This window comes from Pseudomonas sp. Ma2-10, assembly GCF_054330215.1.
In genome coordinates this window covers 169,352-227,022 of sequence record NZ_JBTEYL010000004.1, presented here as the reverse complement: position 1 = coordinate 227,022, position 57,671 = coordinate 169,352, and the positions used below count along the sequence as shown (strand labels likewise).

At 57.0% G+C, this 57,671-nt stretch carries 45 protein-coding genes and 2 pseudogenes (2 of these 47 running past the window's edge); 26 read left to right on the top strand and 21 right to left on the bottom strand.

The genetic code is table 11. The features are described 5' to 3' along the window. From nirB to ACXPVS_RS08175, 5 genes are all read right to left on the bottom strand, one after another. Positions 1-757, bottom strand: partial view of a nitrite reductase large subunit NirB gene (gene nirB, locus ACXPVS_RS08195; RefSeq protein ID WP_458509476.1) — the start only. 1,712 nt of this gene lie to the left of the window's left edge; 757 of the gene's 2,469 nt are visible here — the first part of the coding sequence; it begins with the start codon at positions 755-757; its stop codon lies beyond the left edge, outside the window. A 293-nt stretch (positions 758-1,050) separates the two neighbouring features. After that, positions 1,051-2,718 carry a protein kinase domain-containing protein gene (locus ACXPVS_RS08190; RefSeq protein WP_458509475.1) on the bottom strand — a complete coding sequence of 556 codons (1,668 nt, stop codon included), beginning with the start codon at positions 2,716-2,718 and terminating at the stop codon, positions 1,051-1,053. 7 nt (positions 2,719-2,725) lie between these two features. Continuing rightward, on the bottom strand, positions 2,726-3,937 hold the full coding sequence (locus tag ACXPVS_RS08185) for a nitrate/nitrite transporter (protein WP_458509474.1): 1,212 nt from the start codon (positions 3,935-3,937) through the stop codon (positions 2,726-2,728). Between the two features lie 241 nt (positions 3,938-4,178). Continuing rightward, a complete protein-coding gene (locus tag ACXPVS_RS08180; RefSeq protein WP_458509473.1) occupies positions 4,179-4,754 on the bottom strand; it encodes an ANTAR domain-containing response regulator in 576 nt (191 codons plus the stop codon). A gap of 15 nt (positions 4,755-4,769) precedes the next feature. Next, positions 4,770-5,981 carry a CmpA/NrtA family ABC transporter substrate-binding protein gene (locus ACXPVS_RS08175; RefSeq protein WP_458509472.1) on the bottom strand — a complete coding sequence of 404 codons (1,212 nt, stop codon included), beginning with the start codon at positions 5,979-5,981 and terminating at the stop codon, positions 4,770-4,772. 229 nt (positions 5,982-6,210) lie between these two features. Between ACXPVS_RS08175 and ACXPVS_RS08170 the strand changes: the two genes are divergently transcribed. Then, positions 6,211-7,230, top strand: a complete 1,020-nt coding sequence (locus ACXPVS_RS08170; protein WP_458509471.1) for a quinone-dependent dihydroorotate dehydrogenase — start codon at positions 6,211-6,213, stop codon at positions 7,228-7,230. Positions 7,231-7,351: 121 nt separating this feature from the next. Here the strand turns inward: ACXPVS_RS08170 and rmf are convergent, their stop codons facing one another. Beyond that, positions 7,352-7,567, bottom strand: coding sequence for a ribosome modulation factor (rmf, locus tag ACXPVS_RS08165; protein WP_003223300.1), 216 nt, complete (start codon positions 7,565-7,567; stop codon positions 7,352-7,354). Positions 7,568-8,097: 530 nt separating this feature from the next. Here rmf and rlmKL point away from each other — a divergent pair. Both rlmKL and ACXPVS_RS08155 read left to right on the top strand, forming a co-directional pair. Then, positions 8,098-10,374: a bifunctional 23S rRNA (guanine(2069)-N(7))-methyltransferase RlmK/23S rRNA (guanine(2445)-N(2))-methyltransferase RlmL gene (gene rlmKL / locus ACXPVS_RS08160; RefSeq protein ID WP_458509470.1), complete on the top strand. Its 2,277-nt coding sequence runs from the start codon at positions 8,098-8,100 to the stop codon at positions 10,372-10,374. Positions 10,375-10,516: 142 nt separating this feature from the next. Further along, complete coding sequence (locus ACXPVS_RS08155; RefSeq protein WP_458509469.1) at positions 10,517-12,817, top strand: sensor domain-containing diguanylate cyclase; 2,301 nt, start codon at positions 10,517-10,519, stop codon at positions 12,815-12,817. Between the two features lie 52 nt (positions 12,818-12,869). Here the strand turns inward: ACXPVS_RS08155 and dacB are convergent, their stop codons facing one another. Both dacB and ACXPVS_RS08145 read right to left on the bottom strand, forming a co-directional pair. After that, the gene (dacB, locus tag ACXPVS_RS08150; protein WP_458509468.1) at positions 12,870-14,330 is read right to left on the bottom strand and encodes a D-alanyl-D-alanine carboxypeptidase/D-alanyl-D-alanine endopeptidase; all 1,461 of its coding nucleotides are present in this window, start codon (positions 14,328-14,330) and stop codon (positions 12,870-12,872) included. A gap of 1,039 nt (positions 14,331-15,369) precedes the next feature. After that, positions 15,370-15,714 (bottom strand): YggL family protein, encoded by a 345-nt coding sequence (locus ACXPVS_RS08145; RefSeq protein ID WP_007971486.1) that lies wholly within the window; start codon positions 15,712-15,714, stop codon positions 15,370-15,372. A 682-nt stretch (positions 15,715-16,396) separates the two neighbouring features. Between ACXPVS_RS08145 and ACXPVS_RS08140 the strand changes: the two genes are divergently transcribed. The 4 genes from ACXPVS_RS08140 to ACXPVS_RS08125 all read left to right on the top strand — a co-directional run bounded on the left by ACXPVS_RS08140 (position 16,397) and on the right by ACXPVS_RS08125 (position 20,845). Continuing rightward, entirely contained in the window at positions 16,397-16,615 is a 219-nt protein-coding gene (locus ACXPVS_RS08140) for a BPSL0761 family protein (protein ID WP_458509467.1), read from the top strand. Between the two features lie 189 nt (positions 16,616-16,804). After that, a complete protein-coding gene (gene parS, locus ACXPVS_RS08135; RefSeq protein ID WP_458509466.1) occupies positions 16,805-17,281 on the top strand; it encodes a type II RES/Xre toxin-antitoxin system antitoxin in 477 nt (158 codons plus the stop codon). A gap of 713 nt (positions 17,282-17,994) precedes the next feature. Further along, positions 17,995-19,206 carry a M24 family metallopeptidase gene (locus ACXPVS_RS08130; protein ID WP_458509465.1) on the top strand — a complete coding sequence of 404 codons (1,212 nt, stop codon included), beginning with the start codon at positions 17,995-17,997 and terminating at the stop codon, positions 19,204-19,206. Between the two features lie 298 nt (positions 19,207-19,504). After that, positions 19,505-20,845 carry an MFS transporter gene (locus ACXPVS_RS08125; protein ID WP_458509464.1) on the top strand — a complete coding sequence of 447 codons (1,341 nt, stop codon included), beginning with the start codon at positions 19,505-19,507 and terminating at the stop codon, positions 20,843-20,845. A gap of 88 nt (positions 20,846-20,933) precedes the next feature. Here ACXPVS_RS08125 and ACXPVS_RS08120 read toward each other — a convergent pair whose 3' ends face one another. Next, complete coding sequence (locus tag ACXPVS_RS08120; RefSeq protein ID WP_458509463.1) at positions 20,934-21,953, bottom strand: GlxA family transcriptional regulator; 1,020 nt, start codon at positions 21,951-21,953, stop codon at positions 20,934-20,936. A gap of 764 nt (positions 21,954-22,717) precedes the next feature. Here ACXPVS_RS08120 and ACXPVS_RS08115 point away from each other — a divergent pair. The 3 genes and pseudogenes from ACXPVS_RS08115 to ACXPVS_RS08105 form a co-directional block, all read left to right on the top strand. Then, positions 22,718-23,746 (top strand): annotated as a pseudogene (locus ACXPVS_RS08115) (HAMP domain-containing protein); the annotation flags it as partial. A gap of 30 nt (positions 23,747-23,776) precedes the next feature. Next, a complete protein-coding gene (locus ACXPVS_RS08110; RefSeq protein WP_458509541.1) occupies positions 23,777-24,604 on the top strand; it encodes a methyl-accepting chemotaxis protein in 828 nt (275 codons plus the stop codon). Positions 24,605-25,247: 643 nt separating this feature from the next. After that, positions 25,248-26,228: pseudogene (locus tag ACXPVS_RS08105) on the top strand (GlxA family transcriptional regulator); the annotation flags it as partial. A 436-nt stretch (positions 26,229-26,664) separates the two neighbouring features. Here ACXPVS_RS08105 and ACXPVS_RS08100 read toward each other — a convergent pair. Next, the gene (locus ACXPVS_RS08100; protein WP_458509462.1) at positions 26,665-27,684 is read right to left on the bottom strand and encodes a GlxA family transcriptional regulator; all 1,020 of its coding nucleotides are present in this window, start codon (positions 27,682-27,684) and stop codon (positions 26,665-26,667) included. Positions 27,685-27,989: 305 nt separating this feature from the next. Between ACXPVS_RS08100 and glyA the strand changes: the two genes are divergently transcribed. From glyA to ACXPVS_RS08060, 8 genes are all read left to right on the top strand, one after another. Further along, complete coding sequence (gene glyA, locus ACXPVS_RS08095) at positions 27,990-29,243, top strand: serine hydroxymethyltransferase (protein WP_458509461.1); 1,254 nt, start codon at positions 27,990-27,992, stop codon at positions 29,241-29,243. A gap of 23 nt (positions 29,244-29,266) precedes the next feature. Further along, complete coding sequence (locus ACXPVS_RS08090) at positions 29,267-30,517, top strand: sarcosine oxidase subunit beta family protein (protein WP_458509460.1); 1,251 nt, start codon at positions 29,267-29,269, stop codon at positions 30,515-30,517. A gap of 14 nt (positions 30,518-30,531) precedes the next feature. Next, entirely contained in the window at positions 30,532-30,861 is a 330-nt protein-coding gene (locus tag ACXPVS_RS08085) for a sarcosine oxidase subunit delta (RefSeq protein WP_008147095.1), read from the top strand. Then, complete coding sequence (locus ACXPVS_RS08080; protein ID WP_458509459.1) at positions 30,858-33,875, top strand: sarcosine oxidase subunit alpha; 3,018 nt, start codon at positions 30,858-30,860, stop codon at positions 33,873-33,875. The genes ACXPVS_RS08085 and ACXPVS_RS08080 overlap by 4 nt, the downstream gene beginning before the upstream one ends. Before the next feature lie 130 nt (positions 33,876-34,005). Continuing rightward, entirely contained in the window at positions 34,006-34,638 is a 633-nt protein-coding gene (locus tag ACXPVS_RS08075; RefSeq protein WP_458509458.1) for a sarcosine oxidase subunit gamma, read from the top strand. Between the two features lie 114 nt (positions 34,639-34,752). Beyond that, on the top strand, positions 34,753-35,610 hold the full coding sequence (gene purU / locus ACXPVS_RS08070; protein WP_458509457.1) for a formyltetrahydrofolate deformylase: 858 nt from the start codon (positions 34,753-34,755) through the stop codon (positions 35,608-35,610). A gap of 499 nt (positions 35,611-36,109) precedes the next feature. Next, entirely contained in the window at positions 36,110-36,793 is a 684-nt protein-coding gene (locus ACXPVS_RS08065) for a carboxyltransferase domain-containing protein (protein WP_458509456.1), read from the top strand. 195 nt (positions 36,794-36,988) lie between these two features. Beyond that, positions 36,989-37,426, top strand: a complete 438-nt coding sequence (locus tag ACXPVS_RS08060; protein WP_458509455.1) for a response regulator — start codon at positions 36,989-36,991, stop codon at positions 37,424-37,426. A 307-nt stretch (positions 37,427-37,733) separates the two neighbouring features. Here the strand turns inward: ACXPVS_RS08060 and ACXPVS_RS08055 are convergent, their stop codons facing one another. The 9 genes from ACXPVS_RS08055 to ACXPVS_RS08015 form a co-directional block, all read right to left on the bottom strand. Continuing rightward, positions 37,734-38,117, bottom strand: a complete 384-nt coding sequence (locus ACXPVS_RS08055) for a VOC family protein (RefSeq protein ID WP_348128889.1) — start codon at positions 38,115-38,117, stop codon at positions 37,734-37,736. A gap of 97 nt (positions 38,118-38,214) precedes the next feature. Then, positions 38,215-39,327 carry an S-(hydroxymethyl)glutathione dehydrogenase/class III alcohol dehydrogenase gene (locus ACXPVS_RS08050; protein WP_348128891.1) on the bottom strand — a complete coding sequence of 371 codons (1,113 nt, stop codon included), beginning with the start codon at positions 39,325-39,327 and terminating at the stop codon, positions 38,215-38,217. Between the two features lie 58 nt (positions 39,328-39,385). Further along, complete coding sequence (locus ACXPVS_RS08045; RefSeq protein ID WP_458509454.1) at positions 39,386-40,525, bottom strand: FAD-binding oxidoreductase; 1,140 nt, start codon at positions 40,523-40,525, stop codon at positions 39,386-39,388. A 1-nt stretch (position 40,526) separates the two neighbouring features. Continuing rightward, positions 40,527-41,600 (bottom strand): aromatic ring-hydroxylating dioxygenase subunit alpha, encoded by a 1,074-nt coding sequence (locus ACXPVS_RS08040; RefSeq protein ID WP_458509453.1) that lies wholly within the window; start codon positions 41,598-41,600, stop codon positions 40,527-40,529. A gap of 265 nt (positions 41,601-41,865) precedes the next feature. Further along, positions 41,866-42,987 (bottom strand): DUF2817 domain-containing protein, encoded by a 1,122-nt coding sequence (locus ACXPVS_RS08035; protein ID WP_458509452.1) that lies wholly within the window; start codon positions 42,985-42,987, stop codon positions 41,866-41,868. Between the two features lie 75 nt (positions 42,988-43,062). Then, on the bottom strand, positions 43,063-43,830 hold the full coding sequence (locus ACXPVS_RS08030; RefSeq protein WP_458509451.1) for an ABC transporter ATP-binding protein: 768 nt from the start codon (positions 43,828-43,830) through the stop codon (positions 43,063-43,065). A 26-nt stretch (positions 43,831-43,856) separates the two neighbouring features. Beyond that, positions 43,857-44,570 (bottom strand): ABC transporter permease, encoded by a 714-nt coding sequence (locus ACXPVS_RS08025; RefSeq protein ID WP_348128904.1) that lies wholly within the window; start codon positions 44,568-44,570, stop codon positions 43,857-43,859. Further along, a complete protein-coding gene (locus tag ACXPVS_RS08020; protein ID WP_348128907.1) occupies positions 44,567-45,256 on the bottom strand; it encodes an ABC transporter permease in 690 nt (229 codons plus the stop codon). Before ACXPVS_RS08020 ends, ACXPVS_RS08025 begins: the two co-directional genes overlap by 4 nt. A 138-nt stretch (positions 45,257-45,394) precedes the next feature. Beyond that, a complete protein-coding gene (locus ACXPVS_RS08015; RefSeq protein WP_348128910.1) occupies positions 45,395-46,165 on the bottom strand; it encodes an ABC transporter substrate-binding protein in 771 nt (256 codons plus the stop codon). A gap of 213 nt (positions 46,166-46,378) precedes the next feature. On the opposite strand from ACXPVS_RS08015, the gene ACXPVS_RS08010 reads away from it, so the two are divergent. The 8 genes from ACXPVS_RS08010 (at position 46,379) to ACXPVS_RS07975 (ending at position 55,914) form a co-directional block, all read left to right on the top strand. After that, positions 46,379-47,332, top strand: coding sequence for a LysR substrate-binding domain-containing protein (locus ACXPVS_RS08010; protein ID WP_458509450.1), 954 nt, complete (start codon positions 46,379-46,381; stop codon positions 47,330-47,332). A 106-nt stretch (positions 47,333-47,438) separates the two neighbouring features. Then, positions 47,439-48,191 carry a histidine utilization repressor gene (gene hutC / locus ACXPVS_RS08005; RefSeq protein WP_458509449.1) on the top strand — a complete coding sequence of 251 codons (753 nt, stop codon included), beginning with the start codon at positions 47,439-47,441 and terminating at the stop codon, positions 48,189-48,191. A 340-nt stretch (positions 48,192-48,531) separates the two neighbouring features. Next, positions 48,532-50,211 (top strand): urocanate hydratase, encoded by a 1,680-nt coding sequence (gene hutU, locus ACXPVS_RS08000; RefSeq protein ID WP_458509448.1) that lies wholly within the window; start codon positions 48,532-48,534, stop codon positions 50,209-50,211. A 27-nt stretch (positions 50,212-50,238) separates the two neighbouring features. Next, a complete protein-coding gene (locus tag ACXPVS_RS07995) occupies positions 50,239-51,405 on the top strand; it encodes a CaiB/BaiF CoA transferase family protein (protein WP_458509447.1) in 1,167 nt (388 codons plus the stop codon). Next, positions 51,395-52,537: an acyl-CoA dehydrogenase family protein gene (locus tag ACXPVS_RS07990; protein WP_458509446.1), complete on the top strand. Its 1,143-nt coding sequence runs from the start codon at positions 51,395-51,397 to the stop codon at positions 52,535-52,537. The genes ACXPVS_RS07995 and ACXPVS_RS07990 overlap by 11 nt, the downstream gene beginning before the upstream one ends. Positions 52,538-52,688: 151 nt before the next feature. Further along, positions 52,689-54,131, top strand: a complete 1,443-nt coding sequence (locus tag ACXPVS_RS07985) for a purine-cytosine permease family protein (protein WP_458509445.1) — start codon at positions 52,689-52,691, stop codon at positions 54,129-54,131. Positions 54,132-54,234: 103 nt separating this feature from the next. Further along, complete coding sequence (locus ACXPVS_RS07980; protein ID WP_056745417.1) at positions 54,235-54,984, top strand: electron transfer flavoprotein subunit beta/FixA family protein; 750 nt, start codon at positions 54,235-54,237, stop codon at positions 54,982-54,984. Further along, positions 54,985-55,914 carry an electron transfer flavoprotein subunit alpha/FixB family protein gene (locus tag ACXPVS_RS07975; protein ID WP_458509444.1) on the top strand — a complete coding sequence of 310 codons (930 nt, stop codon included), beginning with the start codon at positions 54,985-54,987 and terminating at the stop codon, positions 55,912-55,914. Between the two features lie 45 nt (positions 55,915-55,959). Here the strand turns inward: ACXPVS_RS07975 and hutC (ACXPVS_RS07970) are convergent, their stop codons facing one another. After that, a complete protein-coding gene (gene hutC, locus ACXPVS_RS07970; RefSeq protein ID WP_458509443.1) occupies positions 55,960-56,697 on the bottom strand; it encodes a histidine utilization repressor in 738 nt (245 codons plus the stop codon). Then, positions 56,697-57,671 carry the 3' portion of a histidinol-phosphate transaminase gene (gene hisC, locus ACXPVS_RS07965; protein ID WP_458509442.1) on the bottom strand. It continues 162 nt past the right edge of the window, so only the last 975 of its 1,137 coding nucleotides appear in the window; its start codon lies beyond the right edge, outside the window; its stop codon occupies positions 56,697-56,699. The genes hutC (ACXPVS_RS07970) and hisC overlap by 1 nt, the downstream gene beginning before the upstream one ends.

Genomic DNA, 57,671 nt, shown 5'->3' with positions numbered 1-57,671 from the left:
ATTTTTCCGCGAGTTCGGTGTTGGGGCGAATGCCGGCGGCCATCACCACCAGATCGGCGGGGATGATGTCGCGATTCTTGAATGCAACCGAGCCGACCCGGCCATTGCCAGCATCGTGCAGGGCCTGGGTTTGCTCGCAAAGACGAAAATGCAGGCCGCGGGCTTCCAGGGCGGTTTGCAGCAACTGGCCGCTGGTTTTATCCAGTTGCCGTTCCAGCAGCCATTCACCGATATGCACCACGGTCACGTGCATGCCGCGCAGCATCAGACCGTTGGCGGCTTCCAGGCCGAGCAGGCCGCCACCGATCACAACGGCGTGCTTGTGGGTTTTCGCGGTGTCGATCATTGCCTGGGTGTCGGCGATGTCGCGGTAGCCGATCACGCCCTGCAAGGTGTTGCCGGGAATCGGCAGGATGAACGGGGTCGAACCGGTGGCGATCAGCAGGCGATCGTATTCGGCCTCGCTGCCGTCTTCGGCGATGACCCGGCGTTTGACCCGGTCGATCTCCACCACTTTTCGGTTGAGCAGCAGCGTGATGTTGTTCTTCAGGTACCAGTCCAGATCATTCAGCACGATTTCTTCGAAAGTTTGTTCGCCGGCCAGCACGGGCGAGAGCAGGATGCGGTTGTAGTTGGTATGGGGTTCAGCGCCGAAGACCGTGATGTCGTACAGCTCATTGCTCAGCTTGAGCAGTTCTTCCAGGGTGCGAACCCCGGCCATGCCGTTGCCGATCATCACCAGTTTTAGTTTTTTCATCAGGTTCTCCGGGGAGCTCGGACCCGCCTCATCAGGGCTTTCAGGTCTTGCTCGACAAAATTTGCGCAAACAAAAAAAGGCGTCCCGCTAGTTGCCTAGCGGGGACGCCTTTGTCCTGGTCCCGTTCTCTCGGGAAGCGCATCCTTCGTCGTTGAAGGCTGGGCTTTATGTAGGGTGAGAAAGGTAATGCAGTGGTTGTGCCAAGTTCTTCAGATGCCGGGATTTGCTGGGATTGCTCGTGGTCTCAACCCGAGGTCAGTGATTTATTGCACCGAATCAACGCGCAACGCTCATTAATGGAGCGCCACAACCAACAACACCAGGTTCACCAGCAACGACACCAGCGCCAAGGTCCGCCAGACCTTCAACGGTTCGCGCTCCAGCAACGGTCTGGGTCGCACGCTCAAACTGCGCCGCTCGCCCTGCTCCAACAGCAGCAACCATTCTTCCGCCGTTTCAAAACGCTGACCCGGGTCCGCCGCCACGGCGCGCTCCAGACTTTGTGCAATCCATTCCGGCAGGTCGGGTCGATAGCGACTGGCGCTGACAGAAACCCCGAATCGTGGGCGCTGGAAGGCTTCGATTTCGCCGTAGGGATAATGCCCCGTGAGCAGGAAATACAAGGTCACGCCGACGGCATACAGGTCCTGTTGCGGTGTCGGTACTTCCCCGCGAAAGGCTTCCGGCGCGATATAGCTGGGCGTTCCGGGCAAGGCAGAAGGCTGGTCTTCGGACAGGCCGGGGCAGTAGGCGAGACCGAAGTCGAGCAGGCGTAATTCGCCGTCGTCCCCCAGCAGCAGGTTCTCCGGTTTGATATCGCGATGTAGAATCTGCCGTCGATGCAGCATGCCCACGGCGCGCAGCAGGCGTTCGGCCAGATCCTGCCATTGAGGCAGAGGCAGCGATCCGACATCGGCGTGCAGCTCCGCCAACGTAGATCCGCAATACTCCCGCATCACGTAGTACAAATGCTGACGTTGACTGGCGGCATGGACTTCAGGGAAATGCCGCCCGGCCACGCGCTTGAGAAACCATTCTTCCGACAGCAACGCCTGCCCGGCCAAGTGATCGTCGCGCAGTGCGCCGGGCAAGGTTTTCAGCAGCCAGGGTTGTTGTTGCCCATCGCGCACCCGATAGAGCAACGACTGCTGGCTCTGAGCAAGTATTCCTTCGACCTGCCAACCGTCGAAAGTCTGGCCTGGTTTCAAGGTTGGCGGCAGTGGCCATTGCTGCAAATGAATCAACGCATCGCCGATGCTCGTTTCACCGAGGGCATCGACCCGCACCAGCAAGGCGCTGGCGTTGTCCTGGCTGCCGGCCAGATGCGCGGCGCTGACCAAGGTCTGCGCAGCGCTGTTCAAATCCGGTTGATCACGCAAAATGCCCGCAATCGCGGTGTCACCCAGCACGGCCCAAATGCCGTCGCTGAGCAATACGAAACTTTCGTTCAAGCGCAGTTCACCATCGAGAAAATCCAGCACCAAATGCTGATCGAGCCCAAGTGCCCGTTTGAGCACGTGCTGCATGCCCGGCTGGTCCCAGACGTGATCCTCGCTGACCCGTTGCAAGGTGTCGGCGTGCCAGCGATAAACCCGGCAATCGCCTACATGGGCCAAGGTAAATCGCCTACCGCGCATCACCAAAGCACTGACCGTAGTGAGCAACGGTTGCCCGCCGCCATTGGCCTGCAACCAGCGATTTTGTGCCAGTAGCAGGCGATCCAATGCCTGCGCGACGCCCCAGGTTTGCGGCGTGGCGTAGTAATCCAGCGCCAGGGCTTGCAACGTCGAACGAGCGGCGAGACCACCATCGGCGCACTGGCTGACGCCATCGGCGATGGCGAACAGGTAACCCTTGCTCGCCGCCAGCGCCGGGGCCGGAGTCACCAGGCGCAGGGCGTCCTGATTCTCCTCGCGGGGGCCAATGGCGCTCGCTTGGGCAAAACTCAGTTGCAGGCTCATTCAGCCCTCACACCCGTGCAGCGGTCACGGCCGCCGAACCCCAAGTGGTTCTCCAGCGACGTTTCACACCGTGCAGGCCGAACCAGGCGAGCACGCCAAGGCTGGCGAACAACCACAAGGCCAGTTGATAGCTGCCGGTGCTTTGCTTGATCGCGCCCATGCCCGCTGCCAGTGCAAATCCGCCGATACCGCCGGCCATGCCGATCAAACCGGTCATTACACCGATCTCGCGGCGAAAACGCTGCGGCACCAATTGGAAAACAGCGCCGTTACCGGCGCCCAAACCGAGCATGGTGCAGACGAATAGTGCGAGTGCCGCGTAGGAACTTGGCAGATTGAAACCCACCGCTGCGATGCAGACCGCCGCTACCGTGTACATCCCCAAGAGGGTGCGAATGCCACCGAAACGGTCAGCCAGAGCGCCGCCCAACGGACGCATCAAGCTGCCACCGAACACACAGGCTGCGGTGTAGTAACCGGCAGTCACCGGGCTCAGGTCATATTGGTCGTTGAAATAGCCGGGCAGGGCGCTGGCCAGGCCGATGAAGCCGCCGAAGGTCACGCTGTAGAAAAACATGAACCACCAGCTGTCGCGGTCGCCCAAAGCCTTGAAGTAGTCGGACATGGACTTGGCTTTTGGCCGCTCAGGCGCGTTTTTGGCCAGCCAGGCGAAGACGATGAGGGTCAGAATCAACGGGATCAGGGCGAAGCCGAACACGTTGCTCCAGCCAAATGCAGCGGCCAGCACCGGGGCGATCAGTGCGGCGAGTACGGTGCCCGAGTTACCGGCACCGGCGATACCCATGGCTTTGCCTTGGTGTTGTGGTGGATACCATTGCGACGCCAGTGGCAGGGCGACGGCGAAGGACGCGCCAGCCATGCCGAGGAACAGGCCCAGCACCAGCGCTTGTTCGTAACTGTGAATGCCGAGTTTCCAGGCGCCGAACAAGGCGCAGATGACGATCACCTGGCCAATCAGCCCGGCGGTTTTCGGCGACAGGCGATCAGCCAGCAACCCCATTACAAAGCGCAATACTGCCCCGGCCAGAATCGGCGTGGCCACCACCAGTCCGCGCTGTTGTGTGGTCAGGTGCAGGTCGGCGGCGATCTGCACTGCCAATGGGCCGAGCAGGTACCAGACCATGAAACTCAGGTCGAAATAGAGGAAGGCCGCGAACAATGTCGGGGTATGGCCAGATTTCCAGAAGCTTGAATTCATCGCGCACCTCAGCTGTTTAGGAGTCTCGAGAAGGAGTCATGAGCTTGCGGGTGGGGCGCCGCATCGGCCGCACCACCGGCCCCGGTCTGTGGGGCCAAAACAAAAAAACGCCGCCACCGGATTTGCCAAAGGGCAAATGAGGTGAGCGACGTCTTTGTCGTAGGTGGGGCAACCGCCGTTGGTTACCTGTAGCGATTACCTAGCGAGATCTGTGCCACATTCACGCTGATCGATGGGGGAGTCAGCCGAGTAACTCACTCATGGCGATGATCTGCTCTGCCACCTGAACCAGCTTCTGCTGACGGCTCATGGCCTGGCGTCGCATCAGGGTGTAGGCCTCTTCCTCGTTGCAGTCCTTCATTTTCATCAACAGCCCTTTGGCCAGTTCGATGCGCTTGCGCTCGGCCAGTTGCTGGTCACGGGCGTTGAGTTGGGCGCGCAGGGCCTGGTCGCTTTCAAAACGCGCCATGGCCACATCGAGAATCGGCTGCAAGCGCTGTGCGTGAATGCCTTCAACGATGTAGGCACTGACGCCGGACTTGATCGCCTGACGCATCACATCAGGGTCATGTTCATCGGTAAACATCACGATCGGCCGCGGTTGGTCGCGGCTCACCAGCACCACTTGTTCCATCACATCGCGGCTTGGTGACTCGGTATCGATCAAAATCACGTCCGGACGCACCGTTTCGACGCGCGCGGGCAGGTCGATGGTCAGGCCCGACTCGTCGATCACCTCGAACCCGGCTTCGATCAGGGCCGCCTTCAGGCGGCCGACTTTCTTCGCGGTGTCGTTGATCAGCAGGATACGCAACATATTCGCAGTCTCCTGTCAGCGGCTGGCGAGAAGGGGCGAGCGGTCGCTCAGAGCGTGCAGCTTGAAACTGCGGGCATAGCCGGCGGGGTCCAGGCCGTCCCAGACCTTGCCGTCGATCAATTGGCTGCTGCGCAGTGGCTGATCACTCACGACCACACCTACGGTGGTGGCAGCCTCTCGATACACGTCTAGTTGCTGGACCTGCCGGGCCACGGCCAGGTAGTCCGGGTCGTCGCGCAACAAACCCCAACGGCGGAACTGGGTCATGAACCACATGCCATCGGACAGATACGGCAGATTGACCTCGCCATCACCGTGGAAGCGCAGCGCGTGCGGGTCCTGCCAGCGATTACCCAGGCCATCGGCGTAGTCACCGAGCAATCGCGGTTCGATACAGTCGAGTGGCGCGTCCAGGTATTGCGGGGCACTCAACAGCTTCGCGGTGCTGCGGCGATTTTCGGTGTTTTCATCGATGAAGCGGCTGGCTTGCAGGATCGCCATCACCAGCGCCCGGGCGGTGTTGGGATAGTGCTCGACAAACGCGCGGGTGCAACCGAGGACTTTTTCCGGATGATCGGGCCAAATGGTTTGCGTTGTGGCCATCGTGAACCCCAGGTTCTGCTGCACTGCGCTGGCGGACCATGGCTCGCCGACGCAGAAACCGTCGATGCGCCCGGCTTGCAGGTGCGCGACCATTTGCGGCGGTGGCACGACCACGCTGTCGACGTCCTGTAACGGGTGGATGCCCTGACTCGCGAGCCAGTAATACAGCCACATGGCGTGGGTGCCGGTAGGAAATGTCTGGGCGAAGGTGAGTTTTGGGCGGCTTTGGTGCACGTGCCGGTCCAGTGCTTCAGGACTGGTCACGCCCAGCGCCTGTAAGCCATGGGAGAGGTTGATGCTCTGGCCATTCTGATTCAGGCCCATGAGCACCGCCATGTCGGTCGACGCGACACCGCCGATGCCCAGATGCACGGCGTAGATCAAACCGTACAGACTGTGGGCGGCGTCGAGTTCGCCACTGACCAGTTTGTCCCGCAGGTTGGCCCAGGACGACTGGCGCTTGAGGTTGAGGGTCAGGCCATAAGGCTGGGCAAAGCCCTGCGTGGCCGCAACCACCACGGAGGCGCAGTCACTCAGGGCCATGAAGCCGAGGTTGATTTCGGTCTTTTCCGGGGCATCGCTGCCGTTGACCCAGGCCAGAGGGTTGGCTGGAACTTCAATCATCAGTAAACACCTTCCCTAAAAAAGCGTCGTACCGGGCTGCTTGCCAGGGCAAGGCCAAGTGACGACGCCTTTGTCTTTCGACTCATCCCGCCGTTGGCATGAGTGCTGATGTCCGTGACGGTGCAAGGCATATGCCATCGCTCGTTGATTTTGTCGCGCGCCTCGCCTGCAACCCCGATGCCCGGCTATAATCGCCGCCACTTTTCGTAGCCCAGAGTCAAACCCGCCCATGTACACCCTGGCCCGTCAGCTGTTGTTCAAACTTTCCCCGGAAACCTCCCACGATCTGTCCCTGGACCTGATCGGCGCGGGCGGGCGTTTGGGCCTCAACGGCTTGCTGTGCAAGGCGCCGGCGAAAATGCCGGTAACTGTCATGGGCCTGGACTTCCCGAACCCGGTCGGGCTGGCGGCCGGTCTGGACAAGAACGGCGCGGCCATCGACGGTTTTGCGCAACTGGGTTTTGGTTTTGTCGAAATCGGCACCATCACGCCGCGCCCGCAGCCGGGCAATCCGAAGCCACGCATTTTCCGTTTGCCGGAAGCCGAGGCGATCATCAACCGCATGGGGTTCAACAACCTCGGTGTCGATCACTTGCTGGCTCGAGTGGCCGCGGCCAAGTTCAAGGGCGTGCTGGGCATCAATATCGGCAAAAACGTCGATACCCCGGTTGAGCGGGCGGTCGACGACTACCTGATCTGCCTGGACAAGGTCTATGCCCACGCCAGCTACGTGACGGTCAACGTCAGTTCGCCGAACACCCCGGGCCTGCGCAGCCTGCAATTTGGCGATTCGCTGAAGCAATTGTTGGCCGACCTGGCGACGCGTCGCGCAGAACTGGCGCTGCGCCACGGCAAACATGTCCCTCTGGCGATCAAGATTGCGCCGGACATGACCGACGAAGAAACCGCTCAGGTCGCGCAAGCGCTGATCGATACCGGGATGGACGCAGTGATCGCCACCAACACCACCCTGAGCCGCGTCGGCGTTGAAGGCATGGAACACGGTGATGAGGCGGGCGGCCTGTCCGGCGCACCGGTTCGCGACAAGAGCACCCACACCGTGAAGGTGCTGGCCGCCGAACTGGCCGGTCGCTTGCCGATCATCGCCGTGGGCGGTATCACCGAAGGCAAGCACGCGGCTGAGAAAATCGCGGCGGGTGCGAGCCTGGTGCAGCTCTATTCCGGCTTCATCTATAAAGGTCCGGCGCTGATTCGTGAATCGGTGGATGCGATCGCGGCTTTGCGGTAAACGGCAGGCATAAAAAAGGGCTCCTTGAAGGAGCCCCTGGGCCGAAGCCCGCCGCCCGGATGGGGCGTGCGTGGTAAGTCGTTACGTAATCAGATCATCGTGTCGGAATGTGTGCCCTGTGTTAGCCGACGGCGTGAAGTTCGTTGAGTCTATGGATTCCCGCAGTGCCGGTCATACCGTCCCAGTTGTCGCCGCGTCCTTCTCGCCAGCCGTTAATCCAGGCTTGGCGTACCGACGGTAGAGTAAATGGGCAAAGCTCACGGGATTTGCCACCAACGCCATATTGATATCCGCGTAAAAATGCTCTTTCCAACGGATCACGCTTAAGTCTTCTCATAGGGTGTTGCCCTCACTTGTTGACTGTATTAATCGCGTCGACCTCAATCGAGGTCTGGCAGAAAAACTCCTGCCGTTGGGGCTCGCTGCCGGCGTCGCGAGCCAAGGTGTTGACGTCATTGCGGCGTTAACCTGTATTGAGTTCTAACCAAAGCGTCACATCGAGGGAATGATCGTTTTGTCATAAGGACGTAACGATAAAGATGGTATGGCGATAAGTAACACCACGGTTGTCCCGTGTTTATTGGCAAAACCCCGGTATGATCAGCGCCGCGCTGCATGATGGGGTTAATCCTTTAGTGAGAATGTTTCCTGTTGAACAGAGGACTATTCGACGAAGGGTCGACTTATGACATTTTGTTGCATCAACTTTTTTATCTGCCTTTGCATCTAAGCTCTTTTAACCCGAGCTTGCAGGGGTGGGACGGCACACCTTCGTGCCACGCGGGCGCTCTTTTAGAAAAGCGCCTGATTGAAAACCGGGCCGGCAATGCGTTGCCGGCTCACTTAGCTAAAGGCTCTGAAATTCCAATGTCCGATCAATTCGAAATCTTCCTCACTTGCCCCAAAGGCCTTGAAGGCCTGCTCATCGAGGAAGCCATCGGGCTTGGCCTTGAGGAGGCGCGTGAGCACACCTCTGCCGTGCGTGGCATGGCGACCATGGAAACCGCTTATCGCCTGTGCCTGTGGTCGCGTCTGGCGAACCGGGTGCTGCTGGTGCTCAAGCGCTTCCCGATGAAAGACGCCGAAGACCTTTATCACGGTGTGCTGGATATCGAGTGGCAAGACCACATGCTCAACGATGGCACCCTGGCCGTTGAGTTCAGCGGTCACGGCTCGGGCATCGACAACACCCACTTCGGCGCCTTGAAGGTCAAGGACGCCATCGTCGACAAACTGCGCACCCCGCAGGGCGATCGTCCTTCCATCGACAAGCTCAACCCGGACCTGCGCATTCACCTGCGCCTGGACCGTGGCGAAGCGATCCTGTCCCTCGACCTCTCCGGCCACAGCCTGCACCAGCGCGGCTATCGCTTGCAGCAGGGCGCGGCACCGCTGAAGGAAAACCTCGCGGCAGCGATCCTGATCCGTTCCGGCTGGCCGCGCATTGCGGCCGATGGCGGCGCGCTGGCTGACCCGATGTGCGGTGTCGGTACGTTCCTCGTCGAAGCCGCGATGATCGCCGCCGACATGGCACCGAACCTGCGCCGTGAGCAGTGGGGTTTCACGGCCTGGCTCGGTCACGTCCCGGCCCTGTGGAAAAAGCTTCACGAAGAAGCCACTGAGCGTTGCGCGGCCGGTCTGGCCCAGCCACCGCTGTGGATTCGCGGTTACGAAGCCGATCCGCGTCTGATTCAACCGGGCCGCAACAACGTTGAACGTGCCGGCCTGAGCGAGTGGATCAAGATCTATCAGGGCGAAGTCGGGACGTTCGAGCCGCGTCCGGACCAGAACCAGAAAGGCCTGGTGATCTGCAACCCGCCTTACGGTGAGCGTCTGGGTGACGAGGCGAGCTTGCTCTATCTCTACCAGAACCTCGGTGAACGTCTGCGTCAGGCCTGCCTGAACTGGGAAGCCGCGGTATTCACTGGTGCCCCGGACCTGGGCAAGCGCATGGGCATCCGCAGCCACAAACAGTATTCGTTCTGGAACGGCGCGTTGCCGTGCAAGTTGCTGCTGATCAACGTCACGCCGGACCAGTTCGTCACCGGCGAACGTCGCACGCCGGAACAGCGTCAGGTCGAGCGTGAACAAGTTCAAGCCGAAGTCGAAGTCGCAGGCAACGACGTAGCACCCGGCAAGTACGAGAAGTACAACAAGAACGGCAACCCGATCAAACCGGCACCGGTGGTGATCGAGCAGCCACGCTTGAGCGAAGGCGGGCAGATGTTTGCCAACCGTCTGCAAAAGAACCTCAAGGCCCTCGGCAAGTGGGTCAAGCGTGAAGGCGTTGACTGCTACCGCGTCTACGATGCCGATATGCCGGAATACTCGATGGCCATCGACCTGTATCAGGATTGGGTCCACGTCCAGGAATACGCCGCGCCGAAATCCATCGATCCGGAAAAAGCCTCGGCGCGCATGTTCGATGCCCTGGCTGCCATTCCGCAGGCCCTGAATATCGACAAGAGCCGCGTGGTGGTCAAGCGTCGCGAGCGTCAGAGCGGCACCAAACAGTACGAACGCCAAGCGGCACAGGGCAAGTTCGTCGAGGTCAATGAAGGCGGCGTGAAGCTGCTGGTGAACCTTACGGATTACCTCGACACCGGGCTGTTCCTCGATCACCGGCCAATGCGCATGCGGATTCAGAAAGAGGCCGCCGGCAAGCGCTTCCTCAACCTGTATAGCTACACCGCAACCGCCAGTGTTCACGCAGCCAAGGGCGGCGCGCGCAGCACCACCAGTGTCGACCTGTCGAAAACCTATCTGGACTGGGCGCGTCGCAACCTGTCGCTGAACGGTTTCTCCGACAAGAACCGTCTGGAGCAGGGCGACGTGATGGCCTGGCTCGACGCCTGCCGTGACGAATACGACCTGATCTTCATCGATCCGCCGACGTTCTCCAACTCCAAGCGCATGGAAGGGATCTTCGACGTGCAGCGTGACCAGGTGCAATTGATCGACCTGGCCATGGCGCGCCTGGCGCCGGGTGGGGTGTTGTACTTTTCCAACAACTTCCGCAAGTTCCAGCTCGAGGAAAACCTTGCCGAGCGTTATGCGGTCGAGGAAATCACCGCCCAGACCATCGATCCGGATTTCGCCCGTAATGGCAAGATCCACCGTGCCTGGAAAATCACGGCTCGTTGACACTTGAAAGGATTGGATCCACAGAGCCTTGATTTTTAAAGGCTCTTGGCTTCTTTCTGTGCTGGTCAAATTGATGGCTAATGGCTATAACTCAACGCATGGCCAATGGGCTTTCCTGCACATGGCGTTTTGAGTTGCGTCTATGTCGTTGCCCGCCTTGCGCCCGAAGATCCTGGGGCTTATCAGTGAAGATGTCTCGGCCTGGCGGGTCGCACTGCTGGTATTGGTTGTCGGCGCGATTCTCACGGGATTGTTGGCGTGGTCGACGCTGAATCTGTTCCACCATCAATTGCGGCAACGTTTCCAACTGCTGGCCAGTGAACGTTACAGCCGTATCGAAGAACGCTTTGAAGATCAGGAGCAGCGCCTCGATGGGCTGCGCCGGTTCTTTGCCAATTCCGACTCGGTCTCCCGCGCGGAGTTTGACGGTTACACCCAACCGCTGCTGCGCCGGACTCAGGCCTATTCGTTCGCCAAGCGGGTAACCGGTGCCGAGCGGGAGGAGTACGTGGCGGTGCTGTATAGCCAGACCCAAAGCAAGCAGGGTTCGCCGCTGGGCTACGACGTGGGGGCCCAACCCTTGCGCCGTAGCACCCTTGAACGAGCCGATCAGCACGGAGGCATGGCGGTATCGCAGCCAATGCATCTGGCCAGTATCGAACCGGCCCATGCGCGCGGCGTGCTGCTGGTCGCACCGGTGTTGTTGCGCAATAGTCCGGCGACGGCGGGGGTGAAACCGTACGGTTATGTCATGGCCGTGATCAGCATGCATCAGCTGCTGGCGGACGGGCTAACGGAGGCTGGCCGTGACTATCTTTCGGTGCGCATCCTCGACTTATCCACAGACCAGCACGAAGTGCTTTATGAGTCTCCCGGCACGGCGGTGCCCAGTGAGTTGTCCGCGACCCGGCTGTTACGGCTTGCCGACCATGACTATCAAGTCGACATTCAGCCCAGCGATGCCTTTGTGCGAGCCAATCACTCTGCGGTGACCACCCTGGTGGTGCTGGGCGGTTTGCTCAGCCTGTTGCTCAGTGCCTTGCTTTATGTGCTGGCAAGTCAGCGTCAACGGGCGCTGAATATGGTCGAGCAACGGACCGAGGAACTGCGCGCCCGCGAGCAGGAGTTGCGCGGCACCCATGGCCAATTGCGTGGCGTGCTGAATGCCGCGACCCAAGTGGCGATCATCGCCACTGACCTGCGCGGGGTTATCCGCACCTTTAATGCCGGGGCAGAGCACATGCTTGGCTATACCAGCACCGAGGTGGTGGGCCACATGACCCTGGAAAACCTGCACCTGCCCCGAGAGCTCCTGGCACGTTCGGCTGAGTTGAGCGCGCGCTATGGCAAACCGATTCCGACCTGCCAGGCGATGTTGGTCGAGGGCGGCGAGGAGGGCGGTCACGAAGCGCGCGAATGGACGCTGCTGCGTCGCGACGGCAGCCATTTGACGGTGAACATGCTGGCGACCCCGGTCCTCGACGAGCAAGGCTTGTGGGTCGGACACCTGGCGATCTGTATCGACATCACTGAACGCAAACGGGTCCACGAGGTCCTGGCGGCACGGGACCTACTGTTGAAGAAACTCAGCGCCCATGTACCCGGCGGGATCTACCAATTCAAGATGGAGTTCGATGGGCGCTTCAGCGTGATCTACGCCAGCGACGGTATTCGCCAGATCTACGAACTTGAACCGGATGAACTGTTGTCCAACGCCGAAGCGATTTTCACGCGGGTTCATCCGCAGGACACCACCCGGGTCCGCGCTTCGATCCGGGCATCAGCGAACACCCTCAGCCCCTGGCGCGAGGAATACCGCGTGCAGTTGCCCCTGCGCGGCTTGCGTTGGGTTCGTGGCGAGGCGACACCGGAGGAACTGCCCGGTGGCGGCGTGCTCTGGCACGGCTACATCTCGGACATCTCCGACTTGAAACGGGTGGAAGAAGAACTGCGGGCGCTATCGATCACCGACTCTCTGACCGGGATCCACAACCGCCGCTATTTCCAGGAACGCCTGACCACTGAAATGGCCCGGGTCGAGCGCGGTGGCGGCGAACTGTCGGTGATCATGCTCGATATCGACCATTTCAAACGCATCAATGACCAGCATGGTCACGCTGTCGGCGATCGGGTGTTGCAGATAGTGTGCGAACGCATCGGCCTTCGGTTGCGGCGCACCGACGTGTTCTGTCGTCTGGGGGGCGAGGAGTTCATGGTGCTTTGCCCGGACATCAACGGCGAGCATGCTCATGTCCTGGCCTTGCAGCTATGGCAAGGGTTGCGCAGTTCGCCGATCGAAGGCGTCGGGACAGTGACCGCCAGTTTCGGGATTGCCAGTTGGCGAGTCGGGGAGGGCGCGGATGCACTGCTGCTGCGGGCGGATTCGGGGGTGTATGCGGCGAAACAGGCAGGACGGGATCGGGTAGAAGAAGAGATGAACTAGAACTGCCAGCCTGATCGTTCCCACACGCGGCGGGGAACGATCAGGCGCAGGGTCAGAGCACCGAAGCCGTTTCCGGCAGTTTCGGCTGGCGATACAGGTCCAGCAGCACCTGATCCAGGACCGACGACGCACCAAACGGTGCCTTGTCGTTGAGAATCGCCACCACCGCCCAGGTATTGCCGTTAATGTCGCGGCTGAAACCGGCAATCGCCCGCACCGTGTTCAGTGTGCCGGTCTTGATGTGCGCTTCACCGCGCAGCGCCGTGGTCTTCAGGCGTCTGCGCATGGTGCCGTCGGTGCCTGCAATCGGCATTGAGCTGATGAACTCGGCCGAATACGGGCTTTTCCAGGCCGCTTGCAGCATGCCGGCCATTTCACGCGCACTCACCCGTTCCGCGCGGGACAGGCCGGAACCGTTTTCCATCACCAGGTGCGGTGCGGTGATGCCTTTCTTTGCTAGCCACTGACGCACGACACGCTGTGCAGCCTTGCCATCGTCACCGTCGGCCTCGGTCCGGAACTGCGCGCCCAGGCTCAGGAACAGCTGCTGGGCCATGGTGTTGTTACTGTATTTGTTGATGTCACGGATGATTTCCGCCAGGTCCGGCGAGAAAGCACGAGCCAGGACCTTGGCGTCTTTGGGTGTTGGCGCCAAACGATCCACGCCCTGAATGCTGCCGCCCAGTTCCTTCCAGATCGCCCGCACGGCGCCCGCGGTGTAGGTCGCATGGTCGAGCAGCGACAGGTAAGTCTGGGAGCTGCAACCCTCGCCCAACTGGCCGCCGACCGTCACGGTCACGCTGCCATCGGCCTGGGTCACCGGGTTATAACGCACGCTACCGGTGCATTGCTTGGAGTTGACGGCTTTGACCTGGTTTTCGATGCGAATGTTGGCAATTGGCGGTTCCACCGACACCAGCACCCGGCCGTTGTCGTTACGTGCCACAAAGCGCAGGGCCTTGAGGTTGACCATCAGCGCGTCAGGTTTGACCAGGAACGGCTTGTTAGCGTCATTACCGTCGTCGTTGAACTGCGGCAATTGCGGTTTGACGAAGAAGTTGCGGTCCAGCACCAGGTCGCCGGTGATTTGCGTCACACCGTTGGCGCGCAGGTCACGCAGCAGCAACCAGAGTTTTTCCATGTTCAGCTTCGGATCGCCGCCACCCTTGAAGTAGAGGTTACCGTTGAGGATGCCGCCGCTGAGCGTGCCGTCGGTGTAAAATTCGGTTTTCCACTGGTGGTTCGGGCCGAGTATTTCCAGCGCCGCGTAAGTGGTGACCAGTTTCATGGTGGAGGCCGGATTGACGGACACGTCAGCGTTGAAAATCGTCGGGGTGCCAGGGCCGTTGAGCGGGATCATCACCAGCGACAGGGCGTTGTCCTGCATCTTGCTGGCCTTGAGGGCTTTTTCAACGTTGGGCGACAGCGCGGTGTTGATCGGGCCGGCGGAAACAGAGAAGGCCAGTGGGAGCAGAAAACCGGCCAATAACAATGGACGCAAAGATTTGATCATGTGAAATAAAACCCTACAGCCGCGGGGGGAAAAGACGAGGGCATGCAGATAAATTCCCTCAGTGGTCATGAAAGTGTCGGCATTATGCCCCAAGGTGTAGCGGCTTGTGCCGTGCGCGAGCCTTCTAATCCGCTATTTTTTACCGACGGTAGGGCTTGCATCCCAGAGAGGCGGGCAATCGGCGCCTTAAACTGCTAAAGTGCCGCCCGTTATTACTTATGAGGATTGTTCCAATGGCGACTAACCGTTCCCAGCGTCTGCGCAAAAAACTGTGCGTCGATGAATTTCAAGTTTTGCTAATCAGCACAAAATAATCACAATGTTGTCAAAAAACTGATCCTCCTATTCGCCCTTCGTTTCCAACCCGTCAGTCCTCCCTCTCAGCATCATTCGCTTCCCTCCCCAGAAACAAACAGCTCATTGTCCTGTCACACCCCCGGTAAAGCCACGGTAGAAGTCACACCAAATACTTATCGTCATGCCTCACGGCTATCCGCTCCTCACGACAAACGGCATCCCTTCCATTGCCCTAACGTGAAGGTCTCATCCGTGAAATCTCACTCTGCTTGTTCTAGTTGAAAGCAGAAATGCGGGAAGAAATACAGGTGATAGATAGAAAGTGGGGTTCCAATTTCTTTTGACCGCGGAATGGCGATGAAACGGAATATTCAAAAGCGGCTGAACCTCAGTTGATCAAGTAAGGAAAGACCTGATCGCCCGCCATTTCCTGGCGCAATCTTCGTGCTGGAGCTTCTTGTCTTCGATCTCGTTATGTGTCGATCGTAGGTCGCGAGACTCGAACATTGGCACGACTTAATGGGCTAGCTTCGAATTGGCATACATAGGTTTGCCAAGACGATCACAAGCGGTGTCGTGAAGCCATAGCAACTGATGCCAACTCAAGGACACAGCAAATAAAACGCGGGCACAGCGACTAAAGCGGGGGGGAGAAATAGGAGGGGGCTCAAATTGACAACAAGGGGCATTCTTCTTGAGCCATAAACCAAAAGGGCCATCGCAATGGATGGCCCTTTGAACATCAAGCTACCGGATTGATCGGCTTTTCCGGGTACCAGACGTCCAGCAGCGGGCTGACTTCAACACTGGTCAGCTCGGTGCGGCCTTTGAGCCAGGCTTCAACGGCAGCGCGCTGTTCAGCGCTGACCGAGCCACGTTTCTGCAGGCAAACCAGACCGTAGTCGTCGCCGCCAACATAGCCGAGACCGTTGGCTTCCATGGCTTCTTTCAGGAACGCGTCGAGGAATGCGTCGATTGCCTCGTCAGCCAGATCTTCCTTGAAGTCCAGGTTCAATTCGAAGCCCAATTCCTGGAACTCGTCTACACAAAGCTTCTTGCGCAGACGCTGGGAGCGATTAGTGGCCATGAAACAATCCTCTTGAGAAATAACGGTGCGCACTCTACCAGTTAATAGACATTGATGCCCAATTGAGTGAAGCGAATCACCTGGAACGATTACGGCTATTTCAGTCATTCTCAGATGTTGCCACGGTTCTTGAGGTCACGCTGCTGAACGTCCTCGCGCGTGCTGTGGCGCTGTGATCTTGCGGTGCAATGCCGCTGAGAAGGGGAAATAAGGTAGAAAATGTTTGGGCTTTCGTTGGCCTGGAAAACGGGCCGTGGCGGGATGTGCACACGGCCCTGCGCTACGTGGAGGCCGACGCGCCGTTCGGCGACTGGCGTCGTCACTCGGATGAGTCAAAATGACTGCGTGGCGACGATTTTGTACTGCGCTACGGCCTACGGAATAACAGCTGTACAACGGGGTTAATCACCGCTGGATGTAGGCGGTTTAACAGGTTTGAGAAACCAAGATTCTCAAACCTCAGCATGGTTTTCCCCCCGCGGGCCTTGATGGACGGTACGCCGAGGAGGACAGGGGCCTGATTCTCAAAAAGCCCGGGCCGATCCCGGCGATAGAATCAATGGGCCGTCTTGGTATAGGTGTAGGCTGTAGGCTGTAGGCGATTTACCAGGCAGAAAACTGCGTCGGACGCCAGCGAGCTCAGAGCGGCTGGACCGTGCACGGTGTGTGCGAGGAGGACACCATGACGATGCCGAACGAGCGTACGCGTGCGCTGATTCAGACTCGAGATTTTCTGGTCGAGCTTGCAGAAGATTCCGCGCTTTCAGCGTCCATGCGACGTCAGGCGCGCCAGCTGTTACGGCATTATCCCAATGCCAACGAGATCCTGCGGGCCGGGCAGCTCGAAGAGCGAAGGGTCGACCGACTGACCGAGCCCTTCCTGAGCTCCAGCATCGATTGACCGCAGTGGCAACTCATCATCAGCCCAAAGCCGCTGATCCTGGTCTGTGGATACGTAGAGGGTAAATGGCTCCATCGCCTTATCGACCTAGGGCGTTATGGAATTCCACTGGCGCTCAATGGCGCTTCCGGTTAGACCGGCGTTAGCCCATATTTCAGTTGACGGAAAATTAACTTGGAGGGCGTGCTGATGGGCGCTTCACCTGCGAGTCGACGTCCGGCAAAAAAGAACGAGGTGTCCCGAGAGGAGGGCATCGCGGCCTTTTGGCGATTCAGTTCCGATCGAGAGCCGCTGACGGAATCGGAGAGGCTGTACCAAGTAAAAGTCGGGTTTCCCGCTGACCTCATCCAGGTGTTGCGCTTGGTCTTTAACCTGCAAGACTGCCAACTGGAAACGCTATTCAATGCATCCAAGTCGACGCTGGAAAGAAGACGGCGAGAGCAAAAAAACCTTGATCCTGTTGCTTCCGAACGTGTGGACCGAATTGCTACTTTTAGTCACTTGGCCGAGAGGGTCTTTGAAAGCCAAGCGGCTGCCGCCCACTGGATGACGACGCCGAATAAAGCGCTCGGTGGGACTGCACCGATCATGCTATGCGAAACCGAGATAGGGGCCAAACAAGTTCGCCGTATTCTTCAGGCCCTTGAGTGGGGCGGTTCAGCCTGATGAGGGGATGGCGAGGTGCACGCTGTTAGGGAAAGGAATCTTTCCACTAAACGCCTAAAACAGCCGCAAGGACAATAATTGTTTACTTAAGCCTAAAGCTCTACGCGCTGCGTAAGCAGCGCGCCAGGTACGAAATGCAGCCACCGAGCCGCCCGATCGCATCAGAATTTACCAGGATTCCCACAGTGAATACTGGCAGAAAACTGCTCTAAACTGCTGCTCGACTTGCTGAGCTTGCTGTTCCTCTTGGCGCACCAGGATGCCGCGTCGCTCCTTGTTCGCGTCGCGAAAATGCAGTATGGATTCACGGGGATGGGTGCTGGTCTTGCTCAGGGTTTGCAACTGGCTCTGCTTTTCGGCCAGTTGCGTGAGTAGCTCCTGGTCTCGCTAATTTCGATATACACGATGGGACGCGACTGTAGTGGTCAATACTTCGGCGCGCATCCGCGCGACGAAAGGACGCCGCCGCACCAGCCTCACTGACTACCTAACCCTTAATCAATGCCCCCGCCAAGCGGCTTTCATCGTGCTTGCCGGGGGAGCATTGTCATTTTTGTCGAATGGCCCTGAGGGTCACCTTCAAAAATAGCGGGTCTGACCAATTACAGGTCGGATTTGCGCAAAAAACCTCACTTGGCATCTGTTCGAATGATCTTCAGCGGCCCGCCAGAGTGGCGCCTTCTGTCGCTCAATCACCGACAAGGATAAATGACATGCAAATGCCTAAAACCATCCAGATCAAGAACGGCGAAAAAGTGAAACCGACATTCTCGGTTCAGGAATATGCCAATCGCCAGGCCAAATTGCGAGCTTATCTGGCGCAGAACAATATCGACGCGGCAGTCTTCACGTCCTATCACAACATCAATTACTACAGCGATTTCCTGTATTGCTCCTTCGGCCGCCAGTACGCACTGGTCGTTACCCAAGACAGTGCCGTTACCATCAGCGCCAACATCGATGGCGGTCAGCCTTGGCGCCGCACCGTGGGCACTGAGAACATTGTTTACACTGACTGGCAGCGTGACAACTATTTCGTCGCGATCCAGCAAGCTTTGCCAAAAGCCGGGCGCATTGGCATCGAATTCGACCATCTGAACCTGCTCAATCGCGACAAACTTGCCAGCCGTTACCCGCAGGCCGAACTGGTGGATATCGGCGCACCCTGCATGCGCATGCGCATGATCAAGTCCGCCGAAGAGCACGCAATCATCCGTCATGGTGCCCGCGTGGCAGACATCGGTGGCGCTGCAATCGTGGAAGCCTTGCGTGATCAGGTGCCGGAATATGAAGTGGCTCTGCACGCCACCCAGGCGATGGTGCGCGAAATTGCCCGCACCTTCCCGGATTCCGAACTGATGGACACCTGGACCTGGTTCCAGTCCGGCATCAACACCGACGGTGCACATAACCCGGTGACCTCGCGTAAGGTTAACAAGGGCGACATCCTCAGCCTCAATTGCTTCCCGATGATCGCTGGTTATTACACCGCGCTGGAACGCACATTGTTCCTGGACCATTGCTCCGACGAGCATCTACGTTTGTGGGAAGTGAACGTTAAAGTGCACGAGGCCGGCCTGAAACTAATCAAGCCGGGCATGCGCTGCTGCGACATCGCCCTGCAACTCAACGAGATTTTCCTTGAGCACGATCTGCTGCAATACCGCACCTTCGGCTACGGCCACTCCTTCGGCACGCTGAGCCATTACTACGGCCGCGAAGCTGGGCTGGAACTGCGCGAAGACATCGACACCGTATTGGAGCCGGGGATGGTGGTTTCCATTGAGCCGATGATCATGCTGCCTGAAGGCCTTCCAGGTGCGGGCGGTTACCGAGAACACGACATACTGATCGTCAACGAGCAGGGCGGGGAGAACATCACCAAATTCCCGTATGGCCCGGAACACAACATCATCAAGAAGTGAGATTTCGCGCCGCACAGTGAGCCTGTGCGGCGCTCTCTTTGGTGAGTGGCAAAAAGGTGTAGAAAAAACCGTCCCGGCGGCTGAGTTAGACCGGAAAAACAACGCATGCACGATAATAACGCGCATCATTTACTGACCCTTAACCCTGCCAAGTAAAACAATAGAGGGTATTTGTCATGTTCTACGTCAAGATTCCGTCCACAGGCCCGAAGCAAACCAATTTCGATACCGCTTCGGGTAGCGATACAGCGTTGCCTCTTCATTCCGATAACTGCACCTCTACTACCGGAGGTGCCCAATGAGCACCCAAAGCGCAAGTCTGACGCCGACCCTGGAACAGCAGCTTGAACAGACGTCCGAGCGCAAGGCATTGCGGCGCGCGGCCAGTGCCAGTTTCATGGGCAACTTCGTCGAATGGTTCGACTACGCGGCCTACGGCTATCTGGCAACCGTTATTGCACTGACGTTTTTTCCACAGACCGACAAGGCGACCGGCCTACTGGCAACCTTCGCTGTGTTTGCGCTGTCGTTTATCGTCCGCCCGCTGGGAGGGCTAGTCTGGGGTCACTTCGGAGACAAATACGGGCGGCGCAGCGCGTTGTCCTGGTCGATTCTGATCATGTCAGTTTCGACCTTCTGCATCGGTATCCTGCCGACTTACAACCATATTGGCCTATGGGCACCGGCCCTGTTGTTACTAATCCGCTTGTTTCAGGGCTTTTCCGCTTCCGGTGAGTACGCCGGGGCATCGGCCTTTCTGGCCGAGTATGCCCCCGAGGGTAAACGCGGTTTGTACACCAGCATCGTGCCGGCGAGTACTGCTGCCGGCTTGTTGTTCGGCGCGGTTTTCGTGGCCGGTCTGCATTCGTGGATGAGCGTTGAGGATCTGCACAGCTGGGGCTGGCGTTTGCCCTTCCTGCTGGCGGCGCCGTTCGGTCTGGTCGGGCGTTACATCCGCATGAGTTTGCAAGACACACCCAAATTTCTGGAGATGGAAAAACGCCTCGAGGCCAAGGAATGCGCGACCCACGCTCCGGTTCGCGAACTGTTGACCGTACACCGGCGTAGCGTGATTATCGGGATCGGTGTGACATGCCTGAATGCGGTGGCGTTCTACCTGTTGCTCAGCTACATGCCGACCTACCTGTCCACCGAGATGGGCATGAGTGAGAGTGATTCGTTCATGGCGTCGACGGTATCGTTGGCTACCTATATCGGACTGATTTTCCTGATGGGCAAGCTGTCGGATCGGTTCGGACGCAAGACCATGTTGCTTACCGCATCGGTACTATTTCTGGCGCTGACATGGCCGCTGTTTGGCATGTTGAACAACCAGCCGCTGATCGTCATTCTGATGATCCAGATAGCCTTCGGCGCGATCCTGGCGATGAACGACGGCACCTTGCCGTGCTTCCTCGCCGAGATATTCCCGACTCGCGTGCGCTTCAGTGGTTTTGCCTTCAGCTTCAATATCGCCAATGCGGTGTTCGGCGGCACCGCGCCCTTTATTGCGACTTGGCTGATTCAACTGACCGGTAACAAAATGGCACCAGCCTGGTATCTGCTGGCAGCCGCTGCCGTGGCGTTGATTGCCATGCTGGCGAGTCGCGAGACCGCGCATAAAGCCTTGCAGGACTGACCCGCAACATCACAACCCTGTAGGGGCCGAACTTGCTCGCGATGGCGTCCTTGAGGTCGCCATTGCGAGCAAGCTTGGCTCCTAAAAATTAATGCACGGCAGCCACTTGTTTGCGTTCACCGATGGGCGATATGCCGAAGAAACGGCTGTAGCATTTGGAGAAGTGCGCCGGGGAGACAAAGCCGCAAGCGAGGGCGATATCGCGCACTTGCGACTCGCTGCGCAGTAGCAATTGCCGCGCTCGCGATAGGCGTAGTTCTAGGTAATACTGACTCGGCGTGCGTTGCAGGTGCTTGTGAAACAGGCGTTCCAGTTGCCGCACCGACACTTCGTTCAACCGCGCGAGCTCCTCAAGGCCCACCGGCTCCTCGAGATTGGCTTCCATGATTGCCACCATCTGGCTGAGCTTAGGCTGGGACGTGCCCAGTTTCTGCCGTAATGGCACACGTTGTTGTTCCTGCGCGCCCCGTACCCGATCACACAGTAGCAACTCGGCCGCATGGGCTGCGATGTCCCGACCACCGGGTTCGCGGGCAATCAACTGCAGTGTCATGTCCATAGAGGCCACGCCACCGGAGCAGGTATAGCGATCGCGATCGAGCTCGAACAACTGGTTGGAAATAATGATCCCCGGGAAACGCTCCTTCAACGCTTCGATATCTTCCCAGTGAATCGTGCAGCGATAACCCTTGAGCAAATTGGCGCGCGCCAATAAGTGGCTCCCGGTGCAAATCCCGCCTAGTGGTACCTGATCATGGGCCAGCTTACGTAGCCAATTGAGTAACGGTCGGCTGCTGTGATTGGAGGTGATCGGGTTTGATCCGACAACGAACAGAATATCCAGTTTTGGTGCATCGGTGATGGTGTAGTCGGGCAGGATGCGCATGCCGTTGCTTGCGGTGACCGGCTCCATGTTGGCTGCGATGATAACCGTGCGGAACATCGGTTGACGCGCCGCCATATTGGCTATGCGCAAGGTTTCCACGGCGGAGGCGAAGCCGATAGTGGTGAAATTTGGTATGACCAGAAAACCTACGACTTTCACTGGCCGTTGTTCATTAGCCGAACGTCCCGCAGCGGGGGGGAGCGCCGCCTGGAGTTTCGCCATTGTTAGCGCTCCTCAACTGCATAATAAGTGACGCGCTTTGCGGCAATCTGCCGACATTCGCAACATCATCTTGTTTCTACGATTGTTAACCCTGCTTTTGGTCTTTGGATCTTACTCCGAGTGTCCGATCAATAGACAAAACGATACGAGCTTGCACGCAAGATGTGTCTTGGGGGTGGTTTGGAGCCGGTCGATCCGACCAAATGGCTGCGGAAGGTAATGTCCACCGGATGTATGCCGTTACCGACCAAATCCCGCCGCCAGTAGGGCCAAATATCAATCAGTGTATGCGGAATGCTGCTTCATTTCTCACCCCGGCCCTTCGCCAAGCGATACCGAGAGCAATTTGCGGTTTCGCCCAAGGGCGAGCTTGCTCGGAGGCGTCGCTTGCGTCCTGCGCCGGTCACTGATCAAGGTGTCGTCCCCTAGCACTACCCGGCAAAACGAAACCTTCCCCCGATGCCCTCGAGATCGGCTTTTCATGTCTGGCACTTGGCGGATTAAGTTTCGGATTCGATCAATTTTGGGTCGTGCCCGTACAAAAGAGGCGCCCGGATATCTGCTGGAATGCTCATAACATGACCGACCTAAAGCGAAATACCGATTAGCTATAAATAACAAGGAACACAGATCATGCAAATGCCGACAACGCTTCAGATCCGCTTTAATTGGGACCTACTAATCGTCACCTATGCTGTTCAGAGAGAGACTCCTCGCGACGACAGGCGGCAAAGGGCTTCAGAGTCATCGGGAGCTCAAGTAGCATGAAAATAAGTAGTAAAGTTGGCTTGGTTGCGGCCTTTGTCTTAGTCATAAGCAGCGGTCTGCTTTCCATGATCCAAATCGGCCAGGTTCGCCAGGCATTGCGCGATCAGGCGCAGGCAAGCATCGCCGAGTCGAGCCGGGCTCTGGCTCGGCAAATCGAAAACTGGTTGAACGGCAAGTTGCAGTTGATCGACCTAGCCGCGCAGCACGTAGACCGAAACTTCAGCGAAGAGCAGATTCGGCAACTGTTTGCTGCCCCTATTCTTACTAAGCAGTTTCTTTCGATGTTCGGTGGTCTGGAGGCTACGGGGGGCAAAGGTATCTCCAGCGACCCAGACTGGCACCCCGCGACGGACTGGGATGCCCGCCAGCGGCCCTGGTATGGCCAAGCCAAAGCCGCGTCTCACGCCGTACTGACCGAACCCTATGCGGTGGCCAGTAGTGGCGAGATCTTGATCTCCGCCGTCGCCAAGTTCAGTGATCAGGGCCAGTTCAAGGGCGCCTTCGGGGGCGACATCAGCCTTAAGAGCATCTCCGACTCGATTGATACATTTACCTTTAATGGCGCCGGCTATGCGTTCCTACTCACTGGTAGTGGTCAGATCATCTCTCACCCCAATGGCGAGCTGAATGGTAAAGCCTTAGGTGCTCTGTTTGGCGGTCAGAGTCCGGCCCTGGTGTCGACGCTAAGTGAGGTTCAGGTTGATGGCCAAGACCTGCTAGTGTCCTTTATTCCACTGAGCAACCTCGGCGGCATGAACTGGTATATTGGTGTGGTACTCGATGAGACCAAGGTCATGGCTGAAGCAAACGCCCTCAGTTGGCGTGCGACGGCCGGTACCGCTATAGGCGTGGTATTGACTCTGCTGGTGCTCAGCGTACTGATGCGGCGCGTGTTGCGGCCGCTGTTGCAGCTAAGAACTTCGCTGCGTCAACTCAACGGCGGTCAGGGTGACCTGACCCGGCGCCTGCCTATCCAGGGCAACGATGAAATCGCCCAGGTTGGGGAGGAATTCAATTGCTTTCTGAAAAGCCTGCAGGGGCTAATTAGCGACGTGATGAGCAGTTCGCAGCAAGTTCGAGCCAGCAGCCATGATACCTCCAGCGAAGCGAGTCAAACCGCCACCCGCCTACAGCAGCAATTGGAGGAGTTGGATCATTTGGCTACGGCCATGCAGGAAATGGCAAGCACCGCGGAGGACGTCGCTTGCAATGCTCAAGCGGCGGCCCTGGCTGCCAACGCCGTCAGTGAGGCAACCGAGACTGGCGTCAGCCTGGTCTCGCAGTCCAGTGCGGCGATCAAACGCCTGGCCAATGAAATGGATGACACTAGTCAGGCGGTCAACGAATTGGCCAAGCTCAGTGGCAATATCGAATCTATCCTCGCGGTGATCACCAGCATCGCCGAACAGACCAATCTGCTCGCGCTCAACGCCGCTATCGAGGCCGCCCGTGCCGGTGAGTCGGGACGGGGTTTCGCCGTGGTGGCCGATGAGGTACGTTCGCTGGCCTCGCGCACCCAGCACTCCACCCAAGAGATTCGCCTGATGATAGATCAGCTGCAGAACGGGGTAAAAAAGGTCGAGTTGCGCATGCATCAAAACCGCGACAGTGCTAGCCAAACAGCTGACGACGCTAGCGCCGCTAACGACATGCTAACGCGCATCCGTGAGTCGATATGCCGGATCAACGATATGACCCTGCAGATCGCTGCTGCTGCCGAACAACAAAGTGCTACCAGCGAAGAGATCAATCGTAATACGACTAATATCCGCGATATCAGCCATGCCGTGGCCAGCGGTGCCGAACAGCAGGTACGTCAGTGCGTGGTGATGGTTGAGCACGTGGGGCGGCAGGATTGTCTGCTGGGCCAGTTCAAGGTCTGAGTTAGGTGCGAGCCGGAGAGCTTGTTCCTATCTGCGGCCAATTAGTGGCCCTCAGATATCAGTCTTGCTCTGGTACATTGAGGTAGGAAACGAGCTCGATTGCAGGGCTTGAGTCGTGACATATTATATATTTGAATTGAAAAAACTAGAGTTGCTCAAGTCGGAAAAATACTATGATGTCATCGCCCTCAAGCTAGGCAAGGGCCGTAGAGTTGTTTAAAAATCTGTTGCTGTACTATGAGTTGTAGTGCTTTAGATAATAAAACTTATGGTGTCTCAATGGTCTGGATTTTTAAGTTACCTATGTCCGTAGTTTAACCCCTTGGTGCTATTTGCTTTTTCTAAGCGTAGACAATTTTGCATTTGTGATTTTCAATCGACGTCATTGCAAGAATTTTAGGATTATCTTGATAGAGATTTATACAAATTTTCTATGGCGAAATGATTGTTTTGGTTCTGACTTTAATTCTTATTATGGTTGATGCTTTAATAAAAACTTTGGGTCTTCAGCCGACATTGAAGAGGGGTGTAGACACAATTCAAGGTCGAATTCAGGTAAGCGTAGGCCATCATTTAAAATTGATAATCCAAGCCAATGCGCATATGCGCCCCATCCCTGACCCTGATATGGCTGGCATCGATTATGAACATCGCGTTGAGCGTTGACGGAAATCTTCGTTCGCACCCTATACGTACCATCGAGTCGGTAGGTTTTTTGTTGGTCAATAATTTCACGTTGATTGCAATGGCTGCCGCTATCGAATCGTTGCGGCTGGCAAATCAATTGTCCGGCCAGCAACTTTATCGCTGGCATACTTTAACCCTGGATGGCCGTCCTGTCTGGGCCAGCAACGGTTTGCAAGTTTCACCCGATGCTGCTGGAGCGATGTCTCCGGCGATGGATGCGGTGTTCGTCTGTGGCGGCAAGGATATACAGCGAAGGTGTACCGTACAGCAGTCTGCTTGGCTGCGGTCACAGGCGGCGCAGGGTGTGCACTTGGGCGGATTATGTTCTGGCAGTTGGGCGTTGGCCGCTGCTGGTCTTCTCGATGGTTATGAATGTAGTATCGATTGGGCGTACTGGCTTGGCATGCAGGATGATTTTCCGGGTGTGCTCGTCAGTCCGCAGCTGTTTGTGATTGATCGCAACCGCTATACCGCATCAGGCGGCACTGCATCATTGGAAATGACGCTGCGATTGATTGGCGACCGGAACGGGCATGAATTGGTGGCGCAAATTTGCGAAGCGCTCGCTATCGAAAATCAATGTAATGAACAAAGCCACCAACGACTACCGATCAAGCACATCCTAGGGTCGTCACACCCCAAGTTGCAGGAGGTGGTTGCGTTGATGGAGAGCAACCTGCGTGAGCCACTTGAGCTCGATGAATTGGCAGGCTATTTGAGTGTGTCCAGACGCCATCTGGAGCGTTTGTTTCTGAAGTACCTGCATTGTGCGCCTTCGCGTTACTACCAAAAATTGCGATTGATACGGGCCCGAAAGTTGCTCAAACAGACGTTGATGTCTGTGAAGCAGGTGGCTCAGGAGTGCGGGTTTGTTTCGACCCCGCATTTCAATAAACGTTATCGTGAGCAGTATGGCCGGGCACCACGCGCGGAGCGTGCTCGGCACGCCAGTCTGTGGACAAATCCATGAGATACCTATTTGGATTCGAACAATTCCAGGCCAATACAACAGACACCCTGAGCAATCTGCTGGAATGTATTTCAGGCGACCGTCCTAAAGCGACGTATCGGTTAACTCTAAATGTTGCAATCAAGCAGGTGCAGCCTCAAGCGGGACGCATCGCATTGAATTCAATTACCTTAATCTACAAGACCACTAAAAACTCGCTGTGCTTTATCCGCAAGCACAGCTCGCCGACATTGCAGCGATGTGCAAGCGCATGCATATGATCAAGTCGGCTGACAAGCATGTGATGATTCGCCTTGGCGCGCGGATTGCCAATATCTTTGGCGATGCTTGCCTGTCGGGAAACGGCTTACAAGGCCCTGCAGGACTGAGTCCTAGTACTGCGAAGGAGGTGACGTCTTTGCAGTCAGGCGCAATGCAGCGAACCCTGTTTGCGCTCCCCCATTGGTGAAACCCCGAAGTAGCGGCTATAGCATTTTGAAAAATGCGCAGGCGAGGCAAACCCGCAGGATAGTGCGATATCTCGCACTTGCGATTCACTGCGTAGCAGCAATTGTCGAGCACGTGACAGGCGCAGTTCCAAGTAGTATTGGCTTGGAGTGCGCTGAAGATATTTGTGAAATAGGCGCTCCAGCTGGCGTACCGATAACTCGTTCAAACTCGCCAGTTCATCCAGCCCAATCGTCTCTTCAAGATTTGCCTCCATGATCGCAACCACCTGGCTGAGCTTGGGTTGCGTGGAGCCTAGGATAATTCGCAATGGCACACGCTGTTGCTCTCGCTCACCTCTAACTCTGTCACACAACAGCAGTTCGGCGGCGCGGGCCGCAATCGCGGTCCCGCCAGATTCGCGTGCGATCAATTGTAAGGTCATGTCCATAGAGGCAACGCCACCGGAACAGGTGTAGCGGTCTCGGTCCAGCTCGAACAATTGATTGGAAATGATGATTCCGGGAAAGCGCTCTTTCAGCGCTTCGATATCTTCCCAGTGAATTGTGCAGCGATATCCTTTGAGTAGATCGGCGCGCGCGAGCAAATGGCTTCCTGTGCAGATGCCGCCTAAAGGCACGCGTTGGTGAGCCAACTTGCGCAGCCAATTGATCAGCGGCCGGCTGCCGTGATTGGATATGATCGGGTTGGCGCCAACGACGAACACCGTGTCCAGTTGTGGAGCGTCATCGATGGAATAATCTGGCAGGATGCGCATACCGCTGCTTGCGGTCACCGGATCGTGACTGGCTGCAATGATGACGGTTTTATACAACATCTGGTGGGCGGCCATATTCGCCATTCGCAGTGTTTCTACGGCTGAAGCAAAGCCGATCGTAGTGAAGTTGGGCAATACCAGAAAGCCTATGGTCTTAATCGGCGGTTGCGGTTTGCTCGAGTTTCCTGTCGCGTTTTTTTTCGTATAAGTTTTCGCCATTTTCAGATCTTCCTCAGCATAGCCAAGGCCCAGTTCAACAAGGGCAGCAGGGCGTCGCTTTAAGCGTTTTTCTTATTGTTATTACATCTCCTAATTTTCAATCTTACACCTGCTGGCATGTTCAAAGGAATGCTCTTGCCGAGTGTAGGTGGGTATTTTTATGTCGGAAACAGACAAATGAAGCGTAGGAAGATTTTGCACAATCGGTTCACATCCTTCGGTGGCCATAACGCCTGCTTTAAATACCCGGGTTGCCGAAACCAAAACAATAACGACGGAGCAACGCCGTCATCGGGAGAGCACCCATGTTCAAGAAAAGCGACCAAATCCAGGGTTATGACGATGCACTGCTGGCGGCGATGAATGCCGAGGAGCAACGCCAGGAAGATCACATCGAGCTGATCGCGTCAGAGAACTACACCAGCAAACGCGTCATGGAAGCGCAAGGTAGTGGCCTGACCAACAAATACGCCGAAGGCTATCCGGGCAAGCGCTACTACGGTGGCTGCGAGCACGTCGATAAAGTTGAAGCACTGGCTATCGAACGCGCCAAGCAACTGTTCGGTGCTGACTACGCCAACGTGCAGCCGCACTCCGGCTCTTCAGCCAACAGCGCTGTGTATCTGGCCCTGATCCAGCCTGGCGACACCATCCTCGGCATGAGCCTGGCCCATGGTGGTCACCTGACCCACGGCGCCAAAGTGTCGTCCTCGGGCAAGCTGTACAACGCCGTGCAGTACGGCATTGACACCAAAACCGGGCTGATCGACTACGACGAAGTCGAGCGCCTGGCTGTCGAATGCAAGCCGAAGATGATCGTTGCCGGCTTCTCGGCCTACTCCAAGACCCTCGACTTCCCGCGTTTCCGTCAGATCGCTGACAAGGTTGGCGCGCTGCTGTTCGTCGACATGGCTCACGTCGCCGGTCTGGTCGCTGCCGGCCTGTACCCGAACCCGCTGCCATACGCCGATGTGGTCACCACCACCACCCACAAGACCCTGCGCGGTCCGCGTGGCGGCCTGATCCTGTGCAAGGCCAACGAAGAAATCGAGAAAAAACTCAACGCCGCCGTATTCCCGGGCGCCCAGGGCGGCCCGCTGATGCACGTCATCGCGGGTAAAGCGGTGTGCTTCAAGGAAGCGCTGGAGCCTGGTTTCAAGGTTTACCAACAACAAGTGATCGACAACGCCCAGGCCATGGCCGGCGTATTTATCAAACGCGGCTACGATGTAGTGTCCGGCGGCACCGATAACCACCTGTTCCTGGTCAGCCTGATCCGTCAGGGTCTCACCGGCAAAGAGGCGGATGCAGCACTCGGTCGCGCCCACATCACCGTGAACAAGAACGCTGTCCCGAACGATCCACAGTCGCCGTTCGTGACCTCCGGCCTGCGTATCGGCACCCCGGCGGTGACCACTCGCGGCTTCAAGGTTACCCAGTGCGTCACGCTGGCCGGCTGGATCTGCGACATCCTCGACAACCTCGGCGACGCCGATGTCGAGGCCAATGTTGCGCAGCAAGTGTCGGCCCTGTGCGCGGACTTCCCGGTTTATCGCTGAGCGCGGTTTTGGAGTAAATGACTATGCAACGCTACTCGGGCTTCGGCCTCTTCAAACACTCCCTCAGCCATCACGAAAACTGGCAGAAAATGTGGCGCACGCCGACCCCTAAAAAGGTCTATGACGTGGTCATCGTCGGCGGTGGCGGGCATGGTCTGGCGACCGCCTACTACCTGGCCAAAGAGGACGGCATCACCAACGTGGCCGTGGTCGAAAAAGGCTGGCTGGGCGGCGGTAACACCGCGCGCAACACCACCATCGTTCGCTCCAACTACCTGTGGGACGAGTCGGCGCACCTGTACGAACACGCGATGAAACTGTGGGAAGGCCTGTCCCAGGACCTGAACTACAACGTGATGTTCTCCCAGCGTGGCGTTTACAACCTGTGCCACACCCTGCAGGACATCCGTGATTCCGAGCGTCGGGTCAGCGCCAACCGCCTCAATGGCGTGGACGGCGAACTGCTCGATGCCAAACAAGTGGCCGACGAGATTCCGTACCTCGACTGCTCGAAGAACACGCGTTACCCGGTGATGGGCGCAACTGTCCAGCGCCGCGGCGGCGTGGCCCGTCACGATGCCGTGGCCTGGGGTTTTGCCCGTGCCGCCGACGCTTTGGGCGTTGACCTGATCCAACAGACCGAAGTGATCGGTTTCCGCAAGGAAAACGGTGTGTGCATCGGTGTTGAAACCAACAAAGGCTTCATCGGCGCCAAGCGCGTCGGTGTGGTCACGGCCGGTAACTCCGGGCACATGGCCAAGCTCGCCGGTTTCCGTCTGCCGATCGAATCGCACCCGCTGCAAGCGCTGGTGTCCGAGCCGATCAAGCCGATTATCGACAGCGTGATCATGTCCAACGCCGTACACGGTTACATCAGCCAGTCCGACAAGGGCGACCTGGTGATCGGCGCCGGTATCGACGGCTACAACGGCTACGGCCAGCGTGGTTCGTACCCGGTGATCGAGCACACCATCCAGGCCATCGTCGAGATGTTCCCGGTGTTGTCCCGCGTACGCATGAACCGTCAGTGGGGCGGCATCGTCGACACCACGCCGGATGCGTGCCCGATCATTTCGAAAACCCCGGTACCGAACATGTTCTTCAACTGCGGTTGGGGCACCGGTGGCTTCAAGGCAACACCTGGCTCGGGCAACGTGTTTGCCGCGAGTCTGGCCAAGGGTGAAATGCACCCATTGGCTGCACCTTTCTCCATCGACCGTTTCCACAACGGTGCGTTGATCGATGAACACGGCGCTGCTGCGGTTGCCCACTAACAGGAGAAATCCCCATGTTGCATATCTTCTGTCCTCACTGCGGCGAACTGCGCTCCGAAGAGGAATTCCACGCATCCGGCCAGGCGCACATCCCGCGCCCTCTGGATCCGACCAACTGCACCGACGAGGAGTGGGGCGACTACATGTTCTTCCGCGATAACCCTCGCGGTCTGCACCACGAACTGTGGGATCACGTCGCCGGTTGCCGTCAGTACTTCAACGCCACCCGTGACACCGTGACGTACGAGATTCTCGAAACCTACAAGATCGGCACCAAGCCACAATTCACCGACAAGACCGATAGCCCGAAAGCGGCCGCCACGGCTCTGGGAGAGAAGGTATGAGCCAGATCAATCGCCTGTCCAACGGCGGACGGATCGACCGCAACAAAGTGCTGAGCTTCACCTTCAACGGCCAGAGCTACAAAGGCTTTGAAGGTGATTCCCTGGCCGCAGCCTTGTTGGCCAACGGTGTCGACATCATCGGTCGCAGCTTCAAATACTCCCGTCCGCGCGGCATCTTTGCCGCCGGTGCCGAAGAGCCGAACGCCGTGCTGCAGATCGGCGCGACCGAAGCCACGCAGATCCCGAACGTGCGCGCCACGCAGCAAGCGCTGTATCAAGGTCTGGTCGCCACCAGCACCAACGGCTGGCCGAGCGTGAACAACGACATGATGGGGATTCTCGGCAAGGTCGGCGGCAAGCTGATGCCGCCGGGCTTCTACTACAAAACCTTCATGTACCCGCAATCGTTCTGGATGACTTACGAGAAGTACATTCGTAAGGCCGCCGGTCTTGGCCGCTCGCCGACCGAGAACGATCCGGACACCTACGACTACATGAACCAGCACTGCGACGTGCTGATCGTCGGCGGTGGCCCCGCTGGCCTGGCCGCTGCACTGGCAGCCGCGCGCAGCGGTGCCCGCGTGATCCTCGCCGATGAACAGGAAGAGTTCGGCGGCAGCCTGCTCGACTCCCGCGAAAGCCTCGACGGCAAACCGGCGACCGAATGGGTTGCCAGCGTCATCGCCGAGCTCAAGGACACCCCGGACGTGCTGCTGTTGCCGCGCGCTACGGTCAACGGTTACCACGACCATAACTTCCTGACCATCCACGAGCGCCTGACCGATCACCTCGGCGACCGCGCCCCGATTGGCCAGGTCCGTCAGCGCATTCACCGTGTTCGCGCCAAACGTGTAGTGCTGGCGACCGGCGCTCACGAGCGTCCATTGGTTTACGGCAACAACGACGTGCCGGGCAACATGCTCGCCGGCGCTGTGTCGACTTACGTGCGTCGTTACGGCGTGGCACCGGGCAAAAAACTGGTGCTGTCGACCAACAACGATCACGCCTATCGCGTTGCTCTGGATTGGCTCGACGCCAGCCTGCAAGTCGTGGCCATCGCCGATGCCCGCAGCAATCCGCGTGGTGCGCTGGTTGAAGAAGCGCGCGCCAAAGGCATTCGCATCCTGACCGGCAGCGCCGTGATCGAGGCGCGTGGCAGCAAGCACGTGACCGCCGCTCGCGTTGCCGCGATCGATGTCAAAGCCCACACCGTGAGCAGCCGCGGTGAGTGGCTTGAATGCGACATCGTCGCCAGTTCCGGCGGTTACAGCCCAGTGGTTCACCTGGCCTCGCACTTGGGCGGCAAGCCGATCTGGCGCGAAGACATCCTCGGTTTCGTACCGGGCGAAGCACCGCAGAAACGCGTGTGCGTCGGCGGCATCAACGGTGTCTACGGTCTTGGCGATTCCCTGGCCGATGGTTTTGAAGGTGGCGCTCGCGCCGCCAGCGAAGCCGGTTTCAGCGTGGTTGAAGGCACCTTGCCGAAAGCCCTGAGCCGTCTGGAAGAACCTACGTTGGCGCTGTTCCAGGTGCCGCACGAAAAGAACACCGCACGGGCACCGAAGCAATTCGTCGACCTGCAAAACGACGTCACCGCCGCCGCCATCGAACTGGCGACCCGCGAAGGCTTCGAGTCGGTCGAGCACGTCAAACGCTACACCGCACTGGGCTTCGGCACTGACCAGGGCAAGCTCGGCAACGTCAACGGCCTGGCTATCGCCGCCCGTTCGCTGAACGTGACCATCCCGCAGATGGGCACCACCATGTTCCGTCCGAACTACACGCCGGTGACATTCGGTGCCGTGGCCGGCCGTCACTGCGGGCACATCTTCGAACCTGTCCGTTACACCGCGCTGCATCACTGGCACGTAAAGAATGGCGCCGAGTTCGAAGACGTCGGTCAGTGGAAGCGTCCATGGTACTTCCCGAAAAACGGGGAAGACATTCACACCGCCGTGAAACGCGAATGCAAAGCCGTGCGCGACAGCGTCGGCCTGCTGGACGCCTCGACCCTCGGCAAGATCGACATTCAAGGCCCGGATGCGCGTGAGTTCCTCAACCGCATCTACACCAACGCCTGGACCAAGCTCGACGTGGGCAAGGCGCGTTATGGCCTGATGTGCAAAGAAGACGGCATGGTGTTCGACGACGGCGTAACCGCTTGTCTTGCCGACAACCACTTCGTCATGACCACCACCACTGGCGGCGCGGCACGCGTGCTGCAATGGCTGGAAATCTACTCCCAGACCGAATGGCCAGAGCTGAAGGTGTACTTCACTTCCGTGACGGATCACTGGGCAACCATGACCCTGTCCGGGCCGAACAGCCGCAAGCTGCTCAGCGAAGTCACTGACATCGACCTGAGCAACGAAGCCTTCCCGTTCATGACCTGGAAAGAAGGCCTGGTCGGCGGTGTGCCGGCGCGGGTGTTCCGGATTTCGTTTACCGGTGAACTGTCGTACGAAGTCAACGTGCAGGCCGACTACGCCATGGGCGTTCTGGAAAAAATCGTCGAGGCCGGCAAGCAATACAACCTGACCCCGTACGGCACCGAAACCATGCACGTGCTGCGGGCCGAGAAGGGCTTCATCATCGTCGGTCAGGACACCGACAGCTCGATGACCCCGGACGACCTGAACATGGGCTGGTGTGTCGGTCGCACCAAACCATTCTCGTGGATTGGCTGGCGCGGCATGAACCGTGAAGACTGCGTGCGTGATCAACGTAAACAGTTGGTCGGCCTGAAGCCGATCGATCCGACCAAATGGCTGCCGGAAGGGGCGCAACTGGTGTTCAACACCAAGCAGGCGATCCCGATGACCATGGTCGGTCACGTGACCTCCAGCTACTTGCACAACTCCCTCGGCTATTCGTTTGCCATGGGTGTGGTGAAGGGTGGCTTGAAGCGGATCGGTGAGCGCGTGTTCGCACCGCTGGCCGATGGCAGCGTGATTGAAGCGGAAATCGTTTCTTCGGTGTTCTTCGATCCGAAAGGCGATCGCCAGAACGTGTAATACCACAGTTCCTGCAGGAGCGAGGCTTGCCCGCGATGAACGATAACGCGGTGGCTCAGGCAGACCGCGCGGCTCCCTTCGCGGGCAAGCCTCGCTCCTACAGGACATACGAACTCAGGACAGGTGCTTTATGACCGCAGCCAATGTTTACCAACAACGCCCAACCACTGGGGCCAAGGCCGAGTCGCCGCTGCATCACGCCGACCTTGCCAGCCTGGTGGGCAAGGGTCGCAAAAGCGCCGGTGTCACCGTGCGTGACAAGAAACTCCTCGGCCACCTGACCATTCGTGGCGACGGCCATGACCCAGCGTTCGCCGCTGGCGTGCACAAGGCCCTGGGCCTGCAATTGCCAGTAGCGCTGACTGTTGTCGCTAAGGGCAAAACCAGCCTGCAATGGCTTGGCCCGGACGAATGGTTGCTGATCGTGCCGACCGGTGAAGAATTTGCCGCCGAGCAGAAACTGCGTGAAGCGCTGGGTGCTCTGCACATCTCCATCGTCAACGTCAGCGGCGGCCAACAGCTGCTCGAACTGAGCGGCCCGAAAGTCCGTGAAGTGCTGATGAAATCCACCAGCTACGACGTGCACCCCAACAACTTCCCGGTCGGCAAAGCCGTTGGCACGGTGTTCGCCAAATCGCAACTGGTAATCCGCCATTCCGCCGAAGACACCTGGGAACTGGTGATCCGCCGCAGCTTCTCCGATTACTGGTGGCTGTGGCTGCAGGATGCTGCAGCTGAGTGCGGCCTTAGCGTTCAGGCTTAAGAGCGAATCGCGAGCAAGCTCGCTCCTACAGGGACGACGCAAGCCATGTAGGAGCGAGCTTGCTCGCGATCAACCGCGCAGCGGTTGCATATAACAAACAGGAGTCACCGCACTATGAGCCGCGCCCCCGATACATGGATTTTGACCGCCGACTGCCCAAGCGTATTGGGCACGGTGGATGCGGTGACCCGTTTTCTGTTCGAACAGGGTTGCTACGTCACCGAGCACCATTCCTTCGATGATCGGCTCTCGGGTCGTTTCTTCATTCGCGTGGAGTTCCGCCAGCCTGACAGCTTCGACGAGCAGTCATTCAGGGCAGGTCTCGCCGAACGCGGTGCAGCCTTCGGCATGATCTTCGAACTGACTCCGCCGCACCACCGGCCCAAAGTTGTGATCATGGTCTCCAAGGCCGATCACTGCCTCAACGACTTGCTCTATCGCCAGCGCATCGGCCAATTGTCCATGGACGTGGTCGCGGTGGTCTCCAACCACCCGGACCTCAAGCCGCTGGCCGATTGGCACCAGATTCCCTATTACCACTTCCCGCTGGACCCGAACGACAAACCGTCGCAAGAGCGTCAGGTGTGGCAGGTCATCGAAGAGTCCGGCGCCGAACTGGTGGTCCTTGCCCGCTACATGCAAGTGCTGTCGCCGGAGCTGTGCCGCAAGCTCGATGGCAAGGCGATCAATATCCATCACTCTCTGCTGCCCGGATTCAAAGGCGCCAAGCCCTATCATCAGGCCTACAACAAGGGCGTGAAATTGGTGGGTGCCACCGCGCATTACATCAACAACGACCTGGACGAAGGCCCGATCATCGCCCAGGGCGTGGAAGTGGTGGATCACAGTCATTACCCCGAAGACTTGATCGCCAAGGGCCGAGATATCGAAGGGCTGACCCTGGCCCGGGCGGTGGGATATCACATTGAGCGGAGGGTGTTTCTTGATACCAACCGAACAGTGATTTTGTGACCAAGGTAAAAACTCAAACAAAATCTTGGCTTGTCTTGTAACAGAAGCGTCTGGATGAGGGATCTGTGAAGATCAAGTCCACAACTATCGCTTAGTTGAAGAAGGCAGTCGACTCATGCAAGGCCTAGCAGTTTCTGCGGAAATGCAGCAGTCCAGCTGTCGTTTGATTGCTAGGCTACTGTCGTTATTGGTTTTGAACTTATGGAGGCTCGGGCAGGTTTGCCAAACAACGAATTTCCATTTGAGTTGACGAACGTATCAATAGCGCGCCAGGACGCACAAGGATAAACCTCTTGCCGCAAAACGGTGCGGGGTATCCGAGATTTTAGCTATGTACAGTAAGTGCTGCGGCAATCATCTAGCATTTAAAATAAGCTCGGAATACTAATTTATAATCAGAAAATTGGCTTTCCTCGCCGGCTCTTTCTCTACTTAAGCGCCGTTTCACGACTTTTTGTTCATAACGTTGAATATCAGATGTTGTTTCGAAGGTGAGTACGTGCAGCAAAAAAAAATAAGTCCCTATCGTAATATACGGGTAAGGAACTTAGGTGGGCGTGGGTTGCTAATTGAGTGTGCGCGTGAGCAGGCAGATCATGTCACGCAGCATATTTTCTGGCAGCTCGATGGCATCACCATGGGTTGGCCTGGCTTCATGGAAACCGTACCTGGTGCTAACGCCTTGCTTATCGTTTTCGATACAGTTGGTCATCGCCTGCAAGGTCATGATCGGCTGCTGGCCATATGGGACGTTTGTCTGAAGCATGCACAAGAGCGTCAAGTCGCAGAAATCATCATCGACGTTCGCTATGGCGGAAGAGCGGGGTCTGACTTGGAATGGATTGCTTCCGAAGCAGCTCTGAGTATTCAAGAGTGGGTCGCTCAGCATGTTGCAGGAAGCTACACGGTAGCTTCTTTGGGAGTGCATCCTGGCGTTGTGTATCTAGATGGACTGGCAGATGATTTGCTCAGATATTCGGCCCCCGTGTCGACAGTCTCTCGCATTGCGCCCGGAGCAATAGCGGTCAATGGCTTGCAGACAAGCATCGCAACTGCGACGTTACCTCTCGGATGGGCATTGATTGGCCTGGCCGGCATGCCTCGTTTTGCTTTTTCAGACCAACCGGAGCTGTTGCAGCCAGGCGATAAGGTCAGGTTTTCGTTGCTCGATTTAGCCACTTGATCTAGAGGTGGTTCTCAATCAGTCCCGCCAGATTACAGGTGGCACAAGGCTCAATATCAACTGATAGTTCCTGTCCTGTTACTCGTATCGGTTTGCTATCCGGTGGAATTACTTCAGCTTCAAGAAAAAGCGCCCTGCGGGGGTACGTGCTTTGTAGAGATGCCTGTTGGAATGTCGTTGTCAGAGTTGCCGAAAATGTCGAATAAAGCGTTACGTATTTTGATCGCCGACGAGCAACATTTCCATCGAATGAAAATCGAGCGGATGTTGAATCAGTTGGGGTATTTCCGCATCGCTCCGGTGCATTCCGTTGAAGAGCTGTTAACCTTGGTGGAGTACGGCAACGAACCGTTCGATCTGGTGATGATCAGTACCTCACTGACTGTCGGAGTCGACCTCGATTTGCTGGCGTTCTGTGTGGACAATCTGCAGATTCGGCATGGGTTTATCTACGATGACCCGCAGGCGCGGCTAGCGCCAAATCAAAGGCGGAAGGTGCAGGTAAGCCAGTCGCGAATGCCGGATCTTGAGTTGGTCAGGCATTTGATGGAAAGGGTCGATCCGCACACCCACGATGTCAAATTACCTGCATTGCCAGGGTTGCATGATATTTATCGCCGCAAAGCGGGCTAAAGGCTCGGGGTAGTGCGCCTGCTCAAACCTCCTTTCTCGAGTAGTTCCCCTCACATGAACCTTTAGGTTTTAAGGTTACCGTTCGTCTGAGCTGGCATTTCTAACAGGTAGCTGAGCCCACCGAAGTGTGCAAGCGTATTTATGCAAGCACAGTGGCGATGCACTGCCCAAGACTTCAATGAAATCTGGACAAAATTCCAGGACTTCACGGGGCGGTACCACAATTAGCGAAGAGAAGTCTCTCAGATGAGTCTGCAAAACCAGAGACGAATCAGTCTGGAGACTTCTCGATCTACGAGATCAGCGGTTAGGCTGGTTTGAAACAGTACGCGGCCAGCTTGTTACCATCCAGGTCTCGAGCATAGGCGGCATACGCATTCGGTGCCCAGTCGCGAGTACCTGGAGCACCTGCATCGGTACCACCGGCTGCCACGGCAGCTGCATGGAAAGCGTCAATTGCGGCGCGATTCGGTGCTTCGAAGCTTACGGTAACGCCGTTCCCGACGCTCGCAGGGGCACCATTGGCTGGCTTCAAAACGAAGAAGGACGGTGCGTCAACACCCCAGATCGAGCCGTTTTCGGCCAGATCGGCGATGCGCTTGTGGCCCAGCTTGCCCAGTACGTTGTCGTAGAAATTACGGGCTTTGTTTAAATCGTTGGTGCCGACTGTAACGTGGGTGTAAATGCTCATATGTTACTTCTCCGAGATAAAACAAGGGTGGTGGTGTTGCAGTTATGTCAGGAGGGTTACCCCCTGACATCCGTCGCTGCACGTGTAGACTCAGCGATCAAAAATGGATAACGGTGCGGATGCTCTTACCTTCGTGCATCAGGTCAAAGGCTTTGTTGATATCCTTGAGCTCCATGGTGTGGGTGATGAATGTATCTAGCGGTATTTCGCCCTTTTGCGCTTTCTCGACATAGCTGGGTAATTCGCTGCGACCTTTTACACCTCCAAAGGCCGAACCCCTCCAGACTCGACCGGTTACCAGTTGAAAAGGTCGGGTGCTAATTTCCTGGCCTGCACCAGCGACACCGATAATGACCGACTCCCCCCAACCCTTGTGACAGCATTCAAGGGCCGCACGCATTAGGTTGACGTTTCCAATACACTCGAAGGAGTAGTCCACGCCACCCTCTGTCATCTCGACTATTACGTCCTGAATGGGCTTGTCGAAATTCTGGGGATTGATGAAGTCGGTCGCTCCTAGCTGTTTGGCTATCTCGAACTTGGCAGGATTGATATCGACAGCGATGATCCGACCAGCCTTGGCCATTGTTGCGCCGATAATTGCTGCCAGACCGATGCCGCCCAAACCGAAAATCGCTACCGTCGCACCGGCCTCAACCTTGGCGGTATTCATCACCGCACCAATGCCGGTGGTAACGCCGCAACCGAGCAAACAAACCTTCTCTAGCGGCGCGTCCTCGGGGATTTTGGCCAGGGAGATTGCCGGCAATACGGTGTATTCAGAAAATGTCGAACAGCCCATGTAGTGGTGAATCGGCTGGCCTTGGTATGAGAACCGACTGGTACCGTCAGGCATCAGGCCTTTGCCTTGAGTGGCGCGGATTTTCTGACAAAGATTAGTCTTGCCAGACAGACAGAATTTGCACTCACCGCACTCTGGGGTGTAGAGGGGAATTACGTGATCGCCCACCGCCACTGAGGTCACGCCTTCGCCGATAGCCTCAACTATGCCGCCGCCTTCGTGACCCAGAATGGTTGGAAACAGGCCTTCCGGGTCCGCACCGGAAAGGGTAAAGGCGTCGGTGTGGCAGACACCGGTGGCGATGATGCGCACCAATACCTCACCGGCCTGTGGCGGTGCCACATCCACTTCCACGATTTGCAGGGGCTGGTTGGCCGCGAAGGCGACGGCAGCTCGCGATTTGATCATTATTTTTATTCCTCAGTGCAACGAAGGCTGTGGGCTGTGTTGATCGTAATAAGGTGCATCACTGCCGAAAATCCACTGTTACTGGAGTGGTCGGGCGTGTGCAACAAAGCAAAATATTGCCGTTTTCAGGGGCGTCTAGCGGCGTCTCGAAATACTCGACGGAGCCTTCACGAAGGGTTACCTGACAGGTATTGCACAGGCCGGCCCGGCAATTGAATGGCGGCGTCAGGCCGGCCTGCTCAGCAAGTTCAAGAAGTGATTGGCAGTTCTGATTCCAGACCACACGGGTGCCGGACGGAAGAAACTCGACGGTCAGTGCACCTTCGGTTGTCCCGGTCGGCGCTTCGGGTTCAGGTGACGCGGGTATTGAGGACGTCGCCGGCATGACTTCGTCTTCTTCGAGGATGGTCGCTGGACCAAAGAACTCATAGTTAATGCGTTTTCCATTTATTCCAAGGCTGCGCAACAGGCGCCAGTTCGCCTGCATAAATGGTCGTGGACCGCACATGTAGATATCGTAGTCGTCAAGTGGAAGCAGTCCTTGCAGGGTTTCCCGGCTTATCAAGCCCTCGCTGTGAAAGGTATTGTCGACATAGTCTTTGGCATCCGGGTTGCGGTAACAGAAGTGCACGCTGATCCCCGGGCGGCGTCTGGCCAGTGTCAACACTTCGTCACGAAAAGCATGTACGGCACCACTTTCGCAGGCATGGATGAAGTACACCGAACGCGACGGACTATTACTCAATTGATGAAGCATGCTCAGCATCGGCGTGAGTCCCACGCCACCACTGAACAACACCACGGGCCTGGAGCTCTCTTCGTCCAACACGAAGGTGCCCGTGGGGCCAGCGATCTCGAGTGAATCGCCGATTTGCACATGGTCGTGCAGATGATTGGAACCTTGACCAGGCCGCAGTTCTGGCCGGTCAAAAGGTGCTGGTTCGCGCTTGACCGAAATGCGTACGCGCGAGGGGTCATTGGCGTCCCCGGAAAGACTGTAGTTACGCAGCACCTTGACACCGCCGTCTAGGGCGAGGCGAACGATGAGGTACTGCCCCGGGCGAAAGCCCGGGTTGGAAAGGCCATCGACTGCGGTCAGGACGAAAGAGGTGATGACTGCGCTTTCTTGCTTCTTCTCAATCACCCGAAAAGTTTTAAAACCTTGAGGAGGGTGCTGTATTTGAGATTGAGTGCCCATCTCATGCCTCCGTCTTTTGTTCCGCGGTGTGTTGTTGGGTCAGCGGAATCAAGCTGCCAGGCTGTTCCTGAGCAATTAACTTATCCAGGTTGCGACGGAAACGTAGCGGTCCCGAATCGGACGCAAGATCGATATTGGGGCTACGCTTATTTGCCATACCTTTATGTACGGCACTGAGAACTACCCGATCTTCGGCGAAGGCATGGCGTACGTCTTCGTCAAACTGGCGTGAAACATCTGCGTTATCCGTATCGAAATTGCGCACTTGGAACCAGTAGTAACGCGTATTCGATTCGTCGATGGGTGTCATGAAGTTGTAGGAGTTCATGAGGAACACATGTTCGTGCAGTTCACCTTCGTCGGAACCTGTCCCTGCTGGGGTGAACAAAGCCTTGATAATGGCCTGTGCGGGGTAGTGCACTTCATAGTGCTGCTTGCGGTCGCAATTGCCTTTGAATTTGACGAACTTGGCATAAAAGGGTGCCACTTCGACATCGCGCATCCAGCGAGAAACAATCACGCCGACATCGGTTACCGTGGTTTGCAGCGGTTCTTCTGCACAGGCAGAGTTACCAAAAGAGGATTGATGCACCCACGCCACATGAGCCGGATCGAGTAGGTTGTCGGTCATGTACAGATAGTTGCAAGGAATGACCATGCTATCGCCACGATTGAGTCCCCATGCCGGGTCACCCCATTCAGGCACATGGCAAATTTTCGTTTCGTCTGCCAGTTCGAGATCCCCCATCCAGATCCAGATCAAACCGTAGCGTACTGCGAGAGGGTAACTGCGAACCTTGGCTCCTTGTGGGATGCGTCGGCTACCAGGAGCGTGGACACAGCTGCCAGAGCAGTCGAAGGTCAGGCCATGATATCCACACTCAATGTCATCCCCCTTGCGGCGGCCCATCGACAATGGGAGCTTGCGGTGTGGACAGGCATCTTCGAGGGCTACCGGTGTGCCGTCGCTCTTGCGGTAAAGCACCACAGACTCATTGAGAAGGGTGACGGGATACAAATCTTCGCCTAGCTCAGCTTCACCGGCAGCTACATACCATGCGTTTCGTAAAAACATGGGCTCTCTCCCTATTATTTTATTGTTCGCTCTTTGCAGACGAACGATGGTTAACGAGGAGTTCAGATTACGAGGATCTGATTAGGTGAGAACAGATGTTTAAAACTGTTTGTTAGTTTAGATTTTCTGATGTTATTTAGGCTGTATGAGCGTGAGAAGGCTCCGTTTTGAATTGGGCTCCTGGAACGCATTCAAGACCGCGCAGGGCAGTCTTGAATGTGGGGAAATTATTGGTGGTTTTCAGCGGGCGTGATGGATGAATTGGTTACTGAGGAGCGAATGGTTGAATCTGTGGCAACGCTGTCAACGCCCGCTCCCAGATTTGTCGGGTGCGCTGCCACACCACCTCCTGCCAGTCGCTATCGGCGGGATAGAACTGTTCGAGTAATTCAAGTTTTATTTGCCGTGCTACTTGATCGGTAAAGTCTCCGTACAGGTGCAGCCACTGGTCATTACGTAAAAAAGTATGAATCTGTTCTCCTGGGTACGTACCACATTCAATCACGAACGGCATCAAGTGTACGTGCGGTAGAGCATCGATGATGGCCTGAGAGGTATAGCCCGTCGCTGTCGCTGCCACCCCGGTATCACTTTGGACGCCAGCTCCGGTGATCAGGGTGTAAAGCCACGGGCCATACACCGCCTGGGCATCGTGCAGCTCTGGGTAGGCGGACTTGGCAATGGTCATCAGCATCGGGTGGCCATAGTCTCCAGCACCGGTGTGCAGGTCAAAGCACATAGCTACTTGGGCCTGAGTCAGATGTTCTTGGAGAATGGTGTGCAGGGTTTTATTCGACCAACTTGGTGACTGCCCGCCATAGAAAAGACCGTCAGAATGGGTGTACTGGCCGGCTTCGACAATTGACATCACCGTTGACCAACCTTGCGCGCGAGTTCGCTCGTCGAGCAGGGCATCGGCCTGGTCTCGCTTTGGTCCCAACAGCTGTGTGCAGGTATAGATCTCGTGTAACGCCTCATACTGTTGGTTGTCCGGCAGCGCTTTAGTGAAGTCCAGATAGTTTCGGTTGAGGTCGATGTTGTCTTCGTTGACGCGGCGCATCCAGGCCGTGCCCCAAGGGTTGATCAGATGGATCATCAACAACGCGACATCACTCGGTAGGGCTCTATCGGTGAATGTTTGCAGCCATTTTATCTGGCACTTAGAGCCGTAGAACCCTTCAACTCCATGGGTGCCGCTGAGTGATACCAATACTTTTTTGGCGTGTGGATCGCCGAGCCAGGCAACATCGGTACTTAGATTCTCACCAAAGGGGCCGCTCAATGGGTGGAGATATTCTGTCAGTCGGGCACCTGCCGCCGCAGCCGCTCCCAGAAACTGCTCGCGTTGGCTGGTGTAGCTGGGGCGGGTTGGAAAACCTGTGTTCATGCTTACCTCAAATCGATCAACTGGCACCGGGCGTTCAGGAGTCGCCCGGCGCCATGGTTGGAAACGTGCGTTGAGTTACTTCAGGCGGCCAGAGAGGAACTGCGTCAAGCGTTCGCTTCGCGGATTGACCAACACTTCGCTGGGGTGTCCTTCTTCCTCCACGCGACCTTGATGCAGGAACATGACGTGATTGGAGACGTTTCGGGCAAAGCCCATTTCGTGAGTGACCACCACCATGGTTCGGCCTTCCTCGGCCAAGGCTTGCATCACCTTCAACACTTCGCCCACCAACTCAGGGTCTAGCGCTGATGTCGGTTCGTCGAACAGCATTACTTCTGGCTCCATCGCCAGTGCCCGAGCAATCGCTACTCGCTGCTGCTGACCGCCCGAGAGGTGAGAGGGGTATTTGCTTTCGACGCTGATATCCAGGCCCACTTTTCTCAGATACTGGCGCGCCCGCTGCTCGGCTTCTTTGCGCTTGATACCCAGTACATGTATGGGAGCTTCGATGATGTTTTCCAGCACGGTCATGTGCTGCCACAAGTTGAAGTGCTGGAACACCATGGCCAATTTGGTGCGTATTTTTTGCAGTTGGTGCTGATCGGCCACTCGCAAGGCGCCGTTGATATCTTTTTTTGTACGGATTTCCTCGCTGTTTACCGAAATGCGCCCGGCACAGGGCTGCTCAAGGAAGTTGATGCAGCGCAGAAAGGTACTTTTACCCGACCCACTCGAACCGATGATGCTGATCACATCACCGGCTTTGGCTTTGAGTGATACACCTTTAAGAACTTCATGGGAGCCGTAATTCTTGTGCAGCTCATCTACGCTTAGTTTGTACATAATCGGTGCTCTCTAATTACGCCGAGTCAGTGAGTCTGAGGTTTCAAAAAGGCTAACCAGCGCATTTCGCAGAGACGAAACAGCCAGACCAGGGCAAATACCATCAGGGCATACAGCACCGCCGCTATACCGAATGCCTCGAACGAGGAGTAAGTCGCGGAATTCACATCGCGGGCGACCTTGAGTAAATCAGGCACCGTGGCGGTGAAGGCGAGGGTGGTGGAATGCAACATCAAGATCACCTCATTGCTGTAGTACGGCAGTGCGCGACGCAGCGCTGAGGGCAAAATAATGCGTCGGTACAAGGTGAAGCTCGACATGCCATAGGCGCGTCCGGCTTCAATTTCACCGTAAGCCGTCGCACGAATTGCTCCGGCGAAGACCTCTGTGGTGTAAGCGCAAGTGTTGAGCGCAAATGCCAACAAAGTGCAGTTGATCCCCTCGCGGAAGAAGGAATTCAGCTCCGGTTGATTGCGGACCATTTCGAGGCTGTAGACCCCGGTATAGAGAAGCAGTAACTGGATATACAGCGGGGTACCCCGAAACACATAGGTGTAGAACCAGACGGGCCCTCGGATGAAGGGATTTCTTGAGACTCGCGCTACTGCCAATGGCACCGCCAACACGCCGCCGATGGCGATGGAGGCGACCAGCAGCCACAAGGTCATGGCAACGCCAGACAGTTGGTAGCCATCGAACCAGAGGTAGGATTGCCAATATTCCTGCAAGATTCCGATCATAGTTGGGCTCCTCTTACACCCGCGGAGTAGCGGCGCTCCAGCCATGTCAGAACGCCGTTGGACAGGGTGGTAATCGATAGGTAAATCAAGGCGCCGACCAAGCTGAAAAAGAACAATTGCATCGAGTGTTTGCCTGCATCCTGAGTCACCTTGACGATATCGATAAGGCCAATGATCGAGACTAATGCGGTGGCTTTAATCAACACCTGCCAGTTATTACCAATACCAGGAAGTGCAAAACGCATCATTTGTGGGAACAGGATCCGCACAAACACTTGCCGGGGATTCATGCCATAGGCGATTGCCGCCTCTAGCTGCCCGGCAGGCACAGATTGAAACGCACCTCGAAATGTCTCGGTGAAATAGGCGCCGTAAATGAATCCCAGGGTGAACACCCCAGCTACAAACGGGTTGAGATCTATCTGCGTGAGGTGCAGCCATTCGGTAATAACATTTAGCAAAATTTGTAAGCTGTAGAACAACAGCAACATGATCACTAGGTCAGGGACGCTGCGGATGAGAGTGGTGTAGCCTGTTGCGAGAATTCGCAGAAGCCGTTGGCTGGAAAGCTTTGCTGATGCTCCGATCAAGCCGAGTGAAACTGCCAGCAACATCGAGAGTAACGCCAGCTTGATGGTCGCAAAGGTACCTACGAGAATTAGCGCACCATAGCCCTGTAAAAACATGTTCCGTCTCTCCTTCGGCAATGGCGGTCCGTAGACCGTCCATTCAGGGGCTTGAGAATCAGGGGATAGCCGTGGGGCCCGACCTAGGCTTTCGATCATTGGTACTCAGGTGATCGGAACCGGTCAGGCAAACGGGTTTCAGTTATAAATATCGAAGGTGAAGTACTTCTTCTGAATCGCGTCGTAAGTACCGTTTTCGTGCATTTCTGCGAGCGCGCCGTTGATCGCGTTAATCAGATCTTGGTCTTCCTTGCGCAGGCCAATCGCGATTCCGCTACCCAGTAGCTTTTCGTCTTGAACGGTATCGCCAGCGAAGGCAAAGCCAGTGTTTCTAGGCGTCTGCAAGAAGCCGATATCCGCGACTACCGCATCTGTCAGGGTGGCATCGATACGACCACTGACCAGGTCTGGGTACAACAGATCTTGGTTCGTGTAAGACACCATGGTGACCCCGTGCGGTGCCCATGCGGCTCTGACGTAAGTTTCCTGGGTGCTGCCTTGGGCCACGCCAATACGCTTGCCTTTGAGCGATTCTACGGTGGGTAGTAGACCGCTATCAGATTTGGCGATCAGACGATTGGGTGAGTTGTAAAGCTTGTCAGAGAACGCGACATTTTCTTTACGCTTTTCGTTGACGGTCATAGCCGAAAGGATGCCATCGAATTTTTTCGCCTTAAGTGCGGGGATGATGCTGTCAAAAGCGATTTCGACCCAGACACACTTAACCTTGAGCTGAGCGCAAATAGCGTTACCGAGATCAATATCGAAACCGACCAGTTGGCCATCGGGTTCTTTTGATTCGAAAGGTGCAAACGTCGGGTCTACACCGAATCGAATGACACTAAGGTCTTTTGCTAGGACGCCGGTGGAAGCGAGTGCGAAAAAAGTAGCAAGGACAAATTTTTTCATTTTTGTTTTCCTTTGTCTGTCATAGGGTTGCGCATGACACGTTGCTTAATGCAGTGTCTTGGCGCTCGTCTGACTGTGTTTCTGCTCACTGCCTTCAGAGCAAGCAGTGGCATCAGAATACGAGAGTCTGAATATTCGAAAAGATGTTAAAAACTGTTACTTTGTGTAGCTGAGCTAAAGTATCAAGCGGAAAGTACTTTTCTGGAGATGTTCATGAACAGCTTGCCTTCTCTGCGTGCTTTGCAGGTTTTTGAAGCCGTCGGGCGCTTTGGTGGAATTGTTGAAGCTGCAAGGCGCCTGGGCATTTCGGCAGGTGCTGTCAGTCAGCAAATGAGGTTGTTGGAAGACAGCTTGGGTTTGAGTTTGACTTTCAAAGTGGGCAAGCGCATTCGCTTGACTGCCGCAGGGCAGCGCTATCACGACAGCTGCGTGGCAGCGTTCGAAATCCTGCGCATTGCCCAAGTGGACGTCGAGAGGTCGAAGAGCGCCAGCAATTTACGCATCAGTGCGTTGCCGTCCTTATTTTCAGATTGGTTAGCACCGCTTATTTACACGTGGCAGAGCGACCACCCAGAACTCAACCTTTTCCTCGACGGTAGTCATGCTGAGCCAGCGCCAGACGGCTACGAAATCGATTTTCGGGTCACTTATGGGGACTACGAGTCTACCGAACACGCTATTGAACTGTTCCGCGATTGCGTCGTTCCGGTCTGTAGTCCAAGTATGCTGCGAGATAATGCACCGTTACGGACTCCGGCAGACTTGCTGGCGTATCCACTTTTGTCCATTGACTGGTTGCCGAAATTCGCTTCCCCGCCATCGTGGCGTGATTGGTTCAGTGCACAAGAAGTTGACAGTTCACTCATGCGCGATGGTTATCGGGTCTATTCATTGTCATCGATGGCGGTCCAGGCTGCGATATCGGGACAGGGGGTAGTGTTGGCGCAATGTTCGATGATTACCGATGCGTTAGCGGACGGGCGTCTGATAATGCCATTCGCCCAAGCATTGCAATTACCTTCATCCTATTTTTTAGTGGGGGCCAAAGATGCTTTCGATAAGGCTCACTGTCGCGACTTCCATCGATGGCTGGTGGCTCGTGGGCGGGACCAGATGGTAATAAACGAGCAGTTATTGGCCGACCATGAACTCAAGAAAAGTAGCTGATGCACAGGGCCCAATATCCTGTGTGCTCTTAGCGCCACGTTTAACCGAAGGCCTTCGTATAAACTAGGCGCTCCGCTCGCTGGAGCCTTTAATATCAGGAAACATTGTGTCCACGACTGTCGATGGCAAGCCCCCCCTTGAGTCCTTAACGATCGAGAGCCCCTCGCCGCTGTATGCGAGGGTCAAGCAAGCCATCGTGCAAAAGATCCGCTCAGGGGCATGGTTGCCCAACTCAAAACTACCATCGGAAAGCGAGTTGCTTAGCCTATTGGGGGTCAGCCGAATGACCATCAACCGGGCTTTGCGGGAGCTGACTATAGAAGGGTTACTGGTTCGTATGCAGGGCGTCGGTACATTTGTCGCCGAGCCAAAAGGTCATGCTGCGTTGTTTGAAATTCACAATATCGCCGAAGAAATTTCTGCGCGCGGGCACACCCATCGCTGTGAAGTCATCACGCTTGAAGAGGTGCCCGCTAAGTCCGCGCTGGCACTTCCGTTCGCCCTGGACGGTGTGCCGCGACTGTTTCATTCACTGGTAGTGCATTACGAGAATGAAGTGCCGGTCCAGATCGAGGAGCGTTTCGTCAATGCGCAGGTGGCGCCTGAGTACCTCAAGCAAGACTTCACTAAAGTCACGCCTTATGCCTATCTCATCCAGTTGGCACCATTGACCGAAGGTGAGCATGTCGTCGAAGCGATCCACGCTAAGTCGGTGGAATGCCGATTGCTGCAGATCAAGCGCAACGAACCGTGCCTGTTGATCCGTCGGCGAACTTGGTCAGCGAAAGGACAGGTCGGCAGCGCACGATTGGTTTACCCCGGTTCACGCTATCGACTTGAAGGGAAATTTGGTAACTGATCCTTCCGCGGGATGACTGCTACCGAGGTGTCGTTATCACACCTCCGGCAGTATCACTGGTGTTACTTTTGGTGCGGAGATGTTACTTCTGATCATTGGGTTGCGCAAAGTTGCGGCAGAATTTTACTGATTTTTTCGTTGTTTCGATTCTTCTGATTTTTTCTTATTTTTTTTAACTGATTGAATTATCTGAAATTTATTGAAAATTTTAGATGGAATCCGTTTGTCTTCAGAAAGAGGTGGCCCTTCACTTGCATTCACTTGTATGTACAGGCTGGTATAAGTTGCAATGTACCTTGCTGGCCCCATAACGCTGATACGCTAGATGAAGGATTCCACCATGACTGATAAACCCAATAGATACCGTGACGTTGAAACCCGCGCTGCCCGCGGTAACAAGCTGACCGCCAAGAGCTGGCTGACTGAAGCGCCGCTGCGCATGTTGATGAACAACCTCGACCCGGAAGTCGCCGAGAACCCTAAAGAACTGGTGGTTTACGGTGGTATCGGTCGTGCGGCACGTAACTGGGAATGCTACGACAAGATCGTCGAAAGCCTGACCAACCTGAATGACGACGAGACCCTGCTGGTGCAATCCGGCAAGCCGGTCGGCGTGTTCAAGACCCACAGCAACGCCCCCCGCGTACTGATCGCCAACTCCAACCTGGTGCCACACTGGGCGAGCTGGGAACACTTCAACGAACTGGACGCCAAAGGCCTGGCCATGTACGGCCAGATGACCGCCGGCAGCTGGATCTACATCGGTAGCCAGGGCATCGTTCAGGGCACCTACGAAACCTTCGTCGAAGCCGGTCGCCAACACTACAATGATGACCTGACAGGTCGTTGGGTCCTGACCGCGGGCCTCGGCGGCATGGGCGGCGCTCAGCCTCTGGCCGCGACCCTGGCCGGCGCTTGCTCGCTGAACGTCGAATGCCAGCAGGTCAGCATCGATTTCCGCCTGAACAGCCGTTATGTCGATGAGCAAGCCACCGACCTCGACGACGCGCTGGCCCGCATCGCCAAATACACCAAGGAAGGCAAAGCGATTTCCATCGCCCTGCTGGGTAACGCGGCTGAAATCCTGCCAGAACTGGTCAAGCGTGGCGTACGCCCGGATATGGTCACCGACCAGACCAGCGCCCACGACCCGCTCAACGGTTACCTGCCAGCCGGCTGGACTTGGGAAGAGTACCGCGCTCGCGCCAAGACCGAGCCAGCTGCCGTGGTCAAAGCCGCCAAGCAATCGATGGCCGTGCACGTTAAAGCGATGCTCGAATTCCAGAAAATGGGCATTCCGACCTTCGACTACGGCAACAACATCCGTCAGATGGCCCAGGAAGAAGGCGTCGAGAACGCATTCGACTTCCCAGGCTTCGTACCGGCTTACATCCGTCCGCTGTTCTGCCGCGGTATCGGTCCGTTCCGTTGGGCGGCACTGTCGGGCGATCCGCAAGACATCTACAAAACCGACGCCAAAGTAAAAGAGCTGATCCCGGACGACGCCCACCTGCACAACTGGCTGGACATGGCGCGCGAGCGCATCAGCTTCCAGGGTCTGCCGGCACGTATCTGCTGGGTTGGCCTGGGCCTGCGCGCCAAGCTGGGCCTGGCGTTCAACGAAATGGTGCGCAGCGGCGAGCTGTCGGCACCGATCGTGATCGGTCGTGACCACCTGGACTCCGGTTCCGTGGCCAGCCCGAACCGCGAAACCGAATCGATGCAGGACGGTTCCGACGCCGTGTCCGACTGGCCACTGCTCAACGCCCTGCTCAACACCGCGAGCGGCGCGACCTGGGTTTCCCTGCACCACGGCGGCGGCGTCGGCATGGGCTTCTCCCAGCATTCGGGCATGGTGATTGTCTGCGACGGGACTGACGAAGCGGCCGAGCGTATCGCTCGCGTGCTGCACAACGACCCGGCGACTGGCGTTATGCGTCACGCCGATGCGGGTTACCAGATCGCGATCGACTGCGCCAAGGAGCAGGGCCTGAACCTGCCGATGATTACCAAGGCCTGAGTGACCACTCTCTGCGGAGCATTGACGATGAAAGACAGTCCATTCACTCAACAACTCCAGGGCGTGCGCGTCCTGGATATCAGCCGGGTCCTTGCCGGTCCCCATTGCACTGCGATGCTCGCGGATCTGGGCGCTGACGTCATCAAATTCGAAGTGCCGATGCACGGTGACGACAGCCGACATCTGGGGCCTTTTCGTGATGGCGAAAGTGTCTATTTCGGTCTGATCAATCGCGGCAAGCGCAGCGTCGAAATCGACTTCAAGTCGACGTCCGACAGGGCGAGGTTTTATCAACTGGTCGCTGACGCTGACGTCGTGGTGGAAAACTTCCGCCCGGGTGTCACTCAGCGATTGGGTATCGATTTCGAAACCCTCAAGCAACATAACCCGCGCCTGATCTACGCGAGCATTTCCGGCTTCGGTCAGGAGGGGCCGTTATCGCGGCGGCCGGCCTACGACATTGTTGCGCAGGCAATGTCCGGCCTCATGAGCGTCACCGGTTTTGCCGAGACCGGGCCGACCCGCAGCGGCGAAGCCATGGGCGATTTGTGTGCCGGGGTCTATGCCGCATGGGCCATCAGCTCGGCATTGTTCGCTCGTGAACGGCATGCACCAGGTGCGCAATACATCGACGTCGCCATGTTCGATGTGTTGTTCAGCCTACAAATGACCGGCTTGTCCAACCTCTATGCCAACGGTGTGGCACCCGGGCTGGTCGGCAACCGTCATCCGGTGTCGACGCCGTTCGATACCTACCGTGCAGCGGACGGTCTGGTAGTTATCGCGGTGGCGAGCAACAAGTTGTTCCAGCGTTTGTGCGAGTGCATGGGCAAAGTCGAACTGGCCAGTGATCCACGCTTTATCGACGACGATCAGCGCACCCGTAACGAGCCTGCCTTGCGCAGCGAAATCGAAGGCTGGACGTTCAACGGCAAGGTCGAGGCGCTTTGTGATGCCTTGCTCGACGCCGGCGTTCCAGCATCGCCGGTGTGGAATCTGGCCGAGGCGGCAAGTAGCGAGCAGGCACGCGTGCGGCAACTGCAGATTTACCCCGAAGGCTCTGCGCTACCGCTGGTTCCACAGCCGGTATTTTTCAATGGACAGAAACCCCACGCCACCACGCTTGCGCCTCGGCTGGGTGCAGATAACCAGGCATTTGGACTGAATAAACAGGAAAACTCACATGAACTTTGAACTGGATCAGGTTGAGCTGGCGGTTATTGAATCTGCTGAACAAGTCGCTCGGGAAGTCATTCAGCCGCGAGCTCAGCACTACGATGAGACCGAAACATTCTGCGCCGACAGCCTAAAAGCCCTAGCCGAACTCGGCTGCATGGGGATCAACCTCCCGGAGCAGTATGGTGGACTGGGTATTGGCAGCCTCGCAATGAGTCGGGTGATCGAAGCGGTCGCTGGTGCGTGTGCTTCGACGGCCTCTGCATTGACCGCCCACTTTCTGGCGACTGACTCGATACTCATTGGTGGTACCGAAGCCCAGAAGCAAGAATGGTTGCCGCGCGCAGCCACCGGTGAATTGCTCGGCGCTTTCGCCTTGACCGAGCCTGCCGCAGGCTCGAATCCGGCGGACATGCGTTGCCGGGCACAACGCGAGGAGGGGGGCTGGCGTCTGCGGGGCAGCAAGCACTACATCACCAACGCCCGTGAAGCGGGTTTTATTGTGCTCTATGCAAAAACCGATGCCGAGGCCGGACACAAGGGCATCAGTGCCTTCATGATTCCTCAGGGGACGGCCGGGATCAGCTTTTCCAGCCCGGAAAAAACAATGGGGCTGCGCGGCAGTACCATCTATGAACTGGCGCTGGATTGCTGGCTGCCAAAGTCGGCCTTGCTCGGCGTTGAAGGGCAGGGATTCAATACAGCCATGGCGGTACTTGATCGAGGTCGGGTCGAGGTAGCGGCCATGTCGTTGGGTATCGCCAATGCCGCGATGCAATGCAGTCTGAACTGGGTGCGTGAGCGGCAGATCGGTACCAAACCGCTGGCCGCGTACCAGGGCACCCAATGGCGTTTGGCCGACATGTACGCGCAGCTGGAAAGCGCACGCATGCTCACCTGGAAGGCGGCTGCCAGGCGTGACAGCGGGGAGCGCTTCAGTCTGGACTCAGCGACCGCGAAGCTGGTCGCCGCCGAGTGTGCCGGTTTCATCACCGATGCAGCACTGCAGTTGCACGGAGGCTATGGCTACATCCGTGACCTGCCACTGGAGCGTTACGTGCGTGACGCGCGGATTTTGCGGATTTTCGAGGGGACCTCAGAGGTCCAGAAAATCATCATTTCCAGAAGCCTGCTCGATGCTTACAAGTAAGTTTCAGGGCTGTCGTCAGCGAGACTGAGATTCGTCGGCGTCAGCTTTTCAGCTGGTACGGACGCACTACCAAGCGCTCGAGGATCAAAAAGTCTTTCCCCTATAACAACAAAAAGGGCGTCGACCTGAGCGACGTCCTGAGGAACTACTCATGTCCACGCGTAACGATAACCCGCAACGCACCTCGTTGGTCGAGCGACGTTCGATTGACTATATCCCCGAGTCCGAACGGCATGGTCGGCTGTTCAGCCAGTTCACACTGTGGTTCGGTGCAAACCTCCAGGTGACTGCGATTGTCACCGGTGCCCTGGCGGTGGTCCTGGGTGGCGATGTGTTCTGGTCATTGATCGGTCTGCTGATCGGGCAGTTGCTCGGTGGTACGGTGATGGCGTTGCATGCCGCTCAAGGGCCGCGCCTCGGTTTGCCGCAGATGATTTCCAGTCGGGTGCAGTTCGGGGTCTTTGGCGCAGTCATTCCAATCGTGCTGGTGTGCCTGATGTACATTGGTTTTTCCGCCAGTGGTTCAGTGCTCGCAGGTCAGGCTATCGGTCAGTTGCTCCATGTGACGGACTCGTCCGGCATCATGATCTTCGCTGCGATGATTGTTTTGCTGACGATTCTCGGTTACCGAACGATCCACTTGATCGGTCGGTTGTCGAGCATCATTGGCATCATCGCCTTTTTCTACCTGTTCTATACGCTGCTCTCGCAGCACGATCTGAGCGTGTTGCTCGATAATCGGCATTTTACCCTCAGCAGTTTCCTGTTGGCGATCTCGCTCTCGGCGTCCTGGCAGATCGCTTTTGGCCCCTACGTAGCGGACTACTCGCGCTATCTGCCAGGCCGCACCTCGCCTTTGAAAACCTTTCTCGCGGTGGGACTCGGCTCTGTCATCGGTTCGCAAATATCTATGGTTTTCGGGGTGTTTGTTGCAGCTTTGGCGGGCGATCAGTTCGCCGGTCACGAGGTGGCGTACATCGTCGGTCTGGGATCGACTGGTGCACTGGCGGCTCTGCTGTATTTCAGCGTGGTGTTTGGCAAGGTGACCATCACAACATTGAATGCCTACGGCAGTTTCATGTCGCTGGCCACCATCATCAGCGGATTTCGCGGTCGTCAGGAAATATCCAGGAATTTGCGTCTGATCTACATCCTCATCATGGTCGGCTTGGCGACCTTGCTGGCATTGCTTGGCCAACACTCGTTTCTGCATGACTTCTCGTCGTTCATCCTGTTCTTGCTAGCCTTTTTTACCCCCTGGAGCGCAATCAATTTGGTCGACTTTTACCTGGTGACCAAGGAGCGCTACGACATACCCGCGCTCTCTGATCCTGATGGCCGGTACGGACGCTGGAATGTGCCGGGCATTGCGGTCTATGCCATGGGCGTGGTGATTCAGATGCCGTTCATTGCGACCAGCTTCTACACCGGACCCTTGGTCGAGCCGTTGGGCGGGACGGATATCTCATGGATCATCGGTCTGACATTGCCGGGCCTGATCTATTACCTAGTGGCTCGTAAGTCACTGCATCGTGTACCGGAGCGCCTGATTCTTCCTCAAGACGGCCGCGCTACGGGGTTGGACGCTACTTAAAGCCACTGGCCAAGGCGTTTTTTATACGTCCATGCGGCCTGGTCCGCATGGGCATTGCGAGAGATTTCTCGCGATTAGACCTGTACTCAAAGGGGGAGTAAAAATGAAGGTATTGGTAGCGGTAAAAAGGGTGGTCGATTACAACGTCAAGGTTCGCGTCAAGGCGGACAATTCCGGCGTCGACCTCGCCAACGTCAAGATGTCGATGAACCCGTTCTGCGAAATCGCAGTGGAAGAAGCCGTACGCCTGAAAGAGAAAGGTGTTGCGACTGAAATCGTCGTCGTCTCCATCGGCCCGTCCACCGCTCAAGAGCAACTGCGCACCGCGCTGGCTCTGGGTGCCGACCGCGCCATCCTCGTCGAATCCGCTGAAGACCTGACTTCGCTGGCCGTTGCCAAGCTGCTCAAGGCTGTTGTCGACAAGGAACAGCCTCAGCTGGTGATCCTTGGCAAACAAGCCATCGACAGTGACAACAACCAGACTGGCCAGATGCTCGCTGCTTTGAGTGGCTACGGTCAGGGTACGTTCGCGTCCAAAGTCGAAATCAGCGGCGACACGGTTGCCGTGACTCGCGAAGTCGACGGCGGCGCGCAGACAGTTTCCCTGAAACTGCCAGCCATCGTCACCACCGACCTGCGTTTGAACGAGCCGCGTTATGCGTCTCTGCCAAACATCATGAAAGCCAAGAAGAAGCCTCTCGAAGTGCTGACTCCGGACGCTTTGGGCGTTTCCACTGCCTCCACCAACAAGACCGTGAAAGTCGAAGCGCCAGCTGCACGCAGCGCGGGTATCAAGGTCAAGTCGGTGGCTGAACTGGTCGAGAAACTGAAAAACGAAGCGAAGGTAATCTAAATGACTATCTTGGTTATTGCTGAACACGACAACAAAGTAGTGGCCCCGGCCACACTGAACACTGTGGCTGCCGCCGTCAAAATCGGTGGTGACATCCACGTTCTGGTAGCAGGCCAGGGCGTTGACGCCGTGGCTGAAGCTGCTGCGAAAATCGCTGGCGTGGCTAAAGTGCTGGTGGCCGACAACGCCGCCTACGCTCACCAGCTGCCGGAAAACGTCGCACCGCTGGTTGCAGAGTTGGGCAAGGGCTACAGCCACATCCTGGCTGCCGCTACGTCCAACGGCAAAAACATCCTGCCGCGCGTTGCCGCTCAGCTGGACGTTGACCAGATCTCCGAGATCATCTCGGTTGAAAGCGCTGACACTTTCAAGCGCCCGATCTACGCCGGTAATGCCATCGCTACCGTTCAATCGAACGCTGCAGTGAAAGTGATCACTGTGCGTGCGACCGGTTTGGACCCGGTGGCTGCTGAAGGTGGTTCGGCTGCCGTTGAAACCGTTGCTGCTGCTCACGATGCTGCGATCTCCAGCTTCGTTGGCGAAGAACTGGCCAAGTCCGATCGTCCGGAACTGACCGCTGCCAAGATCGTCGTTTCCGGCGGCCGCGGCATGCAGAACGGCGACAACTTCAAACACCTGTACGCCCTGGCCGACAAGCTGGGCGCTGCCGTTGGTGCTTCCCGCGCCGCGGTCGACGCAGGTTTCGTACCCAACGATATGCAGGTCGGTCAGACCGGCAAGATCGTTGCTCCACAGCTGTACATCGCGGTCGGTATCTCCGGCGCGATCCAGCACCTGGCCGGCATGAAAGACTCCAAAGTGATCGTTGCGATCAACAAGGACGAAGAAGCGCCGATCTTCCAGGTGGCCGATTACGGCCTGGTGGCGGACCTGTTCGAAGCCATACCTGAGCTGGAGAGGGCGATTTAAGCTGTATGAAAAGGGTTATCCCGTCGACATAAGTGCCGTCGGGCCTCAGCTGTCTCTGTGCGCTCCATTCACCGGCAAGCGACTGCCCAGGCGATAGCGTGAGGAGGGATGGATCAGGCGTACATAGGTGACGATTTTGCCCTGACTCCAGGTCCGGCGCATGAGGACCAGACAGGGTTCATTGGCATCGATTTGCATATGTTTGCTTTCATCGCTGCTGGGGTGGCTGGCTTCGACGATATGTTCCATTTCATCGGGCCTGATGACCTGCAGCAGGTATCTGGCCGGTTGCAGGTGCTCGCCAAAGTCTTGCTGCAAAAAATCCGGCACCAGCTCGGGATTGACGTAACGATCCTCGAGCTGGACCGGTACGCCTTCTTCGCAATGGACACAGACCAGATGAAAAACCGAAGAGCCGGTGGTCAGCGCCAGCGCGGCGGCCACCGGCATAGAGGCCGCCTCGCGTCCCAGGTGCAGGACTCGGCACGTGTAACTGTGACCTCGGGCGAGGATTTCGTCAGCGATGTTGGTGATTCTCAGCAGGTTCGATTGCGGTTTGCTTTCAGCGACGAAGGTGCCTACACCTGAAATCCGCACCAAATGCCCTTCTTCGGTCAGCTCGCGCAATGCCCGGTTGACGGTCATGCGCGACATCCCCAGTTCTTGCACCAAACGGTTCTCTGAGGGGATCAGGTCGCCCGGTTTCCAAACGCCCGCGCGAAGCTGGCCTTGCACAAAGTCCTTCGCGCGCTGATAGAGCGCTTGCGGTGCATTTTTAATCATTAGTCGGTCCGTGTTTCTTGTGCGGCAAGGACGCTTGCCAGTGCTTGGAGGAAAAGGTCGTTATCCTCACAGCTTCCGATGGATACCCGCAAGTGCTGAGAATATCCAGCTTCGCGCCAAGGCTTGATGATGACTCCCTCGCGCAGCAGTGCCTGGTTGATGACTTCGGCAGGGTAGGGCGTGTGGAAGTACAGAAAGTTTGCCATGGATGGAGCGGTCGCGACGCCTTGTTCGTGCAGTGCGGCTGCCACCCTGCGGCGTTCGCTGGCGACATGGGAAAGGCAGGCTTGCAGATGTTCATCGTCGGCCAGCGCTGCAACCGCCGCGGCCTGGGCCACGCGGTTAACGTTGAAAGGCGTGCGCAGACGATTGATCAGATCGGCTAGCAGAGGGTCACTCACGATTCCGTAACCGACGCGCAAGCCCGCCAGGGAATAAGCCTTGGAGAAGGTTCGCAGCAGTATGAACGGTTTGCCGCTGGCCTGAATCAAGCCCAGGCAATCCGGATAGCCAGCCTCCCATCGGGCGTATTCGTAATAGGCCTCATCGAACACCAGCAAACACCGCGCGGGCAATGCGTCGAGCAACTGCTGCAACTCATCGGCGCTCAGTGTGCAGCCCACCGGATTGGACGGGCAGGAAAACATCAGCAAACGCGTGCGTGGCGTGAGTGCTGCGAGCATTGCCGCTACGTCGAAGCTACCTTCGGCGGTCATGGGTACGCCTACCACCCGGGCACCGGCTGCCATTGGGTAGATAAAGTGCAAGCCGAAGGACGGCACCACGGTGACGACTTCATCGTCGTGGTCCAAAAACACCCGACTGATGACGCTCAGCAAATCTTCCGAGCCATTGCCGAACACCAATTGATCTTCCGGTACGTCGAGTTTTTTCGAGAGTGCGGCGCGCAATGCCTGGCAACCGGCATCGGGGTACAGCGCAATTTCACTGCAGGCCTGGGCCATGGCGGCGGT

Bases quoted from the DNA above. Each gene is read 5' to 3' on its own strand.
- ACXPVS_RS08040 (WP_458509453.1), bottom strand. From the start codon at position 41,600: ATGTTTTTACGAAACGCATGGTATGTAGCTGCCGGTGAAGCTGAGCTA.
- ACXPVS_RS08175 (WP_458509472.1), bottom strand. From the start codon at position 5,981: ATGATTGAAGTTCCAGCCAACCCTCTGGCCTGGGTCAACGGCAGCGAT.
- ACXPVS_RS07975 (WP_458509444.1), top strand. From the start codon at position 54,985: ATGACTATCTTGGTTATTGCTGAACACGACAACAAAGTAGTGGCCCCG.
- ACXPVS_RS08120 (WP_458509463.1), bottom strand. From the start codon at position 21,953: ATGGCGAAACTCCAGGCGGCGCTCCCCCCCGCTGCGGGACGTTCGGCT.
- ACXPVS_RS07995 (WP_458509447.1), top strand. From the start codon at position 50,239: ATGAAAGACAGTCCATTCACTCAACAACTCCAGGGCGTGCGCGTCCTG.
- ACXPVS_RS08100 (WP_458509462.1), bottom strand. From the start codon at position 27,684: ATGGCGAAAACTTATACGAAAAAAAACGCGACAGGAAACTCGAGCAAA.
- glyA (WP_458509461.1), top strand. From the start codon at position 27,990: ATGTTCAAGAAAAGCGACCAAATCCAGGGTTATGACGATGCACTGCTG.
- ACXPVS_RS08190 (WP_458509475.1), bottom strand. From the start codon at position 2,718: ATGAGCCTGCAACTGAGTTTTGCCCAAGCGAGCGCCATTGGCCCCCGC.
- ACXPVS_RS08030 (WP_458509451.1), bottom strand. From the start codon at position 43,830: ATGTACAAACTAAGCGTAGATGAGCTGCACAAGAATTACGGCTCCCAT.
- ACXPVS_RS08170 (WP_458509471.1), top strand. From the start codon at position 6,211: ATGTACACCCTGGCCCGTCAGCTGTTGTTCAAACTTTCCCCGGAAACC.
- ACXPVS_RS08015 (WP_348128910.1), bottom strand. From the start codon at position 46,165: ATGAAAAAATTTGTCCTTGCTACTTTTTTCGCACTCGCTTCCACCGGC.
- ACXPVS_RS08085 (WP_008147095.1), top strand. From the start codon at position 30,532: ATGTTGCATATCTTCTGTCCTCACTGCGGCGAACTGCGCTCCGAAGAG.
- ACXPVS_RS08090 (WP_458509460.1), top strand. From the start codon at position 29,267: ATGCAACGCTACTCGGGCTTCGGCCTCTTCAAACACTCCCTCAGCCAT.
- rlmKL (WP_458509470.1), top strand. From the start codon at position 8,098: ATGTCCGATCAATTCGAAATCTTCCTCACTTGCCCCAAAGGCCTTGAA.
- ACXPVS_RS08035 (WP_458509452.1), bottom strand. From the start codon at position 42,987: ATGAACACAGGTTTTCCAACCCGCCCCAGCTACACCAGCCAACGCGAG.
- ACXPVS_RS08025 (WP_348128904.1), bottom strand. From the start codon at position 44,570: ATGATCGGAATCTTGCAGGAATATTGGCAATCCTACCTCTGGTTCGAT.
- rmf (WP_003223300.1), bottom strand. From the start codon at position 7,567: ATGAGAAGACTTAAGCGTGATCCGTTGGAAAGAGCATTTTTACGCGGA.
- ACXPVS_RS08185 (WP_458509474.1), bottom strand. From the start codon at position 3,937: ATGAATTCAAGCTTCTGGAAATCTGGCCATACCCCGACATTGTTCGCG.
- ACXPVS_RS08110 (WP_458509541.1), top strand. From the start codon at position 23,777: ATGAGCAGTTCGCAGCAAGTTCGAGCCAGCAGCCATGATACCTCCAGC.
- ACXPVS_RS08125 (WP_458509464.1), top strand. From the start codon at position 19,505: ATGAGCACCCAAAGCGCAAGTCTGACGCCGACCCTGGAACAGCAGCTT.
- hutC (WP_458509443.1), bottom strand. From the start codon at position 56,697: ATGATTAAAAATGCACCGCAAGCGCTCTATCAGCGCGCGAAGGACTTT.
- ACXPVS_RS08055 (WP_348128889.1), bottom strand. From the start codon at position 38,117: ATGAGCATTTACACCCACGTTACAGTCGGCACCAACGATTTAAACAAA.
- parS (WP_458509466.1), top strand. From the start codon at position 16,805: ATGGGCGCTTCACCTGCGAGTCGACGTCCGGCAAAAAAGAACGAGGTG.
- ACXPVS_RS08045 (WP_458509454.1), bottom strand. From the start codon at position 40,525: ATGGGCACTCAATCTCAAATACAGCACCCTCCTCAAGGTTTTAAAACT.
- ACXPVS_RS08050 (WP_348128891.1), bottom strand. From the start codon at position 39,327: ATGATCAAATCGCGAGCTGCCGTCGCCTTCGCGGCCAACCAGCCCCTG.
- ACXPVS_RS08140 (WP_458509467.1), top strand. From the start codon at position 16,397: ATGACGATGCCGAACGAGCGTACGCGTGCGCTGATTCAGACTCGAGAT.
- ACXPVS_RS07990 (WP_458509446.1), top strand. From the start codon at position 51,395: ATGAACTTTGAACTGGATCAGGTTGAGCTGGCGGTTATTGAATCTGCT.
- ACXPVS_RS07985 (WP_458509445.1), top strand. From the start codon at position 52,689: ATGTCCACGCGTAACGATAACCCGCAACGCACCTCGTTGGTCGAGCGA.
- ACXPVS_RS08145 (WP_007971486.1), bottom strand. From the start codon at position 15,714: ATGGCCACTAATCGCTCCCAGCGTCTGCGCAAGAAGCTTTGTGTAGAC.
- ACXPVS_RS08130 (WP_458509465.1), top strand. From the start codon at position 17,995: ATGCAAATGCCTAAAACCATCCAGATCAAGAACGGCGAAAAAGTGAAA.
- purU (WP_458509457.1), top strand. From the start codon at position 34,753: ATGAGCCGCGCCCCCGATACATGGATTTTGACCGCCGACTGCCCAAGC.
- ACXPVS_RS08155 (WP_458509469.1), top strand. From the start codon at position 10,517: ATGTCGTTGCCCGCCTTGCGCCCGAAGATCCTGGGGCTTATCAGTGAA.
- ACXPVS_RS08010 (WP_458509450.1), top strand. From the start codon at position 46,379: ATGAACAGCTTGCCTTCTCTGCGTGCTTTGCAGGTTTTTGAAGCCGTC.
- ACXPVS_RS07980 (WP_056745417.1), top strand. From the start codon at position 54,235: ATGAAGGTATTGGTAGCGGTAAAAAGGGTGGTCGATTACAACGTCAAG.
- ACXPVS_RS08180 (WP_458509473.1), bottom strand. From the start codon at position 4,754: ATGTTGCGTATCCTGCTGATCAACGACACCGCGAAGAAAGTCGGCCGC.
- ACXPVS_RS08060 (WP_458509455.1), top strand. From the start codon at position 36,989: ATGTCGAATAAAGCGTTACGTATTTTGATCGCCGACGAGCAACATTTC.
- ACXPVS_RS08080 (WP_458509459.1), top strand. From the start codon at position 30,858: ATGAGCCAGATCAATCGCCTGTCCAACGGCGGACGGATCGACCGCAAC.
- ACXPVS_RS08075 (WP_458509458.1), top strand. From the start codon at position 34,006: ATGACCGCAGCCAATGTTTACCAACAACGCCCAACCACTGGGGCCAAG.
- dacB (WP_458509468.1), bottom strand. From the start codon at position 14,330: ATGATCAAATCTTTGCGTCCATTGTTATTGGCCGGTTTTCTGCTCCCA.
- hutU (WP_458509448.1), top strand. From the start codon at position 48,532: ATGACTGATAAACCCAATAGATACCGTGACGTTGAAACCCGCGCTGCC.
- ACXPVS_RS08020 (WP_348128907.1), bottom strand. From the start codon at position 45,256: ATGTTTTTACAGGGCTATGGTGCGCTAATTCTCGTAGGTACCTTTGCG.